At 42.3% G+C, this 57671-nt stretch carries 44 protein-coding genes and 1 other RNA gene (1 of these 45 running past the window's edge); 17 read left to right on the forward strand and 28 right to left on the reverse strand.

Annotation, left to right across the window (positions count from 1 at the left end; genetic code table 11):
- Nucleotides 1-8: 8 nt before the first annotated feature.
- Nucleotides 9-108: signal recognition particle sRNA small type (gene ffs / locus ABZD21_RS07660), an RNA gene on the reverse strand.
- A 303-nt stretch (nt 109-411) separates the two neighbouring features.
- Between ffs and ABZD21_RS07665 the strand changes: the two genes are divergently transcribed.
- The 3 genes from ABZD21_RS07665 (at nt 412) to ABZD21_RS07675 (ending at nt 3495) form a co-directional block, all read left to right on the forward strand.
- Nucleotides 412-969 (forward strand): DUF4199 domain-containing protein, encoded by a 558-nt coding sequence (locus ABZD21_RS07665; RefSeq protein ID WP_372774106.1) that lies wholly within the window; start codon nt 412-414, stop codon nt 967-969.
- 41 nt (nt 970-1010) lie between these two features.
- Nucleotides 1011-1964, forward strand: coding sequence for a glycosyltransferase family 2 protein (locus ABZD21_RS07670; protein ID WP_372774107.1), 954 nt, complete (start codon nt 1011-1013; stop codon nt 1962-1964).
- A 187-nt stretch (nt 1965-2151) separates the two neighbouring features.
- Complete coding sequence (locus ABZD21_RS07675) at nt 2152-3495, forward strand: nitrate/nitrite transporter (RefSeq protein ID WP_372774108.1); 1344 nt, start codon at nt 2152-2154, stop codon at nt 3493-3495.
- 64 nt (nt 3496-3559) lie between these two features.
- On the opposite strand, the gene ABZD21_RS07680 is transcribed toward ABZD21_RS07675, so the two are convergent.
- On the reverse strand, nt 3560-4285 hold the full coding sequence (locus tag ABZD21_RS07680) for an AAA family ATPase (RefSeq protein WP_372774109.1): 726 nt from the start codon (nt 4283-4285) through the stop codon (nt 3560-3562).
- Between the two features lie 179 nt (nt 4286-4464).
- Between ABZD21_RS07680 and ABZD21_RS07685 the strand changes: the two genes are divergently transcribed.
- Nucleotides 4465-5859, forward strand: a complete 1395-nt coding sequence (locus ABZD21_RS07685; protein ID WP_372774110.1) for an aminopeptidase P family protein — start codon at nt 4465-4467, stop codon at nt 5857-5859.
- Nucleotides 5860-5931: 72 nt separating this feature from the next.
- On the opposite strand, the gene ABZD21_RS07690 is transcribed toward ABZD21_RS07685, so the two are convergent.
- On the reverse strand, nt 5932-7224 hold the full coding sequence (locus ABZD21_RS07690) for an NAD(P)/FAD-dependent oxidoreductase (protein ID WP_372774111.1): 1293 nt from the start codon (nt 7222-7224) through the stop codon (nt 5932-5934).
- 263 nt (nt 7225-7487) lie between these two features.
- Here ABZD21_RS07690 and ABZD21_RS07695 point away from each other — a divergent pair, with 263 nt between their 5' ends.
- Together ABZD21_RS07695 and ABZD21_RS07700 are read left to right on the forward strand one after the other, a co-directional pair.
- The gene (locus ABZD21_RS07695; RefSeq protein ID WP_372774112.1) at nt 7488-8501 is read left to right on the forward strand and encodes a GntR family transcriptional regulator; all 1014 of its coding nucleotides are present in this window, start codon (nt 7488-7490) and stop codon (nt 8499-8501) included.
- Between the two features lie 97 nt (nt 8502-8598).
- On the forward strand, nt 8599-9012 hold the full coding sequence (locus ABZD21_RS07700; protein WP_372774113.1) for a response regulator: 414 nt from the start codon (nt 8599-8601) through the stop codon (nt 9010-9012).
- Between the two features lie 13 nt (nt 9013-9025).
- On the opposite strand, the gene ABZD21_RS07705 is transcribed toward ABZD21_RS07700, so the two are convergent.
- On the reverse strand, nt 9026-9775 hold the full coding sequence (locus ABZD21_RS07705; protein WP_372774114.1) for an SDR family oxidoreductase: 750 nt from the start codon (nt 9773-9775) through the stop codon (nt 9026-9028).
- A gap of 300 nt (nt 9776-10075) precedes the next feature.
- Here ABZD21_RS07705 and ABZD21_RS07710 point away from each other — a divergent pair, with 300 nt between their 5' ends.
- Both ABZD21_RS07710 and ABZD21_RS07715 read left to right on the forward strand, forming a co-directional pair.
- Nucleotides 10076-10315 carry a Nif11 family protein gene (locus ABZD21_RS07710; protein WP_372774115.1) on the forward strand — a complete coding sequence of 80 codons (240 nt, stop codon included), beginning with the start codon at nt 10076-10078 and terminating at the stop codon, nt 10313-10315.
- A gap of 290 nt (nt 10316-10605) precedes the next feature.
- Nucleotides 10606-11328 (forward strand): redoxin domain-containing protein, encoded by a 723-nt coding sequence (locus ABZD21_RS07715; protein ID WP_372774116.1) that lies wholly within the window; start codon nt 10606-10608, stop codon nt 11326-11328.
- An 88-nt stretch (nt 11329-11416) separates the two neighbouring features.
- Here ABZD21_RS07715 and ABZD21_RS07720 read toward each other — a convergent pair whose 3' ends face one another.
- The 6 genes from ABZD21_RS07720 to ABZD21_RS07745 all read right to left on the reverse strand — a co-directional run bounded on the left by ABZD21_RS07720 (nt 11417) and on the right by ABZD21_RS07745 (nt 20308).
- Nucleotides 11417-13057 (reverse strand): Zn-dependent hydrolase, encoded by a 1641-nt coding sequence (locus tag ABZD21_RS07720; protein WP_372774117.1) that lies wholly within the window; start codon nt 13055-13057, stop codon nt 11417-11419.
- Nucleotides 13058-13416: 359 nt separating this feature from the next.
- Nucleotides 13417-13815 (reverse strand): thermonuclease family protein, encoded by a 399-nt coding sequence (locus ABZD21_RS07725; protein ID WP_372774119.1) that lies wholly within the window; start codon nt 13813-13815, stop codon nt 13417-13419.
- A 114-nt stretch (nt 13816-13929) separates the two neighbouring features.
- Nucleotides 13930-15849, reverse strand: a complete 1920-nt coding sequence (yidC, locus tag ABZD21_RS07730) for a membrane protein insertase YidC (protein WP_372774120.1) — start codon at nt 15847-15849, stop codon at nt 13930-13932.
- Nucleotides 15850-15870: 21 nt separating this feature from the next.
- Nucleotides 15871-17472, reverse strand: a complete 1602-nt coding sequence (locus ABZD21_RS07735; protein ID WP_372774122.1) for a CTP synthase — start codon at nt 17470-17472, stop codon at nt 15871-15873.
- Between the two features lie 135 nt (nt 17473-17607).
- Nucleotides 17608-19680: a DUF349 domain-containing protein gene (locus tag ABZD21_RS07740; RefSeq protein ID WP_372774124.1), complete on the reverse strand. Its 2073-nt coding sequence runs from the start codon at nt 19678-19680 to the stop codon at nt 17608-17610.
- Nucleotides 19681-19870: 190 nt separating this feature from the next.
- Complete coding sequence (locus ABZD21_RS07745) at nt 19871-20308, reverse strand: Hsp20/alpha crystallin family protein (protein WP_372774126.1); 438 nt, start codon at nt 20306-20308, stop codon at nt 19871-19873.
- Nucleotides 20309-20559: 251 nt separating this feature from the next.
- Between ABZD21_RS07745 and trmD the strand changes: the two genes are divergently transcribed.
- Nucleotides 20560-21243, forward strand: coding sequence for a tRNA (guanosine(37)-N1)-methyltransferase TrmD (gene trmD, locus ABZD21_RS07750; RefSeq protein ID WP_372774128.1), 684 nt, complete (start codon nt 20560-20562; stop codon nt 21241-21243).
- A 45-nt stretch (nt 21244-21288) separates the two neighbouring features.
- Here the strand turns inward: trmD and ABZD21_RS07755 are convergent, their stop codons facing one another.
- A complete protein-coding gene (locus ABZD21_RS07755; protein WP_372774129.1) occupies nt 21289-24132 on the reverse strand; it encodes a PD-(D/E)XK nuclease family protein in 2844 nt (947 codons plus the stop codon).
- A gap of 111 nt (nt 24133-24243) precedes the next feature.
- Between ABZD21_RS07755 and ABZD21_RS07760 the strand changes: the two genes are divergently transcribed.
- The 3 genes from ABZD21_RS07760 to ABZD21_RS07770 all read left to right on the forward strand — a co-directional run bounded on the left by ABZD21_RS07760 (nt 24244) and on the right by ABZD21_RS07770 (nt 31201).
- On the forward strand, nt 24244-24948 hold the full coding sequence (locus ABZD21_RS07760) for an SIMPL domain-containing protein (protein WP_372774131.1): 705 nt from the start codon (nt 24244-24246) through the stop codon (nt 24946-24948).
- A 330-nt stretch (nt 24949-25278) separates the two neighbouring features.
- A complete protein-coding gene (locus tag ABZD21_RS07765) occupies nt 25279-26580 on the forward strand; it encodes a glycosyltransferase (protein WP_372774132.1) in 1302 nt (433 codons plus the stop codon).
- 376 nt (nt 26581-26956) lie between these two features.
- A complete protein-coding gene (locus tag ABZD21_RS07770) occupies nt 26957-31201 on the forward strand; it encodes a hypothetical protein (RefSeq protein ID WP_372774134.1) in 4245 nt (1414 codons plus the stop codon).
- Nucleotides 31202-31270: 69 nt separating this feature from the next.
- On the opposite strand, the gene ABZD21_RS07775 is transcribed toward ABZD21_RS07770, so the two are convergent.
- On the reverse strand, nt 31271-32209 hold the full coding sequence (locus tag ABZD21_RS07775; RefSeq protein WP_372774136.1) for a glycosyltransferase family 2 protein: 939 nt from the start codon (nt 32207-32209) through the stop codon (nt 31271-31273).
- A 323-nt stretch (nt 32210-32532) separates the two neighbouring features.
- Here ABZD21_RS07775 and ABZD21_RS07780 point away from each other — a divergent pair, with 323 nt between their 5' ends.
- Nucleotides 32533-34104, forward strand: a complete 1572-nt coding sequence (locus ABZD21_RS07780; protein WP_372774137.1) for an ArnT family glycosyltransferase — start codon at nt 32533-32535, stop codon at nt 34102-34104.
- Here the strand turns inward: ABZD21_RS07780 and ABZD21_RS07785 are convergent.
- From ABZD21_RS07785 to ABZD21_RS07795, 3 genes are all read right to left on the reverse strand, one after another.
- Nucleotides 34085-34792 carry a phosphatase PAP2 family protein gene (locus ABZD21_RS07785; RefSeq protein WP_372774138.1) on the reverse strand — a complete coding sequence of 236 codons (708 nt, stop codon included), beginning with the start codon at nt 34790-34792 and terminating at the stop codon, nt 34085-34087. The genes ABZD21_RS07780 and ABZD21_RS07785 overlap by 20 nt on opposite strands.
- A gap of 550 nt (nt 34793-35342) precedes the next feature.
- Nucleotides 35343-36164 carry a glycosyltransferase family 2 protein gene (locus ABZD21_RS07790; protein WP_372774140.1) on the reverse strand — a complete coding sequence of 274 codons (822 nt, stop codon included), beginning with the start codon at nt 36162-36164 and terminating at the stop codon, nt 35343-35345.
- A 127-nt stretch (nt 36165-36291) separates the two neighbouring features.
- Nucleotides 36292-37503 carry an aminopeptidase C gene (locus ABZD21_RS07795; protein WP_372774141.1) on the reverse strand — a complete coding sequence of 404 codons (1212 nt, stop codon included), beginning with the start codon at nt 37501-37503 and terminating at the stop codon, nt 36292-36294.
- 306 nt (nt 37504-37809) lie between these two features.
- On the opposite strand from ABZD21_RS07795, the gene ABZD21_RS07800 reads away from it, so the two are divergent.
- The gene (locus ABZD21_RS07800) at nt 37810-38247 is read left to right on the forward strand and encodes a VOC family protein (RefSeq protein ID WP_372774143.1); all 438 of its coding nucleotides are present in this window, start codon (nt 37810-37812) and stop codon (nt 38245-38247) included.
- A 42-nt stretch (nt 38248-38289) separates the two neighbouring features.
- Here ABZD21_RS07800 and ABZD21_RS07805 read toward each other — a convergent pair whose 3' ends face one another.
- From ABZD21_RS07805 to ABZD21_RS07820, 4 genes are all read right to left on the reverse strand, one after another.
- The gene (locus ABZD21_RS07805) at nt 38290-41004 is read right to left on the reverse strand and encodes a family 78 glycoside hydrolase catalytic domain (RefSeq protein ID WP_372774144.1); all 2715 of its coding nucleotides are present in this window, start codon (nt 41002-41004) and stop codon (nt 38290-38292) included.
- Nucleotides 41005-41285: 281 nt separating this feature from the next.
- Nucleotides 41286-42326, reverse strand: coding sequence for an NAD(P)/FAD-dependent oxidoreductase (locus tag ABZD21_RS07810; protein WP_372774145.1), 1041 nt, complete (start codon nt 42324-42326; stop codon nt 41286-41288).
- A gap of 215 nt (nt 42327-42541) precedes the next feature.
- Nucleotides 42542-43381, reverse strand: coding sequence for an endonuclease/exonuclease/phosphatase family protein (locus ABZD21_RS07815; RefSeq protein WP_372774147.1), 840 nt, complete (start codon nt 43379-43381; stop codon nt 42542-42544).
- Nucleotides 43371-44351, reverse strand: a complete 981-nt coding sequence (locus tag ABZD21_RS07820) for an alpha/beta hydrolase (protein WP_372774149.1) — start codon at nt 44349-44351, stop codon at nt 43371-43373. Before ABZD21_RS07820 ends, ABZD21_RS07815 begins: the two co-directional genes overlap by 11 nt.
- Before the next feature lie 127 nt (nt 44352-44478).
- Between ABZD21_RS07820 and ABZD21_RS07825 the strand changes: the two genes are divergently transcribed.
- Complete coding sequence (locus tag ABZD21_RS07825) at nt 44479-45012, forward strand: DUF3124 domain-containing protein (RefSeq protein ID WP_372774150.1); 534 nt, start codon at nt 44479-44481, stop codon at nt 45010-45012.
- On the opposite strand, the gene ABZD21_RS07830 is transcribed toward ABZD21_RS07825, so the two are convergent.
- Nucleotides 45009-46658, reverse strand: a complete 1650-nt coding sequence (locus tag ABZD21_RS07830; RefSeq protein WP_372774151.1) for a SulP family inorganic anion transporter — start codon at nt 46656-46658, stop codon at nt 45009-45011. The genes ABZD21_RS07825 and ABZD21_RS07830 overlap by 4 nt on opposite strands.
- Before the next feature lie 204 nt (nt 46659-46862).
- On the reverse strand, nt 46863-47246 hold the full coding sequence (locus ABZD21_RS07835; protein WP_372774153.1) for a hypothetical protein: 384 nt from the start codon (nt 47244-47246) through the stop codon (nt 46863-46865).
- Between the two features lie 515 nt (nt 47247-47761).
- Here ABZD21_RS07835 and ABZD21_RS07840 point away from each other — a divergent pair.
- Nucleotides 47762-48898 carry a sensor histidine kinase gene (locus tag ABZD21_RS07840; protein ID WP_372774155.1) on the forward strand — a complete coding sequence of 379 codons (1137 nt, stop codon included), beginning with the start codon at nt 47762-47764 and terminating at the stop codon, nt 48896-48898.
- 31 nt (nt 48899-48929) lie between these two features.
- On the opposite strand, the gene ABZD21_RS07845 is transcribed toward ABZD21_RS07840, so the two are convergent.
- The 4 genes from ABZD21_RS07845 to ABZD21_RS07860 all read right to left on the reverse strand — a co-directional run bounded on the left by ABZD21_RS07845 (nt 48930) and on the right by ABZD21_RS07860 (nt 54069).
- Nucleotides 48930-50189: a DUF819 domain-containing protein gene (locus ABZD21_RS07845; RefSeq protein WP_372774157.1), complete on the reverse strand. Its 1260-nt coding sequence runs from the start codon at nt 50187-50189 to the stop codon at nt 48930-48932.
- Nucleotides 50190-50367: 178 nt separating this feature from the next.
- Nucleotides 50368-52386 carry an excinuclease ABC subunit UvrB gene (gene uvrB / locus ABZD21_RS07850; protein ID WP_372774159.1) on the reverse strand — a complete coding sequence of 673 codons (2019 nt, stop codon included), beginning with the start codon at nt 52384-52386 and terminating at the stop codon, nt 50368-50370.
- Nucleotides 52387-52468: 82 nt separating this feature from the next.
- The gene (locus tag ABZD21_RS07855; RefSeq protein ID WP_372774160.1) at nt 52469-53461 is read right to left on the reverse strand and encodes an endonuclease/exonuclease/phosphatase family protein; all 993 of its coding nucleotides are present in this window, start codon (nt 53459-53461) and stop codon (nt 52469-52471) included.
- Between the two features lie 8 nt (nt 53462-53469).
- On the reverse strand, nt 53470-54069 hold the full coding sequence (locus ABZD21_RS07860) for an HAD family hydrolase (protein WP_372774162.1): 600 nt from the start codon (nt 54067-54069) through the stop codon (nt 53470-53472).
- A 106-nt stretch (nt 54070-54175) separates the two neighbouring features.
- Here ABZD21_RS07860 and ABZD21_RS07865 point away from each other — a divergent pair, with 106 nt between their 5' ends.
- Complete coding sequence (locus tag ABZD21_RS07865) at nt 54176-54562, forward strand: hypothetical protein (protein ID WP_372774163.1); 387 nt, start codon at nt 54176-54178, stop codon at nt 54560-54562.
- A gap of 60 nt (nt 54563-54622) precedes the next feature.
- Here ABZD21_RS07865 and ABZD21_RS07870 read toward each other — a convergent pair whose 3' ends face one another.
- The 3 genes from ABZD21_RS07870 to map form a co-directional block, all read right to left on the reverse strand.
- The gene (locus ABZD21_RS07870; RefSeq protein WP_372774164.1) at nt 54623-55915 is read right to left on the reverse strand and encodes an aminotransferase class I/II-fold pyridoxal phosphate-dependent enzyme; all 1293 of its coding nucleotides are present in this window, start codon (nt 55913-55915) and stop codon (nt 54623-54625) included.
- 364 nt (nt 55916-56279) lie between these two features.
- On the reverse strand, nt 56280-57584 hold the full coding sequence (locus ABZD21_RS07875) for a sensor histidine kinase (RefSeq protein WP_372774166.1): 1305 nt from the start codon (nt 57582-57584) through the stop codon (nt 56280-56282).
- A 69-nt stretch (nt 57585-57653) separates the two neighbouring features.
- Nucleotides 57654-57671: the end of a type I methionyl aminopeptidase gene (map, locus tag ABZD21_RS07880; RefSeq protein WP_372774168.1), read on the reverse strand. 756 nt of this gene lie beyond the right edge of the window; only the last 18 of its 774 coding nucleotides appear in the window; the start codon falls outside the window, past its right edge; it ends in the stop codon at nt 57654-57656.

A 57671-nucleotide genomic window follows, 5' to 3' on the forward strand; every position in this document is an offset into this window, starting at 1 on the left:
ATTCGGCAAGTGGGTAAGCTACCTGTATCGCACCGCTACAACCTCCTACCCTTGCTGCCTTCCGACCCTGGGGGGATTCAGAGGGAGCTGGTCGTACAGGACTTACCCGGCGACAAAAGTAGAAATTTTTGTATTCACTGCAAATGCTATCGCCGATTACACCCTGATTTTTTCGCCCTCAAACGGACTAAGCAATTAGTCCTCAAAGAAATATTTCGACAACTTTTTTTTTATTTTTTTTTATTTCCTGCCAATCCACGTCTGATTTCCCGAAAATATCAGCCATGAAATCGGCTTTGAGGTTCACAGCTAGCTGGCCCGGACAGTACCCGCGATGTAGAGGAATTATTTTTTTATTTCAATTCATCTAAAATTTCAAATATATTTGTCGATAAACTCCGAAATTATAAAATGATGGAAGAAAAATCTACGTTCTGGAAAAGTGCAATGACTGCCGGCTTATACTTGGGAATTATCCTTATTGTATACAATGTTATTTTATACGCAACAGGTCAAAACCTGAATACCAGTCTGGGCATCATTAGCTATGCAATTATGGCTGCTGGTGTTGTTCACTACCAGCTTCAATACCGCAACCATGAACTTGGTGGTTTCATCAGTTACGGAAAAGCTTTTGGTTACGGAGTCAGCCTGATGGCCTTTGCCGGCATCATCCAGTCAGCATACACGGTTATATTAATGAAATACATCGATCCGGGGCTGATTGATCAAATCCGAATTATGCAGGAAGAACAAATGCTTAAACAAGGAGTTCCGGATGAACAAATTGAAATGGCCAGCCAAATCATGGGAGTATTTCAGAATCCGCTGATAATTGCATTTTCAGGCTTGCTTACCTTTGCGTTCATTGGAGTTATCATTTCGTTGGTATCATCCATCTACGTTAAGAAACAAGATGACGAAAATGCATTCGAAGATGCCATGTCTGACCTAAAATCAGAAGAATAATTCGTTTCTTTAGCCGCTAGTAATAAATTAACCCTGATCACGTGGATATTTCCGTCGTTATTCCATTGCTAAATGAAGAAGAATCTTTACCAGAATTGACCGGTTGGATCAAAAAGGTAATGGATAAAAATCGTTTTTCGTACGAGATTATTTTAATTGATGATGGCAGCAGCGATCAATCGTGGGAGGTAATTGAACGATTGCACCACGAAAATCCGGATGTCAAAGGAATAAAATTCCGCCGCAACTATGGTAAATCCGCGGCTCTGCATATTGGTTTTAGAGAAGCGCAAGGGAATGTTGTAATTACCATGGATGCTGATTTACAAGACAGTCCGGAGGAAATTCCGGAATTGTACCGGATGATTGCTGAGGAAAAATACGATCTTGTTTCTGGATGGAAAAAGAAACGCTACGACCCGGCCTTATCAAAAAATATTCCCAGTAAATTTTACAATTGGATAGCCCGCCGAACTTCCGGCATCAAAATTCACGACTTCAACTGTGGCTTGAAAGCCTATCGTAAACAGCTTGTAAAAAGCATTGAGGTGTATGGTGAAATGCATCGCTATATTCCGATTATTGCCAAATGGGCCGGGTTTAAAAAGATTGGAGAAAAAGTCGTTATTCATCAGGAACGGAAATACGGAATTACCAAATTTGGATTCGAACGTTTTATTCGGGGCCCTCTCGATTTGTTGTCGGTTATTTTCATTGCCAAATTCAGCAAACGCCCCATGCACTTTTTTGGTTTAATGGGCACCTTGGTATTTATTATCGGATTTTGTTCTGCAACTTGGCTTGGAGTAAGCAAGTTAATTGCTGTAGCTCACGAAATACCTGCACCAAAGGTTGTTGAAAGCCCCTACTTTTTCTTATCACTCACTGCCATGATTATTGGCACGCAACTATTCATGGCTGGCTTTTTAGCCGAGCTTTTCTCTCGGAATTCAGCCGAACGAAATAAGTATCTGGTGGATAAAAAAATTTCTTGAGAATACAATCTTCTGGAATAATGAGTTCGGTTATTCGCTTGAGATCAAGAGCCGATTTTACAAAGTCGATTCCCGTCCCTGACTAAAATCTCATTGAATAGCTGATCAAAAGAAATTGAAATACTTGAAACCAATGAGGAAACAAACCATTCTTTTTCTTTAACTGTAAAATTCAAATTCCAAATTTGTGCCAAAGCAAAAATTCAATACAATTCCGTTCTCGCCTTCGCGCTTTCCGTTCTTTTACGGATGGGTTGTATTGGCCTTCGGTACCATAGGAATAATTATGAGCGCCCCGGGACAAACATCCGGTATCGCGACTTTTACCGACTACCTGATCGATGTTTTTGGGATCTCCCGCGACCAATTAAGCACAACCTATTTAATTGGCACCGTAAGCAGTTCGTTTTTGCTTACCCACGCCGGAAAATTATACGACAAAATCGGTGCCCGCTGGATGGGAATGCTCACGGCTGTTGTTTTAGGTTTTGTACTGTTTTACTTAAGTCAATCGGACCGAATTGCGCTCTTCCTGGGCAAACTTCTAAATCTGCAGGCAGCACAGTTTTACGTTGGTGCCACCGTTTTATCGGTTGGTTTTTTCATTTTGCGACTTTCGGGGCAAGGCGCACTAACCATGCTTTCGCGCAACATGATCATGAAATGGTTCATCTCCAAACGGGGATTAACCGGTGGAATCAGTAGTGTGTTCGTTTCGTTGGGTTTTTCGGTTGCTCCGTTAGTTTTCGATCTTCTTATCGAGAAATTTGGCTGGCGCGGAGCCTGGATCTCAATTGGGCTTGTAGCTGCCTTATTTTTCAGTTTGGTCGTATTCATTTTTTACCGCGACAACCCCGAAGATTGTGGCCTGAATCCGGATGGTGAAGCAAATCGGGAACCGACGCAAAGCCCCATTTTGCAAAAAGCCCAACGACAATATCGGCTAAAGGAAGCTCGAAAAACCTATGTATTTTGGATCTTCAGTATCTCAATGGCCGTCCATGCCCTAATGATGACCGGATTCATCTTCAATATTGTTTCGATTTTTGACCAGGTACAAATGGATAAAGCCGATGCATTGTTTATTTTCATTCCGGCCTCAATGATTGCTGTTGTATTTACCTTGGTTGGAGGCTATCTGAGCGATTACATTAAATTGAAATACCTCCTGATTTTACTGCTGATCGGACAGTCTATTTCTGCATTCAGCCTCCCGTTTTTAAATATTACAATGTTTTACTACCTGCTAATTGCAGGCAACGGAATAGCCAGTGGCATGTATGCTATTTTGATTGGGGTAGCCTGGCCTCGATTTTTTGGGCGGCAATATCTGGGCGAGATCAGCGGATTCTCACTCACCTTAATTGTTTTTTTTAGCGCCATTGGTCCTTTGCTATTTAGCTTATCCTTGTCGCAATTTGGAACCTACGCAATTGCTTCATGGATTTGTCTGATTATTTGCCTGCTTTGTCTGGTGGGGGCCTTCCGGGCCGACAACCCACAGGAAAAAATCGCTGCCACCAACACCTAATAAAAAGTCACCTGCAGTTCCATTTGCAAGTGACATATTCTAATTTGTATATCGATTGTTGAGACTAGCCAAAGTGTGGAATAGTTTTTTTCAGTCGTTCGTTAATTCCTCTCGCTTCGAAAGCCGCAAGAACAATTTTAACAACCTGAGCGATTTCGAAACGAGAAATATCGACCACTAAATCGAATCTTTCTTCCTCGTGTTTATTCTTTCTGAAATGATCCCTGAAAATCGTCCGTTCCTTATCGGTTTCCTTGATGTATTTCAAGGCATCTGCGTGTTCTAATTTTTTACGAACCATCAGTGAATCAACCCGCCACCGGATTGGTGCAACCAAGCGAACATGCAAGGCGTTTTCAATATCATCAGCAATAAGGTGGCCGGCTCGTCCAACAATTATACAGCAACCATCGCAGGCAAAATTCCGAATTACTTCACGAACCGTTTTAGTAATTGTCCGGTTACTTTTATAATATTTACTACTGAACGCAGACAGGATTTCATCGAATGTGGTATGCTCTTCGCGCGAGAAAACACGATGTACTTTTTCAGGATGTACTTGCAACTCGTTTGCACTTGCATGCAACACTTCTTTACTAACCACCTGCCATTTTTTGCAATAAACAGCCTTGTTTAATTCTTCAGCTAAAAGAGATGCGAATGCAATTCCCCCGCAACCAACTTCGCGGGACAGGGTAATAACCGGACCAGCCATTCTATTCGGCGAAGGGCTTTTCTTCCGTTCATCCCCAACACGCCTGTTCATATAGTTTATTAAAGTATTTCCCATAATTTATCAGTATTGCGTTGTATTATTTTTTACGCTTGATCAACCATACAGTTATATGTTTGATAGTAGTTAACGAACACGTTAAAAATCATAATTGATATCCTGTCCGGGAAAAGTCATAAATTCCATCCCATTAAATCGATATCTTTACCATTCAATAGTAACTTTAATCCAAGATCATGTTTAGAGCAGAAATATACCGGAATAGACGTAAGAGACTGAAAGAGTTGGTAACAGATGGGCTAATCGTACTCCCCGGAAATGTTGATGTTCCGATGAACTACGCTGACAACACCTACCATTTCAGGCAAGACAGCAGTTTTCTGTATTATTTCGGACTCGATTTTCAAGGTTTAGCCGGTCTGATTGATGTTGACGGAGGGAATGACCTCCTGTTTGGAGATGATGCGAGTATCGAAGATGTTATTTGGATGGGGCCACAAGTCAGCCTGCAGGAAAATGCAGCTCGCGTTGGCGTTGATAAAACAGAATCATACAGCAAGTTATTTGACCATATCGCCAGTGCAATCCGACAAGGTAGAAGGATCCACTTTCTACCTCCTTACAGAGCTGAAAATAAACTGCTTTTACAGGAACTTCTGGGAATACAGTGCTCCAAACTCAAAGAATACAGTTCGTTAGAATTGGTTAAGGCGGTCATTTCCATGCGCTCGATTAAAGACTCAGGAGAACTTAACGAAATTAGAACTGCTTGTGGGATTGGCTACGAAATGCATGTAAAAGCGATGCAGATGGCAACACCGGGAGCATGGGAGCAAACGATTGCCGGGACACTGGAAGGTATCGCCCGGGCGAAAGGTTCAGGCCCGTCTTATCCGATCATTCTTTCACAGCATGGAGAGATTTTGCACAACCACCAGCATACAGGGTATTTGAAAGAAGGGAAATTGATGTTGGTCGATGCCGGGGCTGAAAGTCTCATGCATTATGCCTCCGACTTTACCCGAACCACGCCGGTGGGCGGAAAATTTAATCAACAACAACGCGAAGTTTACGAAATCGCTTTGGCTGCAATTAACCACGCCGCATCGAAAATAAAAGCCGGAACTACTTACCAAAGCATTCACCTATCAACGGCTGAAGTGATTGCTTCGGGCTTGAAAGAGTTGGGATTGATGAAAGGTGATGTCAAAGAAGCGGTAAAAAATGGAGCACACGCGCTATTCTTCCCGCATGGGCTGGGCCACATGATGGGGCTTGACGTTCATGACATGGAAGACCTGGGTCAGATCTACGTTGGTTACGATGATGAGACTCGACCAATCGACCAATTCGGAACGGCCTACCTTCGGTTAGGCAAAAAGCTTGAAGCCGGTTATGTGCTCACCAATGAGCCTGGCATTTACTTTATTCCGGCACTGATCGATAAATGGCGAAGCGAAAAAACAAATGCCGATTTCATCAATTTTGAAAAATTGGAAAGCTATAAGACCTTTGGCGGAATTCGTCTGGAAGACAACCTTGTAGTGACTGAAACCGGTTGCGAATTACTCGGTAATCGTGTTCCAATTACGCCTGAGGAAATAGAAGAAACGATTAACAACAAGGGATAATCAAAATGAAAAAAAGACGATCGCAAAAGCAATCGTCTTTTTTCTTTGGCTACAAATTGAACCACACTTGTTTTACAACGGTCGCTCTTGTGCCTTTTTCGACGGGCGTAAAATTAATCGAAGCGACTGATCAAAGGTGAAATATTTCCAGAGCCAGTTAATAAAAATCAACAATCGGTTTTTCACCCCCACAATCGACATGAGGTGAACAAACATCCAAACCAGCCAAGCAAAAGCCCCTGAAAACTTCCACAACGACAAGTCTACAACTGCCCGGTTTCGGCCAACTGTCGCCATCGATCCCTTATCGTTGTATTCGAATGGTTTAGCTTGCTCCCCTCTAAATTGTCGCGCAAAATTATTTCCTAAGTTTACGGCTTGCTGCAAGGCAACTTGCGCCACCTGCGGATGTCCGTTCGCATAGTTGGGGGTTTCCATATAGGCAATGTCGCCAATGGCATATACACCATCCAACCCTTCAACTTCGTTCATTCGATTGACCTTGACGCGGTTTCCCCGCGCCATGTATTTCTGATCAACGCCGGCTGGAACCTGCCCACGGACGCCTGCTGCCCAAACGAGTGTTTCACTTTGCAATTCTTCGCCGTCTTCAAGCGTAATCTGCTTACCATCGTAGTTGGTCACCCGGCAATCAAGCATTACGTTAACTCCCAACTCTTTGAGGTATAGAAGCGATTTTTCAGCCGCTTTGGCGCTCATCCCATGCAACAGGTGTGGATTGGCCTCGATCAGGGTGATCTGCATTAAATTGAAATCTAGATCCGGATAGTCCTTGGGAAGCACAAATCGCTTCATTTCGGCCAACGCACCGCAAACTTCTACACCAGTCGGGCCACCACCTACAACCACAACGTTCAGCAAACGCTGCAACTCATCCCGATCGCGAATCGTAACTGCGCGTTCGAAATTAAGCAACAATGAGTTCCGGAGATACACGGCTTCCGAGACTGATTTCATCGGAATTCCATGCTTGGTTACTCCCTCCATACCGAAAAAATTTGTCGTAGCGCCTGTGGCTATTACCAACGCATCGTACCACACGTGCCCCATCGGAGTGAGTATTTGTTTCTTCACCGGATCAATATCGGTTACATGCGTAACGCGGATATAGATATTCTTTTCCTTCTGAAAAATCTTCCGCAACGGAAACGAAATAGCGCTGGGTTCAAGCCCGGAAGTAGCTACCTGATAAAAAAGCGGTTGAAACTGGTGGTAATTATTCCGATCAATCAACACCAGTTGACAGTTCTCGTTCTTTAACTTTCTGGCAAGCTTTAAACCTGCAAAACCGGCTCCCACAATCACGATTCTTTTCTGCCCGGTTTCTGGAATATTTATTGGCATGAAATTTTTTCTTTTTGAAACAATGTAGCTTCAAAAATGTTGAAAAACATATAAAGTTTAATTTCGATGGGCTCAAAACAAGCAATCTCTTCATCTGTTGATGTAACCGACACTTTGATAAATAATTTTTGGATATTTTTCCCTCCAAATGATTGTTTTTTTTCTAATTTCCGTGATTTTGAAAAATGGTTTTCCAATATACCTGGCTATTTAAACATATAGTGTTATAATTTGTCGAAAGCGACACGGTAATTTTTTATGCAATGGCAGATCCTAAAAAAATCGATAACGAATCGGAAGTACCCAAGTACTTGCAGGTAGAAAAGCTTATTCTGAAAGATATTGATTCCGGAATTTTCAAGCAAGGACAACGCATCCCTTCCATTAACGAAACCAGTGAGGAGTTGTTGCTATCACGCGACACGGTTGAAAAAGCTTATGTCAATCTACGGCGAAAAGGCATTCTTATTTCGGTAAAAGGAAAGGGGTATTATGTAAGTAAAACCGATACTGGCAAACGTCTTAAAATTGCCATGATCTTTAACAAACTGAGCAACTATAAGCGTAGTCTCTATAACTCGTTTATTCAAACGATGGGCTCAAAAGCCAGTGTCGATGTATACATTTATCAGTACGACCTGAATGCCTTTGAAACCATCATCAACGAACATCTCAAGCATTACGACTACTTTGTCATTCTGCCACATTTTAGAAATGACACGGCTGCAGCGCTACCCGTAATTCAGAAAATACCAAAGGATAAAGTGCTTATTATCGACCGCTACTGGAAAGAACTTGATGATTATCCGGTTGTCTATCAGGAATACGACAAGGACATTCAAAATGCCTTAAATCAAGCAATTGGGTTACTCCGAAAATATGCTCGTCTCAACCTTGTTTTCCCTCCTAACGAGTTCTACTCTACGAACATAAAAAAAGGATTCACTCATTTTTGTCAGTCGCAACATTTCGATTTCAGAATTATCGACAACCTATCAGATGATGATATTATTGAAAATGAAGCCTATGTGTTGGTTACTGATCCCGATCTGTATCAGTTTATTAAATGCTTGAAAACGCGCAACTGGATACCGGGGAAAGATGTCGGAATTATTTCGTACAATGAAAATCAGGTAAAAGAAATCTTATGCGATGGAATCTCCACTATTTCAACGAACCACGATGAAATAGGGAAAACGGCTGCAGAAATGATTCTTGAAAAAAATTTCACCCGCATTAAAAGTCCTTTTTTGTTTATCCAACGAAACTCACTTTGAAAAAAAACGCCCCACTTAACAATACAAGTTGCGAAATAAATTGGATTTTCTACCTTGCCCTCGGTTTAACTTTGTGTACATCGATGGTGAAGTAAATATGAGTTTAGAAAAAGAGATCTGCCAAAGCGGCTTAAAAGTGGTTATTGCTGAAGATGAGAATTACAATTATCTATATCTGGCAGCAATTCTAAGGAAATTTAAAATTGAAATAATCAGAGCGTATAATGGCAAAATGGCGGTTGATCTGTGCAAAACGCAACCGGATATTGGACTTGTACTAATGGACGTTGGCATGCCTGTCATGGATGGAATGGAGGCAACCCGACAAATTAAGACGTTGCGCCCAAACTTGCCCATTATCATGCAAACAGCCTTTTCCGATTTAACAGGTCGTGAAATTTCGCTCGAATGCGGCTGTGATTGTGTTCTATTTAAACCAATTACAAAAAACGATCTGATTAGCTCTATCGAGAAATACGTACCTGTCGAACTTGTTCTTGAAAAAGCCTGATCGACCGGTCAAACTAGTCCACGTAGATCATTTTCTTGGTCATTCCCCCGTCGATCACAAAATTTTGGGCGGTAATAAAATCATTTTCAGCTTGTAGTAAAAAGTAAACGAATTGCGCCACATCTTCACCCTTGCCAACTCGTCCTGCCGGATGCTGATGGTGATCTTCAGACTTTAAATCAACTTGACGCGCTTCAGACTTTTTTTTCACAGACGGAACATCGATCCATCCCGGGCTGATCGCATTGACTTTTACTTCCGGCCCCAGGCTCACCGCCAGTGCATGTGTTAACGATAGCAGCCCACCTTTGGAGGCAGAATATGCTTCAGTATTCGGCTCAGACTGCAATGCTCTGGTCGAACAAATATTGATGATAGAACCCCGGCTCTTTTTAAGCGCTTCTTCCGCATATTTTACACACAGAAATGGTCCGGAGAGATTAACAGCGATCACCCGGTTCCACTCCTCAAACGGCAGCTCACCAATGGGTTTGTTAATCGCAACCGCCGCATTATTAATCAAACCATCAATTCGACCGGTTTTACTAACTGCAAGTTCCATCGCTTGCTTAACCTCCTTCTCAACAGCGATATCTGTTTGCAGCAGACTCAGATCAGGATGTTGATGCTCGACCTTCATTTCAGCGATTGCGTCCGCGTCATTCTCCAGTACGGTCACCCGAAATCCCTTCGTGACCAAATACAGACTTACAACTTTTCCGATTCCCTGTGCTCCGCCTGTTACAACAATATGCTTTTTCATGTGCTACAACTTCAATTCAAATTTCATTCATTGGCACTTTCTACCGGCCTAAATAAAGTTAGCTAAAATAGAAAAGATTGTCGGTAGAACACACAGCCGCATATCAGCAAACTGAAAATGCGTAAAGCAAATACAATTGATCTTCAACTTTTGCTCCTGTTTTTCGGTACAGCATTTGCCGACTTAGTTGTAACCCCTACCTTAGGCGAAATATCGGACCAAATCGTAGGATTTAAGGGTTGTTCTCCCACATTTATGTCGGAAGCAATCAATTTTAGAATAAACTAAAAATAGAAGCGTATGGCAATTCAGGATGCAATGAAATTTATTCGCGAGTCGCAAAAGAATCGGGAATTTCGGAAAGAAATAAATCAGTGTGAACCAAATCAAATTTTCGATAAAATGAAGGAGCTAGGCTACGAATTTACCTACGAGGAGTTTGAAGAGTCAGTGAATATGATGCATGTAAAGTGTCAATTTGAAGAGGATGCCAATCAGTTAATGCAAACCGACATGTGGTTTAAAATGCTTTTTCGATAAAAATAAAAGGCAGGACGATCTACCTCTTTATTTTAAACAAATGATTACGTGGGGATATTCACACTTCAAGAATATTCCCACATTTACAAACAATTAGAACAAATCCTTTACTGATTTTAAACTCATCAACAAAGCGTTTTTTTTGGAACCATAAGTTCGGTTTATTCGTTCTTTAACTGATTACTATTCAGATTTTATCATCTTTTTATCCAACTTTCCTGTTCTCATGTCGTACTATCAATAACTTACCCCCCATTTAAAGTTCAATACAAAATTAACACATCCATGTTATGAAAAAACTCTCTGTTTCCCTAGTGATGTTCTTTTTTTTAGTTGCGACAACATTTGCACAAAAGAACGCGATCCCTCTAATCGGATCAACAGCTCCCTCCTTTACTGCTCAAACAACTCAAGGTGAATTAACCTTCCCGGATGATTATGGAACCAGTTGGAAAATTATCTTCAGCCATCCGAAAGATTTCACTCCTGTGTGTTCTTCTGAATTGCTTGAACTTGCGTTCATGCAAAAAGAATTTGAAGCGATGAATGTAAAAGTCGCGGTGATTTCGACTGATAATCTATCGCAACACAAAATGTGGGTCGCCCATTTAGAAGAATTAGATTACAAAAACCGTGGCCCTCAAACCATCGAATTTCCGTTGATCGATGATCACTCCATGGTTGCTTCGAAAGCTTACGGAATGCTTCATACCCCAACAAGCACTAGTCGCGACATTCGGGGTGTGTACATTATCGATTCAAAGAACGTTGTACGTTCCATCAACTTCTACCCGATAGAGATTGGCCGGAATATGCTTGAGATTGAACGTATTGTGTCTGCACTTCAGGCAACGGATCAGGAAATGGTGTTGACTCCGGCAAACTGGAATGTAGGCGATGATGTGATGGTTCCCTATTTACCCTATCGCGAAGATCAGCTGGTTACGAATCCGGAGTTGAAAGATGATTTCTACAATGTTGGTAATCGTATGTGGTTTAAAAAGAACAAGTAAACATTCGAGTTTACATTAGTGAAAACGAAATGAAGTCTATCAATAATTCGATAGACTTCATTTACTTTATTGTTCAATCAGACACATTTCAGAGTCCTGCAACTTTTGGCCCTTGCTCGAAAACAATATCGACCGGAATTCCGAACGTATTAATCCGGTTCAGATCGTTTTGGAGCGATTCCGGAATAACGCCATATTTATCCAACAAACTCTTTGCATGAACATAGTCGCCATTACCTTGCACTACTAAAAGTAAGTCGGAAAGTTTTATCATCGCGGTTTTCATTTTTTCATAGTTAACCCGGTACACGCCAGTTTGTTCGTCGCGTTCAAACGCACCTAATTCCGCAAAATAGTTAAATCGAATCATGTTGGCTTTTCCGTGCGCGCTTGCTGCGCCAAACCGAACTGATCGAAAGATACCCGCCATGAATGTGACGAAATTATCCATCATATCTTTGTCACCCAACTCCCCCATTTCATTCAATTTATAAACCACCCAAAGGCCAAGTATGTCGGCTTTCCCTTCTTCGATGGAAGAATAGGTCTCGCGCAAAGCCTGGCGAACGGTTTTAGTAGCGTCGATTGTATTTCCCATTCCCAAGCCATGGGCAACTTCGTGAAACATAGTGTTTTCAAAAAAAGCATCGAACTTAACATGTTTCCGTTGTTCCTCAGCAATCAGCAATTCAGAAATTGGCAGCAATATCTTATCGAATTTTGCCTGCATGGCGTTTTTAAGTTGTAGCTTACGACTGCCTTTCTCCGTACGAACCCGTTCATCGTTGGGCAAATTTATAGCTATTGTTTTACTGCCGGCATTACAATCACCCGCGTAATAAATCACATCATAGGCATTCAGGTCGGAATCGGCACCAGGCCTTTCACTTTTGTAGGGTGCATCACAGGGAAGTTGCTTTTGCAAATCGGGCAATAAAGTGGCAAATTTCGATAGCCGATCGCTCCATTCCTTATCCTTAATCAAAATGAATGCTTCATGAGCTGCTTTGTATCCAAAAAGCTGATCTTCGTAGTTTTCGATTGGCCCTACCACAAAATCAATCATGTTATCTTTCATGTCCATCCAGGCCAGATCGCTGGCATAATAGTCATCCGTCAACAAAGCATCGGCTCGCAACTCCAGGTAATTTTTCAATCCCGGATCTTCAGCCAATTGTGCTGCCTGCCGGATGTATCCAACAGCAAGCTGAATCTGACTTTCAAATGCCTGATGATACGGAATCGCTTTTAGCTTCCCTACCGAATCGCGCCGAATAAGCGTGTATAGACTTGCCTTGTCTGGCTCATCCCACGCGTTAAATTCGTCAACACTCATATCCTCCGGATAAAACTGAGCTCCGTCTGGTTTTTCACCAATACCAGCAACAAAAGGCTTGTTATCATTCAGTCGCTCCCACGGACCGTAATTTATTCCGATGAATTTTCGCATCGCTTCGCTATCGGCTTTGGCCAGAATGGCGTTTTTATCACCGTAAGCTTCGATCCAAAACAAATCATCCATAATTTTTGCTGCCTCAAACATCAGAGGCAACATTTGCCTTTCGCTTTCTGTTAGGACCGACAAATCGGTTGTAAGCGTTACGGAAGTGAAAGCCGCAGCTTTTACTTCAATCTCTGATTTTGTTATTGTTTCCTTTTTGGGGGTATTACTACATCCAAACAGCAGCAATAGCACTATCCCACAAAACACAATACGTAAATTTTTCATTTCCGGAATTTTTCGATTCAACATTATTCTATGATCCAAGTCCTACGAGACATACTGTGCGCCACCCTAAATCACCGCCTCATTCCACTCCGGCCTTAGCCGATCTTCACGAGCAAATACCATTTTCCGAGTTCAATTTACAGTCCAGGCTATGGTTTGCTTATCGGCACTATTTCGTTATTGATCCAAAATCGCTCCGACACAAAATCACAACAACCAAATCACTATTACCGGCTCCAAACCGAGAAAATCATCTTACTGGTCGGCTACTCTAACGTCAGGTTTTTCGGTGTGCATACCGAACTGTAATAAACGGCATAAAAGGGTAATTTGAGCGATTGTATTTACTGAATCAATCATCAGAGGAAATACGGCTGTGCAAATCCTTTGGCAATCAACACATCATTCAGGCAATAGAAGTCGCCTACAGCACGAATATTCGTTAGGCCATCCAGAATGTCAGAACTGATCCGGATGTAGACCACTGCCAGGTATCGCCCATACTTTCCTTTCGAATCTTTCAGCGTTTCAACAATCGCCAGATCGCCCTTTTTAATGAGCGATTTAACGAAATCAGATGCCAATTTCCCCTTCATGTACTCTTCCGAATCCTTTTTCACCCCATAAACTTCGGGGGTATCCACGCCATAAAGGCGAACACGTTCCCCTCTCACCCACACACTCATGCCCAAATCGATGTCGAGCTCACAGGTGTCGCCATCAACAACTTTTACAATTTCAGCTTGATATTGATACATTGTCATTCGTTTTTTATGAAACATCAAAATGAAAACAGCCTTTTTATCGACTGTCAATCTTAAAGATACAAATCATTGGGCAAAAAAAATGCTACCCGAAGGTAGCATTAAATTTTATTTTGGCATTTGAACGCCTCGCTCTTTAGCCATTTGTTCAAGTCGTTGTTGAAACTTCGATTTCTTAACCGGCCCCTTTTTCTTGTTAGCGTGTAATTTCGCCCGAATCTTGTCTTCGTCGATCAAAACACGGAACAAATACATTTGACCAATCGTAATCAGGTTGGCTAAAAAGTAATAGTAGCTCAAACCTGCCGGATAGTTGTTCAGGATGAACAGGAACATAACCGGCATAATATACATCATGGTTTGCATCCCCGGCATCGCGTTGTTGCTGGTGGCTTGCGAATTCAATTTTGTTGAAATGATTGTGGTTACAGTCATTAACAAACAGAACAAACTCACATGATCCCCATAGAACGGAATTGAGAAAGGCAAATTAAAGATTGAATCAAAAGATGACAAGTCGTTTGCCCACAGAAATTGTTCTTGTCTCAACTCAATAGACGTTGGGAAGAAGAAGAACATGGCAAACAGAATCGGCATTTGCAACAACATTGGCAAACAACCGCCCATTGGATTAACTCCAGCTTTTTTATACAAAGCCATTGTTGCCTGTTGTTTCTCCATTGGTTTGTCCTTGCCAAATTTCTCGCTCAACTCATCCACCTCAGGTTTCAACGCACGCATTTTTGCCTGAGAAATGTATGATTTATAGGTGAACGGAAACAGAATCATCTTGATGAAGATGGTGAGCAACAGGATGATAATACCGAAGTTTCCGATATAGTTTTTAAGGAAATTAAATACCGGAATCACCAACCAACGGTTTACATAGCGCAACACCGAATAACCCAGATTCACCAGGCGATCCAGATCAATGTCGTACTGTTTTAGTGTATTGTAGTGATTGGGGCCGAAGTAGAACTGCATTCCAAAATCTTGATCTTGTGCCGGATTATAAGGGATTGCTATGTCGGCGTAGAAATCGCCAACTTTACTGATATTTTCTTCGTCGTATGTATATTTGATATCAGCTGTTGGAAACGCGTCATCGGCAATAATGGTCGCATTGAAAAACAATTGTTTAAAGCTGACCCATTTCACTTTGGTTTTCAATGACTCCTCACTAGTTTTCGCCGGATCCAATTTATCTACCTCGTCGCCAAAATACTTATAGTTGATCGATGTATACCGATCTTCGCCAAATTCAGATTTTCTTTCCAGTCGAGGGCCTGCATAAGCCCAGTTAAAGTTCAGGTAATCAACATTGGCAGCGATAACATCACTCAATCCCACTGTTTTTATGTCGAAACCAACCATATACGAGTTGTAAGCCAAACTGTATACATATTTCAACGATCTGCCATTTCCGGCATCAAGAGTCATCGTTATACTCTGTGAATTACCCGGATTCTCTTCGTTGAAGTTAACATTGCCTTCCTTGCCTTTTTTCACTTCGGGTCCGGAGGCTAACAAGTCATTCTGGCTGGATGAAGGAATGAAGAACAATTCATCGGTTTTAATACTTCTATTTTGAGAAAAGAAGTTCAACCCAAACTGTGTTTCGGGGCCATCAAATAGAATCAATGGCAACGAATCGTAGGTTTGATAACCTTTCAATTCGACCGAATAAATCCGTCCCCCCTTAGTTGAGATGCGCACCTTCATCAGGTTGTTTTCCAGAGTAATAAATTTCTCCTCTCCGTTTGCCCCTGCGGCAAACAACCCGAATCGGTCTACAGCTGCATTCATCGTTTCCGCAGTAGTATCCGCAACAAAAGAAGCTTGTTGTTTCTCCGCCATTTGCTTCGCATGGATCTGAGCTTCTTGCTGCTGCTGAATTTCAATCTGCGCAATCGAATCCTGGCGCCGTTTCAACGCATCAAGCTCCTCCTGCGACGGCTTGTTCAGGTAACTAAATCCAATCAGGATAGCAATGATTAAAACTATCCCGACTACTGTGTTTTTATCCATAATTTAATTTATTTACTTATATTAACTATTTGCGGCTTTTACAAATGCCACAAACAGCGGATGAGGATTAAGCACGGTACTGCTGTATTCGGGGTGATATTGCACACCAACAAACCACTTGTGATTCGGAATTTCAACCACTTCCACCAAATTCGTGTCAGGGTTGATTCCCACAGGATTCATACCGCCCTTTTTAAAAGCATCCAGGTACTCATTGTTAAATTCATAACGATGACGATGACGCTCCCGAATTTCCTGTGATCCGTAGGCTTGATACAACTTCGATTTTTTATCATTAATATGGCAAGTATAGGCACCCAATCGCATGGTACCACCCTTTTCGGTAATTCCTTTCTGATCTTCCATCAGGCCGATAACCGGGAAGTTGGTTTTTTCATTCATCTCGGTTGAATCGGCTCCTTCCATACCTAACACGTTGCGGGCAAATTCAATAACCGCAATTTGCATCCCTAGACAAATACCAAGGAATGGAATGTTATTTTCACGAATGAACTTAGTGGCCAGAATCTTACCTTCAATTCCCCGATGCCCAAATCCGGGTGCAATAATTACTCCCTGGAGGTCACCTAATATTTCCGCTACATTTTTCTTCGTAATATCCTCCGAGTGTATCCACTGAAGATTCACTTTCACTCGGTTAATTGCTCCGGCATGTATTAATGCCTCAGCAATCGATTTGTAGGCGTCTGCAAGTTCAACATATTTCCCAACCAAACCGATTTTGATCTCTCGCTCCGGGTTTTTCAGTTTTGATAAAAACTCGTTCCAATCATCTAGTTTGGGTTCATTTTTGTGTGGAAGTCGCAATTTTTTCAATACTGTAAGATCTAATTTTTCCTCCAGCATTTTATTTGGCACTTCGTAAATCGTCTCTACATCAATCGATTGAACTACCGCATCGCTATCAACATTACAAAACAGAGCAACCTTTTTACGCAGACTGGTATTTAAATCGTGCTCCGTACGCAACACCAACACATCGGGTTGAACTCCGTTTTCGAGCAACATTTTTACGGAGTGTTGAGTTGGCTTGGTTTTAAGCTCACCTGAAGCTGCCAGGAACGGCACCAAAGTTAAGTGAACCACCAGCGCGCTCGAGCCCAACTCCCATTTCAACTGGCGAACCGCTTCGATGTATGGAAGTGACTCCATATCACCCACTGTTCCACCAATTTCTGTGACGACGATATCGTAGTTTCGTTTCGTACCCAGAAATTTAATTTTACGTTTTATTTCGTCGGTGATGTGTGGAATAATCTGGACCGTTTTTCCCAGATAATCCCCACGGCGTTCCTTATTAATAACCGACTGATAAATCCGACCAGTTGTAACATTATTGGCCTGAGAGGTCGGAACGTTCAGGAAACGTTCGTAATGCCCAAGGTCAAGGTCTGTTTCAGCACCATCTTCTGTGACAAAACACTCCCCGTGTTCATAAGGGTTCAAAGTACCCGGATCAACATTGATATAGGGGTCTAGCTTCTGGATAGTGACGGAATAACCTCTGGCTTGCAATAACTTAGCCAATGAGGCTGCTACAATTCCTTTTCCTAATGAGGAGGTAACACCTCCCGTTACAAAGATGTACTTGGTTGCTGACAAAATCGTAAAATTTAATTGTTCCTAAAAGCGCACAAATTTAAGCAATAAAACCGATTGCGATAAAAAATGTGCAGGATATCTTTCGAATTAATACCTAAAAAAACCCGCTTGAGGGCGGGTTTCTGTTTTTATTGATTAATTATCATCATCCATATCATCTATTATCCGAATCTTTTCCTTCAGTAGCTCAATCTTTTCTACGGTGTCCTGTATTTTCCGATTGACATCTTCAATGAGCGATTCTGCATTTTTTGTGTTGGCAAAGAATCCAATGTTATTATTCAGCAGCGCTAAGTCGTTTTCCAGTTGCTTCATTCGGCTAATGTATTTATCGCGCTCATAAAGCATCTTGTTGTGCCCTCTGTTACTCTCTGAAAAATTAGACATTTTCGACTTAAACTTCAGGATGTCCCGCTTATGGTCATCAATCTTCAGGTGGTCGAAATGTGCATTGATCGCATTTCTGAATTCATTTTGAACCCGATCTTTTTCTTTAAAGGGCACATGGCCGATATCTGTCCAACGGCCCTGAAACTCCCTCATTTGGGCCAAATCTTTATCTTCATTTTTTGTTAAGACATACCGTTTCACTTCGTCGATCAAAGCTTGCTTTTTCTCCAGGTTCTCAACCTGATCATGATCAACAGTTGAAAAATGCTCTGATTTTTGATCGAAGAAAAAATCGCAGGCAGCACGAAAACGCTTCCAAATTGCATCCGACTGTTTTCTTGGAACAGGCCCAATTTGTTTCCATTTCTTTTGAATCCGAATGAATTCATCAGTCGTCTTTTTCCAGTCCTGACTATCTTTCAACGCTTCAGCCTGCACACAAAGATCAGTTTTCATCTGCAGATTATTTTGCTGTAACTCTTTGTTTTGCGCGTAGAATTCGCGTTTGGCATCAAAGAATTTGTCACAGGCACTCCGGAATCGTTCGTAGATTCTATTGTTATCCTTTTTGGGCGCAAAACCGATTGTCCGCCAAACTTTCTGCAACTCGATCAAATCTCTCGACTTATCGTCCCATTCTTTATGGTTCGTTAAATCCAACGCAGCTATTTCCTCTGCCTTCTCACATAAGACTGTTTTAGCGTCCAGATTTTTCTTCTGATCGTCCTTGCGGTCTTCAAAATACTCCTGATGCTTTTTATTGATTATCGAAGTCGCAGCTTTGAATCGTTCCCACAATTCATCTTTTTTATCTCTCGGAACGGGCCCAACCTCGCGCCACTGTTCGTGAAATTTCTGTAAAATATTGAACGCCTTTATTACAGATGGCTCTACAACCAACTCTTCGGCCTTTTCACACAGGCCGATTTTTATCTCCATGTTTTTTTTCAGATCAAGATCGCGTAACTCTTTATTAATCTTGATATAATCGTAGAAATTTTCAACATGGTGATGATAGGTTTCCCAAAGGTCTTTGAGTTTAGATTGTGGAACTAATCCTGTATCGCGCCATTTTTGCTGTAGATCCCGAAATTCCTGAAAAGTTTTATTGATCGATTCTTTCCGGTTTACCAGAGATTTGATATCCTCAATTATCTGATATTTAATTTCTACATTTTGTTCCTTTTCCTCCTCCATATTCTTCATCCGTTGGCTTTTCAGCTGTCGGTACTCTTTGAGCAGGTTTTTCAAATCATCTTCATAGGGGGCATTTCCGGGTTCGTATTCCTCTTCTTTCCCGCCATCAGCGAGAAAAGCTGCTTTTTCTGTTTCAATATTTGCCCGGTGTTTCTTGTAGAAATTTATTTTAATTCGATCTACTTCGTCTTTAATATCATCGTCAGTCGTTGCTGCAAGTAAATCGCGAAGTGCATTAATCAATTCAACTTCAGTATAGGTTGAATAATCAATTTTCCCTTGTGCGATCATCGCATTGGCTGTATCCTCATCCATTTCCTCATCTTCCTCATCCGAGTTATCCTCGTTTTCTGATTCGATGACAGGTTCATCAGCTTTATCATTTTCTGTTGCCTTTTCTTGCTCAGCAACCTCCTCCTTCTGATCTTCCTTTTCTGTATTCTCAGGCAACTTCTGTTCCTGTGGTACGGTTATATCACTCTGCGATTTCTCTCCCCCCGCATTCGCGGCTGAATCGACGTTCGCAGATTCCTGGCTTTCATTTGGCGCAGCAGCTTCACCGGAATTTTCCGACTTCGCTTTTAACTCATCATTCGAGTTTTTTAGATCTTTAGGTTCCATGCAATTAATGGTGTTAAAATTACTGAGTAATTTTCAGATATTCAGGTCTCTTATACTCTACGAAAATATAATTTTCATAACGAATACTCAAGCAAATACCCGACTATTTCGAGAAAACACGATGATAAGTTACAAAAAATGCCGCATCCAAAACGAATGCGGCATTTAGTTTTTATTAATTACTTAATCCTTAAGCGATTTCAATATTTCGCACAACCGGCTTCACCTCTTCTCTTTTTTCCAATGTTAAAATTAAAATGCCATTTGCGAAGTTTGCCTGGATTTTTTCACGATCCAAGTCCTCATTTAATTTGAATTTCTTCTCAAAACCCTGAGTCTTGAACTCGATTCGCGAATAGTTGGATGCTGACTCCTCTGCTTTTGCGGCTTCCCCTCGAATAATTAAAAGATCGTTATCCAAGGTAATTTTCACTTGTTCTTTACTAAAACCTGGGATCTGCATCTCAATACGCACCGAATTTTCTAAATCATAAATATTGCTTGCCGGCTTCACGCTAATCTCATTACGTGCGTAACGATCCGCATGTAAACCTTGCAAAAAGAAATCATTCACCAGTCGATCAACGGCATTAAAACTGTAAGCTGGATTAACTTTTACTAATTTCATATTTCTATCCTCCAAAAAATTTAGTTTTCAATTTTTAATTATTTCTTCTCTCCCTAATCAACTGTCACTCCATTCTCAAAAATAAGTCAAAATGAAGCATCACCAACAACAAACCATGCCACATCTACCGATTTGAACAAATAAAAACTGCCATTTTGGCATTCTGCGTGTTATTTTACCTATAATCTACTCTCAAGAATTATTCTTCAGCTTTGACGATTTCTGTTACTTTTGCAAAAAATTCAATTGATATGCGCATCGATATTCTCACTGTAGTTCCCGAGTTACTGGAAAGCCCTTTCAAGTATTCAATTTTAAAACGCGCCCAGGACAATGGCGTGGTTGAGATCCATGTGCACAACATACGTGATTTTTCGACCGACAAGCACCGGAAGGTTGATGACTACGCTTTTAGCGGCGGAGCAGGTATGGTAATGACTATTCAGCCAATTGAATCGGCGATCGAGCATTTGAAGTCACAAAGAAGCTACGACGAAGTTATTTACACCAGCCCCGACGGTGAAGTATTCAACCAGCAGATTGCCAACCAATGTTCACTCTACGAAAACATCATTATCCTCTGCGGGCACTACAAGGGAGTTGACCAGCGCGTGCGCGAGCATTTAATTACCAGAGAGATTTCGATTGGTGACTACGTTTTAACTGGCGGCGAAATGGCGGCAGCCGTAATGGTTGATGCGATTGTTCGCTTGATTCCCGGAGCCATGTCGGACGAAACATCGGCCTTGACCGACTCATTTCAGGACAACCTGTTGAGCCCACCGGTTTATACCCGCCCTGCCGACTACAAAGGATGGAAAGTACCGGATATTTTGTTGAGCGGAAATGATAAGCAAGTGAACGACTGGAAAGAAAAACAAGCATGGCAACGCACCAAACTACTGCGCCCCGACCTACTCAAAGGACACGAATAGCCTATAGAACAAGAAAAAAATCAGTCGTTTTTGAAGCATCTGACCCTAACCCCTGCGGCAAATCACATTGTAGGGGCAACTTTCACATTTTCGCTTTTTAGTTGTTTGGTCGAAGCAGTTGTCGGAGGCAAAGATTTCCTCCAACAGACTCTGCAAACTAGCGACGAAAGGTTCGGATATTGAATTGTAAACCACCGGCTGACCTTTCATTTTTACCGCAGGATTAAATTCATCGGTAAAGAATTGATCGATTTTATAGATCGATGGCAGGATGGGACTTACCCCTGTCATGCGACTGTAAATTTCGGAATACACGAGGGTCTGAAAAATTTCCTTGGGACGATTATCGGACTCGCGACGATAAAACTCTTCGAATTCTTTGAAAACCAACTCCAGACTGCGGCCTGTCTTGTAGTCGATAATCCGAATCCCGTCTGCCGTTTGATCAATTCGGTCAACAATTCCACCCAATTTTATGCTTCGCTCCTGCCCTTCAACCTGCAACTTAAACGTCGCTTCGCACTCCCCCTCCAATTCCAGAATTTTAAATGGCGCAAACGCTTTATCGTTTTCGAGCATTTTAGTCAAATACATCCTCAAGTTCTCCGCTATCAGAATATTTTTCCCCGTAATTTTGATATTCTTCAATGCTTTATCCTTATAATACTCCCGGATAAGGGCATCGTGAATTGCCCGTTGAATCAAAGCTTCATTTTTCAACAATTCATCCAGTCCGGCAGCAGTTACCGTTTTGTCATTGAAATGCCCGTATAGAAGTTCCGATGCAAAATGAAAAAGGTTTCCAAAAAGACGTGGATCCACATCTTCCAGCAGCTCATCGGCCTCTTTAATTCCGGCAACATATTTAAAGTAGAATTTCAACTTACAATCCAGATATACACTCAGCGCACTCGGGCTCAATCGGCGCTCGGCGTATCGTGAAAGCAATAGCTCCCGATGCTTTGCTGTGGATGGAATTGCGATTGGCTGCGGCTCGGTTGATTTAAAATCAAAATTCAGCTGATAAAGCTCGGGCTTTACCGGCGAGTCATATAACAGCTGAAAAAGATACCGGCTCATCTCGCCACTATTCATGCCATCTCCCGACGAATCGTAGACAAGTACAATTTCTTCCGCACGATGAACCAACCGATAAAAATAATAAGCATACATGGCATCGTGCTCTTCGTATGCCGGCAAACCGAACGCCTTCCTTAAGTTATAGGGAATAAAAGAGTGTGTGCTCGAACTATTCGGCAGCCGCCCTTCATTGACTGAGAACATAAACAGTCGCTTGAAATCGAGGTTTCTGGTTTCGAGCACCCCCATTACCTGAAGTCCGGAGAGTGGTTCACCTTCGAACGGGATGCTGATTCGCTGTAGATGTTGCATCAAAATGCGGTAAAAAAGCGCGAGAGATATTTTCGCGGGGTGGTGTTTTAACAAGGTCGCCTGCAAGCGCTGTATCACCAAATAAACCTGATACAAGTATTCTGCATCGAGCGCCGGATTCGTTTCATCCTCCGAAGCCTCTCCTAATCGTTGCGCCAACTGTTTCACCACCTGCAATAAATAATCCGAACAAGCCTCCCACGAAGTCATCCGCCGGAATATTTCCCCCAGCAACTTATCTTGATTCAAATCACTGATTCGCACATAAATCTTATTCTGCAGGTGAATATCACGAACAATCTCTTTGGTTGTCGGACAAGCCAACAGTTGATGATTCAGCAGCGCCAAAACGGGCTTGTAATAAAAAGCGTCCTCACCTCCATAGAATCTGTAATTTTTCTGCAGATCAACCAATTGTATAATAAAACTATACACAGGAGTATTTTGCACAGGATACCCCATTGTGATGTTGATTTTATTGAATCGGCCTCCGGCTGCCGAAACCAAGGGAACGAGCAGACTTTCATCAGCCAAAACCATAGCGACATCATCAAATCGAGGATTGGGATTTGAAGCACCTGCAAACAACGGATGATTTATCACTTGCGTTTGCGACACCTGTCCCGGAACCGACACAATACTCACCTTGGGTACTGCCTGATTTCTGCCGAGCAATTCGAAGCCTTCGGGCGGTGGAAAAGCAACCAGGTTTCGGCGGATAAAAAGTCCGGCTTCGTGCTGCACATCCGCTACAAAAGCCGGATCATAATCCCAGAAAAATTCACCTTTACCATTCTTCTGAAACTGCCTGAAAAGCTTTTCTTCGGCGGCATTCAGCGCGTTGAACCCGATAAAAAGGTAATGCTCAGACGAAAGAGCCTTTTCCATGTCATCATTCCAGTTTTCGACCAAATCGCGATAAACCATGCCGGTGTATGCCAGTCCTTCGGTTTTCAACTCCTTACGAAAACGGTGATAAACGGAGGCCAACTTATTCCAGATTGCCATAAATTTCTCCCGATTGTTCGACGCTCCGGCTTTCCCAATGCTTCCCCAAAATTTTTCAATGGCTTGCTTTTGTTCAGCAGTCAAATAATCAAAACGGCTTTCAATTTCCTTTAGATCCGAAATATTCCGAAATAAATCATCTGCATGAAGCAGATATTTATCCATATCATTGAAATCGTTGAGCAGAATTTCGCCCCAGAAAAAGAAATCATCCAACTCCTCTTCATGTCCCGTTTCATCTTTGTAAATTTGATGCAGAGTAAGAATCTGGCTGATATGGTCTGATATTTGCAAGCCGGAAAGATCGGAAACAAGTTGATTGATTGTGATGACCTCGGGCCCAAGAACCGGACTGGCGACCAAATCGTTCAGATAGGCATTAAAAAAGATACTCGAACGCCGACTCGGAAAAACGAGCGTTACACGGTCAATCCGCTCTCGATATGATTGGTACAGAAATCGGGCAACTTGCTTCAGAAAAGGCTCCATAAAAAATATTTTTTGTAAAGATAGTACATAATTTAAATCGATTTAAACGCAAAAAATCCGTTTGTCACCATGCATTTCAAGATGAATAAATTACCACAAAAATTTTCGACTATGAAGACGACAATCAGTTTACTCACATTCCTGCTGGCAACGACGTTTCTGTCGGCCCAATCAACTGTAAACCCACTCGAATCGACGCCCTACATTGAAGTTACAGGCGAAGGTGAAATGGAGGTAATCCCGGACGAAATTTATCTTCAATTTACGTTAACAGAACGATATGAGGGGCGAAATAAATCGGATCTAAAAAAACTGGAAAGTGAAATGAGAAAGAAACTCAATGCAGCGGGACTCAACATGGATCACCTTTCGGTGGCTGATGCCAATTCTGATTACGTTAAAATCGTTCGCAAGAAAAAAGATGTTCTAGCGTCAAAAGATTATGAAATGAAAATCAAAACAACTGACGAATTGAGCCGACTTTGGGACCTACTGGATGACATGAAAGCCGAGAAAGCGTTCATTAGCCGGGTAGACCATAGCGATATGGACGCTTTAAAAAGAGACGTGAAAATTTTGGCCGTAAAAAACGCCAAGGAAAAGTCGGACTACCTACTGAATGCTCTCAATCAACGTACAGGAAAAGTTCTATTTATTCAAGAGCGCGAAACCTACTCACAACCCTACCTGCGAAAAACGATGGCCTTAAGCATGATGGACGCAGAAGCCGACATTCCGCCGGTCACAGAACAGGAACTCAGTTTCCAAAAAATAAAACTCAATTACAAAGTTTTTGCACGATTCTCCATTCAATAGAAGCTATAAACCTGCGACAGTAGCGACAATAAACTGTCGAAAGGAATCAAGCGACAAACAACCAATAATTAAACCCGAAAACGCTCAGATTTTTCTGCGCGTTTTTTTTTCTCCTTGTTTTATGCCACGCAATTTTAGAAAGCTGAGACCGACCAACAATCGCTCCATGCCAGTCATGAATTGCCATCGATACTATATAAAAAAAGAAAGCTTTTGTAAACTCGTACATATGCTAAACAACTGATTTCACTTACAAAACAAGACTTTTTTTTGCTCCTTCTGGTTTTTAGTCGTAGCTTATATTATTGATTACCATAAAGCCACTGCATTATGAAACAAAATAATCATTTAAGCCAAATCGATGTCGACGCCTACGCCGAATACATCGGAAATCAGAAAGTTGAGTATTTAAGAAGCATGGCTGAGGTTCTACAGGACAGGGAATGGGCTCATATAAATTCCACCTTCGAAGGCGGTGGAGTGGCAGAGATGCTTAACAGTATCGTTCCTCTGGCCCGAAATCTTGGAATCAACACCAACTGGTATTGCATTGAAGGAGATAAATCGTTCTACTCAATTACAAAACGCTTTCATAACATCATTCAGGGAGTTGATCAAAAATTCACATTGGAAGATCTTTTTGACATCTATATCAAAACCAATCAGAAAAATTTTGAAAATATCGTAATCAAAGAAGATTTCACGGTTGTTCACGACCCTCAGCCTTGTGCTTCCATTATACATGGAAACTATGATAGCAAATTGATATGGCGCTGCCACATAGACACTTCCGAAGCAAACGAATTAATCTGGAACTTCCTGCTTCCATACATCAACAACTACGACGGAGTGATTTTCTCGATGAAAGAATTTGTAAAAGCCGGGATTAAAAAGCCGGTTTACCAAATCTCACCAGCCATCGATCCGTTAACTTTCAAAAACAGGCAACGAACACACGAAGAAGCACTTGACACACTCGATCCGCTGTTAAAAGAATATCAGATTGATCCTGAAAGGCCAATCATTCTTGCTGTTTCACGCTATGACATCCACAAAAACCAAAAGACGATTATTGAAGCGTTTAAAAAACTAAACCGCGATAAAAAAATAAAAGCACTCAAGCCTCAGTTGATACTTGTTGGCAATTCGGCAGACGATGATCCGGAAGGAATGGAAATGTATCAGGATATTTTGCAGGTAATTAATGGCAATAAAGATATTTACCCCTTGTTGAATATTCCGGACAACGATAAAAACATAGGAGCGCTAATGAAATTGGCGAAGGTTTTTATTCATGTATCAACCAAGGAAGGCTTTGGCCTTGTGGTTACTGAGGCTTTATGGCAAGGAACACCAGTAATCGGCAGCAGTGTGGGTGGTATAGTAACCCAAGTTTTACCCGGGAAAACCGGCTATTTAGTCGGCCCAATGGATACAGACAGCATTGTGTCGCACGCCAAGCATTTGCTTTTAGAAAAAGAGGAACGCGCCAGAATGGGCACTCAAGCGGTTGAGCATGTCCGCGAAAACTTTTTGATTACCGGATTGGTCGAAAAATACATTAAACTCATGCGGTTTCAATTGGGGATCGACTATCCTTATTTTAAAATTCTTCCTAGTCCGCACAGGTAGAATTCCTCTTCATTCGCTAATGAAAACAGATGCTCATCCACTGCAAATCGCTATTTTTTGTCTAGCGTCCCACAATCGAAACCTTCTTGTGTTGACTAACTTAGGGTCAACCTCTATTAACGACTGCCGCTTTTTTTTGCCATCCAGCATCTGGGATACACACAACAGACCGATCTAAAAATCGCCTTTCGTATTCAGCAATATCAAATTCTCCAATTTCAATTCGGCAGACAATATCGGCTTATAAAATGAATGAAAAATTCGGGAACACAAGAGTTGCGTTCACAAGCCAAACAAATTTTCACGATCGAATTAAGGTCAATCTAAAATTAAAATCTATTTTTAGTAAAGTATATTGCAATGCAAAATCAGCTGTATGAACAAAAAGAGGACTGCCATAAGAAATAAAACATACAGACGGATTGCTGCCATTTGCGCTATATTGGTAGCAGCTCTGTTGTTGAGCATCACTCTGGCTACCCCCGGTTATATAAAACGACACCTGAACGACTATATCTTCAAATCGAGCAAGGGTGAATACGGGATTTCATTTTCCGGCATCAGCGCCAACCTATATACCCGAACAATTGTAATTGACTCACTACAACTTATCCCTCTCAAGAAAGATCAGAATCACTATGCGGTTTACACTTCAAATTTAAAGGCGACGGGTGTTTCCCCGATCGCGTTTTTGCTGCACCACCGTCTGAAGATCGACCGGTTGGTAATTCGAAAACCAAAGTTTGAAATAATAGGCAGTGATGGACTGAAGCGCGACACCCCAAACCGGGATGAACTTTTTAGTCGGCTAAGGCCATTTCTTAATCGAAGCCTCAAAGGAATTACGATTCGGGAAATCAGACTAGAGCAGGCCTATCTGGCTCACTATGGCTTGCAAAATCAGAATAAAGCGCTGAGTTCGGTGAATGATCTGGAAATAGGCATCCGAAATTTTAAATTAGATTCTACGGTTTTGAGCCGGGGAGATGAATTCTTTCATGCCGACGATATTTTTGTACGAATCGTGGATTTTAACCGCCTGCTGGGAGATAGTCTTCATCGTGTTCATGTACATGAGTTGACCTACTCCATCGAACAAAATAACATTACAGGAAAAGACTTCAGTCTTCAGCCTATAAATGACAGCACAAAAATAGAAACCCGCTACTGGATTGACATACCGACGATTAAACTAAAATCAAACAACCTTCGCGATATAATCGGAAACGATTCCGTCTGGATTGATTCAGTACAAATCGCGGAAGCCAACATCCGAATTAAACCCGGGGTAAATTCCCGAAAACTTAGCTTTAGAGACCTTAAACAATACGATTTGTATGACTTGGTGAGAAATGACTTCAACTTCATTAAGATTAACTATCTGCACCTTCATGCCAATCAACTAAAATTTGAGCCGAGAACTCCGGCGATTGACAACACACAAATACTATCCGGAATTGATGCCGAAGCAGAAAATTTCGAGCTCGATTCCTCCGGTAATTACCGACTGGACAAAATTCTGTATGCCGATCAAATCAGCTTGAAGGTAAATGCCTATTCACTAAAACTAAACGATCAGGTTCACCGGTTTGAAGCGTCGAATATTGAAGTATCAAGCCGCGACAGCATGCTAAAAGCTGAAGCATTACGCCTGACTCCATCCACCGAAAAACACAAACTGCAGACCACCGTTGAATTGCAAACCGATAGTATCCGAATTGGTAAGGTGAATTTGTCGCGCCTATTCCATTTTCGCGAAATGCCCATGGATGAATTGAGCATATACAGTCCGAAGGTAACTGTGAACCAACATTCGAACGAAATCGGGAAGCAACAGGACGAGGAAAGTTTATTGTATCAATTTATCCGCGACTACATCAAAGGAGTTTATGCAAATGTGATTGCGATTAATCAGGGACACATTGTGTTTAACGACTACCGGAATGCCAGGGATGACGGGCACCTGAAAGTTGACTTCGATTTCAATCTAACTGATTTCATGCTTGATTCGGTGAGTGCACGCCAAACTGAAAAACTATTTTTTGCCACCAACTTTGATCTGACATTCAGCAACTACCAAATGCAATTAGCCGATCAGCTCCACATTTTGCAGGTTGAGAAAATTGCGGTTTCGAGCCTTCAACAACTAGCCACCATCCAAGACTTACATTTGTTTCCCGACAAATCAAAAAATGCAAGACGAATGCTGGAACGCCTAAATCGCTCGGAATTGTACGAAATTGAAATTCCTAAATTACAGCTTCAACACACCGATATCCACCATGCTTTTTTCCGGAAATCGCTGAATATAAACCGGTTCACAATAACAAACCCGAAGATTTATTTTGAAGTGTTTGCACACCAACGCCAGACGGATGAAGGAGTAAACCTGGAAGAGTTTTATGGGCTACTGCAAAATTACATTGAGGAAATCAGCATTGAACAAATCGCGCTGGAAAACGGCGAACTACAGTTTATCAATCATAGCCGAAAAGGAAGAACGATCAATTTAAAGAACGATTTTAGTCTCAATCTCGATCAGTTTCGGCTCAATCGGGAGGAATTGCACTCAAACCGGATGCTGTTTTCCGATAATTTTGAACTGAAAATCAAAGACCACCTTTTTAAGCTATCTGACAATGTGCATTTTTTAAAAGCCAGCGAAATCAGCCTGTCGTCGTCCAAATCAGAGGGTATCATTCACAACGCCCTGCTTTTCCCCGAGCTTAGCAGCCCCGACTACGACAAACTTCCGTGGCACATCCAAATTAGTGTTCCCAAAATCCGCCTGAACAAAATTGATCTGGCGAAGGCTGTTTTTAACGAGATCCTCGATGTTGGATCAGTTGAGGTTGAATCTCCGGTTATTCAAGTCTACCGAAACCGCGAAGGAGATGACAAATTCAACTTCAAAGACCTAACCATTCCTCTGCCTGAAGAATTGAAAGAGCTGAATCTGGATCAGGTGAGCCTAACTAACGGCAAACTAATAATGTATAAAAACAGCCGAACAAACAAAACTCAGCTGGCAGGTTCGAGCGTCAGCCTGTCTCTATTGGATGTCAAGCTAAAACGAACAGCCGACAATAAAACAGCTCGTTTTTCGGCAAAAGATATTGATACCAGACTTACAAATCTGACCCTTTCGCCAACAAAAGTTCCTTATGTTATTCACGTTAAAGACATTGATTTCTCCTCGGGACAAAAGAAACTGGAACTTAACGAACTGCAAATCGAACACACAGGAACCAGTCCGGATCAAGTGATCTCGATCCAATTTCCTCATTTAAAATTCGAGCAACTGGATCCAACCGACGCATTCGACCATAACCGCTTTCATGCTTCGCGCATCCTGGTCGATAATCCGGTTTTCAACCTTCGCGAAAAAGAAAGTAAGCAAAGACAAAACCCGCTATACATCAAACTCTCACCAGACCTTAACGCGATTATGGACGAACTTTCAGCCGGTAAAGTATTGGTAAACAATGCCACTTTCAACTTTTTTGGCCGGAAGCACAACCGAAAACTGAACTCGGTAGACATTGAGATGAACGATGTTATGCTGGACAGTACGCTGTCGGAAAAACCGCTTGGCGCAGAGGATCTTACAATTATCAGGCGAAACATGCAGTACACCGACAAGCATAATCTCTACGATTTGCGCGTCGACCAGCTTGCGTACTCAACCCGGTCGAACAACCTGACCCTTTCCGGACTCCATATTATTCCTCGTTTCGGGCCCGATGATTTTCAGAAACAGATTTCGTTCCAGCAGGATTACTATTCCGGCGACGTAAAACAACTTAATGTCGGCAACATTGATCTGGACAAGTGGTTTAAAGATCGGGAGCTTATTGGCGAGAATGTTGCTATTGAACAAGCCAACCTGCTTATTTACCGGGATAAGAGAGTTGACATCGACCCAAATCGTTTTCCGCCAATGCTTCAGGATGTTTTTCGGAAAATTGAGATGCCCTTTTATTTCGATACACTCAAACTGAATCGTTCAACAATAATTTACTCGGAGCAAGCCATTGAAACTCCGGAGCCGGGCCGCGTAAGCTTTGAGCAACTAGAGGCTGAACTTTATCCGTTTACCAACCTTCGTCAGTCCCGGTTTATTCACCCTAATATATACTTGAACGCCTCGGCCAAACTTATGGGAGCGAGTGAATTAAAAGCAGGGTTCAAATTCGACATGAATTCGCCCGTGAATCGTTTTGAAGCCGAAGGTTCGTTAGCCCCATTCGACCTCACCGCAATGAATCCGATTACCGAAAACGGCGCGTCCATTTCTGTTCGCTCCGGACAGTTAAACCGATTTGAATTTGAGTTTAGCGGAGATTCAGTGGCGGTAAACGGGAAACTACGATTTGCGTACGAAGATTTGAAAATTTCGATTTTAGCGTATAAAAACGGGAATACGAAGGAAGCTAAATTCCTGAGTTTTCTGGCCAATAGCCTCATGTTGAAGTCAAAAAGCCCGCGCACCCGTTTTTTACTTCCAGACGATATACGCTACTATCGCGACCCCAATAAATCGACCCTCAACTATTGGTGGAAAGCAGTATTTAGTGGTGCTAAAAATACATTTGGCGTAAAAGAAGATACCGATGAGTAAAGGGCAAAAAAGCAAGTTCCAACTTTCAAAATCAGAAAATTGGAACTTGCTTTTTATCCGTTTTTAAAATTAGACCGCTTTACTAATTTTTCGGATGCGATAGGGCTTTTTATTTTGCGACTCGAAGTATGTCCGCATCAGCATTTCGGCAATAATACCGGTGGTAATGAACTGAATACCGGCAACCAACAAAATAAGTCCAAGCACCAGCAAGGGTTTTCCCCAGATGTCTTGTCCGAAAATTTTCAGGATTAGCAGGTAAAAGTTGATGATTGCTCCCAGACCAAAAGTCAGCAGGCCCAGTTTGCCAAAAAAGTGCATGGGCTTCTGCAAGTATTTGCGCAGGAACAGCATCAACACCAAATCGCTGAACACTTTGGTTGTCCGGCTAAGGTTATATTTTGAACGCCCAAACTCGCGCGCCCGGTGATTCACATCAACCTGAGTTAAACGTGTTGAACCTTCGAACGCCAGCAACACGGGGATAAAACGATGCAGCTCGCCATAAATATGAATGCTTTTTACAGCTTCGCTGGTAAACAACTTCAAGGTACATCCAAGGTCGCGCATTTGTGTTCCGGTTGATTCGCGGATGATATAGTTGGCAATTTTACTCGGAATTTTTCGAAGAAACGCACCATCCTTACGGTTCGCGCGTACACCGGCAACCATATCCCAGTCGCCTTCCTTCAGCATCTTGAGCATCATTGGAATATCAGCCGGATCATTCTGCAGGTCTCCGTCAATTAGTGCCACATATTCACCCGATGCCTGATCAATCCCCGCCTGTAAAGCTGAACTTTGGCCATAGTTGCGTTTCAATTCAACCAATACAAAACGTTCGTCTCCAACAGCCCTGACCTCATCGCGAGTCCGGTCGGTTGACCCATCGTCAACAAACAAAACTTCATATTCAAAATTCACCAAAGCAGCCTTAATTTGCTCACTAAGTGGTTTTATATTTTGCTCTTCATTGTAGACACAAACAACCAGACTTAATTCTTTCATTTTCACTAAAATTGGATTAATCTCTTTTTCAAAATGCGCTACGAAGGTAAAAAAAGAAATTTAGTCCAACTAAAGACAGGCGTTTATGCTTAAACAGAACTACCAAATCCCAATTGATACATGCATCCGGAATAATTTCTATATCAATAAAATATCCTACAAAAGCCCAAATTTAGCGCTGCCTGCTGGTTGGTTATCCGACAATTAATTTTCAACCAAGAAACCAATACATCTTAATTAAGGATGAGTTCCGCACCCCGGAATGACTAAATTGAATTCTATTTTTGCGCTGAAACACATGAAATCTACTCACTACACAAATCATGATCGACAAACTAAGCTCATATAAGTTTTATCCGTTGCTGGTTTTTCTGCTTGCATGGAGTCTATACCTTTTCAACAGTGGAGCGGTTAGTATCTACATCCTGGATGAAGCGAAGAATGCGGAATGTGCCCGTGAAATGCTGGAACGAGCCGATTTTTTTGTACCAACATTCAATCAGGAACTTAGAACCGACAAACCTCCGTTACATTATTTCTTTATGATGTTGAGCTATTCCGTATTCGGTGTCAATCCATTTGCAGCACGCTTTTTTTCAGCTTTGTTTGGCGCACTGACAGTACTGATCGCTACACTTTTTGCCCGACAATTTGCGGGTTCGAAAACCGGACTAATCACAGGTGGAGTTTTGCTTGCATCCGTTCATCTGAGCATTCAGTTCCACCTGGCCGTTCCCGATCCGTATCTCGTGTTTTTCATGTCAGTGGCCATCTGTTCGTTCTACACATTCCTTGAGAACCGAAAAATAGTCTACTTGATTGCGCTTTATGGTTCAATTGGGCTGGGAACCTTAACGAAAGGGCCGATCGCAATCGCACTGCCCGGACTTATCTTTTTGCTGTATCTTATTTCGAGCAAGCAATTGAACTGGCCAACACTTCGGACTTTACGCCCATTTTGGGGAGCTGCATTCGTGTTACTAATCGCTATGCCCTGGTACATTTTAGCACACCTGAAAACAAATGGTGCCTGGACAGAGGGCTTCTTCCTGCGCCACAACATTGGACGATTTACCGATGAGATGGAAGGACATGGTGGCACCTTTGTGGCCACACTTCTATTTGTCCTTATCGGCTTGTTTCCCTTCTCTGTTTATCTGCCGCAAGCTCTGGTTGAAGGTTTCCGTAACCGAAAGGAACGCTTTATACTCTTCAACCTCCTGGCTGGACTCTGCATTGTAGGATTTTTCATGCTGTCGAAAACACGCCTTCCGAACTATACCGTTCCCGCACTCCCCTTTCTGGCAATTTTAATTGGTCAATTTATCGTGAATAACCGAAATCGCCCAAAAGCGTTCACCGCGGGAATTTGGACTATTTTCATCTTCTCGGTGATTTTGGTTCCCGCCCTGATTGTTGGGTTGAAATTTGACCCGTCATTGGCTGATATTCGTTGGGTGGGCTGGTATTTTGTGCCTTTCCCTTTGCTTGTCGGAACAGCCCTGTTCTTTCACTTTCAGAAGAAATTGCCCCTGATGCATCTTTTCACACTTTTTGCAGGAATGGCGGTTGCACTAATTTTCTTCGCAGTGGTTTTTCCGAAGATCGACCGACAAAACCCGGTAGCCAAAAGCATCGAATTGCTGCAGGGCAAAGAAGTCCGCTATTTCAGAAAGTTTAACGCTGCTTATGCCTTCAACCTGAAAAAGGAACTACCGCCCCTGCAAGACAATGAATTGGCTCCTTTCTTCAAACAATATCCGGATGGAGTGGTTATATCGACCCGGAAAAAAGTCAATGAAATTGCGCTCCCTGAAGGATGTGAAATCAGCTTTTCGAGCCACGACTTGTTTGAATCGCCGGTCACTGTTTTTATCACCAAAAGAAAGCCGTAAAACTGCGTTTTGCCTGCCGGATAAGGAAAGGGTTTTCGAACAGATGTTTCGAACGAAGCTTAATCGCGTAATCGCCGACCCAGATGGTTGTACCCGTGCAAATCAATCCCAACATCGATCCGACATACACATCGACAAAAAAGTGCTGGCACAAGTAGATTCGGCTGAAACCTACCACAATTGCGACCACAACACAAATGACAGCGACAAAATTACGTCCGGAAAAATAGGCCAGTAAACTCATCATGGCGAAAATAGTCATGGTGTGGCCCGACGGAAAGCTATGCAGCAGGTTGTAGTCGGTAAGTTGAACCATCCGGTGAAAAGCTTCCGGGTCGAAATACTTTAACGGACGAACAATATCGGGGAAGAGTAATTTCTTAAACAAGGCGGTGACCAATCCAACCAGAGCGAGGTTGAACAGCATCATCAAACTGTACCGCAATTTATACAAAGCAAAACCTACGGCAACAATGGCCATTGTGCTTCCCAAGCCAATCCGGGTAATCCAGTCCACCGCCCGATCCCATTCCATGCGGGAATATTTGTTGATAAACAGCACGACATCGCCGTAATTCGTGGTTAACAGAACAACTAATCCCAGCAAAATAAAAATGGTATAAGCCAATAAATAGTAGCGCAGTCCGTCGTTTCGGAATACTTTGGCTTCCTGATTCAAAATTTTCATCCAATGAAGTTTTACAATCCATATTAGGCGGAAAATTAGAACTTCAGGATTACACCCTTAATAACAAGATTTTAAATACAATCCAATAAGATTACGATTGGATTGCTTTTTGGTTAAAACGGAATGATGCAACGAATAATGCTGAAGGAGAACAGGCTGTTTAGAGCCATTTTGCTACCCACCAGTTTTTCGTTTAGCTGAAAGGATTCTGCTAAAGCCAGCCATTGAAGCAGGCTTTCATCCTCGCGCACATTCATTTTCTCGAGGGACCAATTCCAACCTTTTGGGCAATCTGTCCCGGAGCTTTTCTTTCACCCAAAGAATATTCTTCGGGGGAATCTGATTTATGACAGAATGCTCCTCATCGAGATGACGACAATTGAGAGCCTGTATTCGATGGTGGTCATTGAAACGATTATCGGCTACACCTCTCCCATGGGTAGAATGAATTGTTTTTAGGGAATCAACCTAACCGAAATTCATGATATAAAAAAACTGCCCAATCTTTTAACGTCATAGTCAGGCATGAATAGGTTGAAAAAAATCCGGGTTACTGGATGTACTTATCAATTCCGTTGGGCGTAAACGTGATGCAGTTTTTCTTTACATTATCGCGAATTGCTCGGTTTTGTTTCATCAGATCGGTCTTTTTATAGGGGCGTGGATGATCCAAATGCACACAAATAGCTTTGTAGCGGATTTGCTTTCCTTTGATCCCCTTATTGATTAATCGTTCCCCTAATTCTCGGTCAAGCCCTCCGTAATTCATCTCTTCATTATACCCATTAACCTGAATAATATCTTCTTTAAAACCACTCACATTATGACCATTCCAAGTTGCTTTTGTTGGTGTAATTCGATTTAGAATACTTACATACAACGAGTTTCGACTAAGCTTACTGAGCTTGAACGTTTTCGGTTGCCCATTATTTACCAACCATTTTATATTGAAAATATTTTGGTTCAGTATGTCTTCCCCAACAACTTGGTCGGTCACTGTTTTGCTGAGCTTAAAATAGCCCCCACTCAGAAAATAACCGGGGCTGGCGTTCTTCAAATGCACATCGACAAAATCGTTACGCGGCACACAATCATCATCGGTAAACAACAAATAATCAGTCGATGATGCGACGATTGCTTTATTCAGGATCGCACATTTTTGAAAACCTCGATCTTCATGCCATACATGTTGAATTTCCAAAGCCGTATTTTGACGGTACCAATCGATCAGTTCTCTCGTGTCATCCCTCGAACCATCATCAGCAATTACGATTTCAAAATTACGATTCGTTTGAATACTGAACCCCAGCAATACTTTCGACAAATATTCCGGCTTATTGTAGGTGGTAATTATTACGGATAATTTATTCATTCCTGAAAATTAATATTGGGCAAAGATAATCAGCCAATCTGAATTGTAGGTTTACGAAAACTAAAGTTCTATCGTTTAAGCTTTAGAGCTCAAAAAAAAGCCATCCTTTCGGATAGCTTTCAATGTTCTATAAACCCAATTTCGTACGTATATCCTTCGGGATAGCATCTTTATGAACCATGATACTGATGGTTTTATACTCCACGTAGGGTTTTGAAGCATAAAATAAACCGTCGAATTTATTGTAGCTCCCCCAAGAGTTTTTCACTTTATAATAAAGATTTCCGTTTTGATCTTTTGCAGTTCCAACAAGCAGCATTCCATGGTCATCAGTCGTTTCGTAACCATCAAAAGCAACCTGACGCATCACTTGCGTAATTTCTTTTTCGACCCCTGGCTTATCCATTCTGTATAGCTCCAAGTCCTTTTCTTTGTCGGTCAGGCTTTCCCATTTGGCAATTTCAGCATCCGACATCTCTTCCATATCAACATCCGGCACAATGGCAACTCCCTGTCGTGACGAACTGAACCCTCTTTCACTCACATCGGCTCCCCAGGCGACAGTATATCCATTCTCGATCGAATTATCAATCACCGCCATGAACTCGTCCAGAGGAAGATTATAAACTTCGCCCCACATCCAGTTATCCGGAATTTCAATCACAAACCTCTCGTAAAACGGATGGTGAGTAAAGGAACTCAACTCCACATAATCGTCCATATTCAGCCCAACAAAATCGCTGGCAAAGCTTTGCGGGGTATAGTTTTTCCCTTCATATTTAAAATGATTAGGCAGCTCGCCCAAGTAGGCATTCAGCGTCCCTTTAAGACTTTCAACCCATGCTGAGCTCAGTTTTTTATTCCCGTTTTCCACGACCGCATTTACCTGTTCCTTCAACATTTTATCCAACTCGGCGTGCACATGATTCTCTTCCCCGTAATGCAATCCATCATATACCGATTCAGGAACAATACCATAGTGCTTTACCATCTCAGTTACATCGTGAAACGCACCGCCAGCGGCAAAATTCAAATGCCCGTGCAAGCGCACATATTTGATCGCCTTTTGCATATAAGTATGCCAAACAATAAACATCTCCGACAAATCAGTCTTAGGTTTACCCGTACGCAACATTTCAGCCTCTAAAAAGCCGATCGTTGAGAACGACCAACAGGTTCCGGATCGGTTCTGATTTTTCACCGGCGTGTATGGCAATTCTTTCGTATCGGTAAAATGGTATCCCTTTTCAACCATTATCGAGTCTTCCTGAGCCCAGGCAACCGATCCTAAGACAACAATATTCAGCATCAAAATGCCAAACTTCTTCAAATTCATCATAGTTCTATAATTTGTAAATCCCCTTTTTTTGTACCGAAGATAATAAGATTGTTTCAACCTGCTTGAGGAATTAAGATCGCATTCCCTAACTTAAAATTGATCCAAATTATACATTCGGCAATTTTATCAGGCTATCAGTATCAAGAACGGCAGTTTCATTACAAAAAACGTTCGTCTTTGTTTTTTTCGAACTGTGCAGGCACAACACAACAGGCCAAGCCAATCGGTCGTTCAACAACCGAGTAATCCTCAACAATTACAGCGTCGTGTTTGTTACAACCTTGTAACCTATAAAACAAGAAAACGATGGCAAAAGTAAGTGTGTATCTTAATTTTAACGGCCAGGCTGAGAAGGCTTTTGAATTTTACAAATCGGTTTTTAAAACTGAATATCTCGATCCCATTTCCCGCTTTTCGGATGTACCTCCATCGGAAAATATGCCTCCGTTTTCTGACGAAGACCAAATGTTAGTGATGCACGTTTCCCTCCCCATTACCGGTGGTTTTACACTAATGGGATGCGACAGTCCCTCTTCTATCGGAATAGAAGCGATCCAAGGCAATAATATTCATATCAACCTTGAACCTGACACGAAGGCTGAGGCTGACCGTTTATTTAACGCATTGGCTGAAGGTGGCACCATTACAATGCCACAATCGGACATGTTTTGGGGCGCCTATTTCGGAAGTTTAACCGACCAATTTGGCATCCACTGGATGATTAACGTGAGTGAAAAACGATAACCCGGCACTCCGTATCCCTCTTTTCAATTAAATGTGATTGCCTTAGTTCACCGAGAAACGGTAATTGCCCGAACCGACCTTCACAACAACGAATCCATTTTCGGCTCGTAAGACTTCGATATCTTTTGACGACGAGATTGCCTTGCCACTTTCACGAACCTGCTGAACCGAATTGGCTGGGATAAAAATCGTCGCAGTTGTATTAACCGGGATACTCACATTTTGAATCAACTGCTGCCCAAGCCATTCCCATCCCGATGTAATTGCTCCGTAATATGTATCCAACTGTGCTTTCACATTCGCTAACTGCTTGGTTACAGTGGGTTTAATTTGAATGCTTTTATAACCGGGAACAGCCGGATCGAGCTGAATACCGGCGGCCACAGTATACATCCAATCACCAATGGCGCCATGGGCATAATGGTTGAAGGAATTCATACTCGGGGTTTGAAAAGAACCATCTGGCTTAATGCCATCCCAGCGTTCCCATATTGAAGTGGCTCCCATTGTTACCGGATACAGCCATGATGGATACGATTTCTCCAGTAGCAACTTGTAGGCAATTTCGCTTTGCCCAAATCGCGATAACACATGGCACAGGTAAGGAGTTCCCAGAAAACCGGTGGTCAGGTGGGTATCATACTCCTGGATATTGGCAACCAGGCGATTCACGGCTTCCATCCTCATTGACTCCGGCAACATATCAAACCCGAGTGCCAGCACATAAGCAGTTTGTGTGCCTGAAACCAGACGCCCGTTTGCTGTAACATACTCCTTCACAAAGGCTTGTTTAATTTCAACCAACAACGAATCGTAAATCTGAGCCTCCCGATCCATGTCCAAAATCTTGGCCGCATCAACCATTATCTGTGTCGAATGAGCATAAAAACACTGGGCGATCAGGTCTTTGTCGGTAACTGCAGCCCGTCCGCGGTTATCATCCTCCGGACGATAAAACAACCAATCGCCAAACGATTGCTTTGGTCGCCAAAGGTTCTGCTGTGCCGTTTTCCGAATATATTCCACCCAGGCTTTCATGCTAGGATATTGATTCTCGAGCAGCAGTTTGTCACCATATGCCCGATAAATAGTCCAGGGCGCAATTGTGGCGACATCGCCCCAACCGGGGCTGCATTCTTCCCCCAAAACATTGGGCACCACATTGGGCACACTACCACTTTCCGACTGATCGACCGCGACATCTTTGAGCCACTTGGCATAAAAACTGTGAACATTGAAATTAAAAGCCGCGGTTGATGCAAAGGCCTGTGCAGCTCCAGTCCACCCTAAGCGTTCATCACGCTGAGGACAATCTGTGGGAACATCCAAAAAATTGCCGCGCTGACCCCATTGAATATTTTGTTGCAGCTTGGTAACCAGAGCGTCAGAACACGAAAACTCGCCGGTAGGCCGCATTGCTGAATAAAGCGCAAATGCCTTAAAATTAGCGGCCTTAAGTTCTCCCGGATAGCCTTCAACCTTAACAAAACGAAACCCCTGATAGGTGAAATGAGGCTCGAATACCTCCTCGCCTCCGCCTTCCAAAATAAACGTATTGGTTTGCTTTGCCGACCGCAGATTATCGGTATAAAAATTCCCTGATTTATCTAAAGCCTCAGCATGTTGCAGTACGATTTTATCGCCAGCGTTACCGCTAACTTTCATTTGAACCCAACCAACCAGATTCTGTCCAAAATCGATCACTTTTTCACCTTTAGGAGTCGTCAGTATTTTTATGGGCGATAAACTTTCGTTCTTCTTAACTGACTCGTTTTCTGTAGCAACTGTTGTGATCACCGGATGATTCACCAATTTTATAGTCGACCAATCAATATCGACAAACCCGGGCTCCGACCAGCCCTTTCGAACCAATCGGGCATCATAGGTTTCGCCGTCGTAAATTTCGGAAGACAGAATTGGCCCTGTTGAAGAACGCCAGCTACCATCTGAAACGACATTGTCGATTGATCCGTCGGCATAAATAATTTGCATCTGAAAAAGGAGCGATACATCGTTTCCATAAAAATCGACTTTATCCTTGGGGCCCAAACGCCCTCTGTACCATCCGTTACCAAGAGTCACCCCGATGGCATTTTTGCCGTTTCGAAGCAAATCGGTCACATCGTAGGTTTGATATTGCAACCGTTTATGGTAACTGGTCCATCCGGGAGTTAAGTAAAGGTCACCCACCCGCTTTCCATTTATTTCGGCTTCATAAAGGCCATGAGCTGTGATAAAAGCCACTGCCAAACGAATTGGTTTTTCGATCGCAAATTCGCGTCGAAGCAATGGTGAAGGACGAGAATCCAACTCTCGAAATCCGGGCTGAATCCACTTGGCCTGCCAGTTCTCAGGCCCCATCAATCCCATGATCCAAAAATTAGGAGTACTCCATTTCGACACCTTATCGTTTTGATCCCAAACACGAACCTGCCAGTAATATTTGCGGCCGGGCTTCAACGTATTTCCGGTAAACTGGACATAAACTGATTGATCGGAAGGTATTTTACCGGTGCTAAAAACCAAATCGACACCTTTTTGAAGCGACTCAAGACTCTCGCTGACCCGGATATCGAAGGCCGACTGACTAACATTCCGTTTTGAAGATGCTAAAGTCCAGGAAAGCCGTGGATAGAGAACACTAATTCCAACCGGGTTTATTTTATTTTCGACGAATAAACGCGTAATCTCTAGTTGAGCAAAGGCAGTTGAGAACATGAAGAAGCCAGAAGCAAAAAGAAACAGTAATTTCTTCATAAGTGTCGTTGTAAGCTAGTTTTTTTCGGTTAAATTCAGTTTCGACCCGTTTCTTTCGGAAACATTTCAACTGAAACAATTCAATCTTGTATAAAAATTATGGTCGAGATTGATTCAATCACTCTCTCAAAGGTATAAATGAAATTTTCATTTAAAAACCCACCAGTTATTTCATTCCGGTTTGATTCGATAAAACCCGACACAAGCACAAGCACAACCCATCTACAACAACAACTTACAACACACCATGCTTATATCGCCGAAACTAACAAACCCTTTGATCAATACCGTCGCAAGTCGACTTCCGGGTGTATCGGACTTGCCGGATTATTTAACCGGGCAACGAACTGACGGGCAAAATAGGGCCCAAGCATGCAGCCTTTTGAACCTAGACCATTAAAAATCCCGATCCGTGGGTGCTCCGCGCTCATGCCCATCACCGGTCGACGATCGTGTGTCGTTGGTCGGATTCCCGCCTGATGCCTCGAAATCTTGTAATCGCCGGTAAATACCTGTTCTAATTTCGCACACAATTCACGCCGGGCTTCCGGTGTTGGTTGTTCATTCAAATTATTCCAGTCATAAGTTGCTCCCATTCTGAACTGTCGCCCTCCGGTAGGCATCATAAAAAAGGATTTATTGAGAATGAAATCAGCATTATAGTCAGTTGTTTCCAAACCAAATACTTCGCCTTTAGTATGCTTAAATTGAATTTGCTGAAAGTAGGGATTTTGTGACGCGCGATGACCTTCACAAAAAATAATCCGATCCGCTTCCTGTTCACCGTAGCTTATTCGATCCTGATGAACAAGCAAACGGTCATATTCAAAATCCATTGTCCGAAGGCGATTGTTTTCAATCAGGTATTCCCGAAATCCATCCAACAGGCTTTTCAAATCAACTCGCCCGGCCTTTTCAACCCAACCACTGCCATATTCCATCCGAAGTTGCCCATAGTGGCTGAAATCCGGCTCTGCATTTAAATAGCTCGAAAGCCCATTCGCGACAGCTTTCTTTTTCCAAAAGTCGGCTTCGCCCAACCCAAAAACCTTGCGAATTTTCAGGGGATGAAAAATCTCTCGTCCCAGCAATAATTCCAGTTCGCGATAGGTTTCCTCCAGTTGCGGAAATAGCTCGTCAACAAGCCAACTTTTAGTTAGCCTGCGAAAAACAACCGGATTGATCAGCCCCGCGGCAACGACCGATGCTTTTTGAAACGTTGAAGAATCAATCACTTGAACGGACTTCCCCGACTTCAGGAGCTCATGGGTCAATAAAGTTCCGGCCAACCCCTGCCCTACGATAAGAAAATTTGTTTTCATCAGTAAACAATTTGTTTTCTAATTGTCTGATGGAACTACCATGTGCTGAAAACTAGTTTTATTTAGTGTTCATGTTCAGAGCAACAGGTTCGTTTCAACTTCCCAAAGACAGTTTTACCGCGTCCTTTGTTCAGCTTATTTATTTTTTTCAATGAAACCAATCAAAACTATAATACATAAATATCCAGCTTTATCGGCCATCAATTCTAACCCAGCTATTTAAAATAAAGCTCCGTAACGACTGGTAAATGATCAGAAGGATATTTTTGATCGTTCGAATCAGTCAAAACAACATAGCTCTTAACTGCTATTTTTCGATTCACAAAGATGTAGTCGATCCGATGGTCAAGCGGACTATTTATATCGAAGCTATTAAAAGTGCCCTCCGGCCCCCGGGCTTCGGTTTCCGATTTCTCTTTGCTGTCGTGCATTCGGCGGGAGATATAGGTAATTGCCGACTCATCAGGAGTCAAATTGAAATCACCGGTTAATACGACCGGCAACTTATCATTATTCAATTCCTTAATTTTCGACATCACCAATCTGGCAGATTCCCTCTTGGCCTCAACGCCCAAATGATCAAAATGAGTATTGAAAACCCAAAAGTTTTTCCGCCCGTCATATTCTTCCAGCTTTATATAGGTACAAATCCGGTAACAAGCCGCATCCCACCCCATACTTGGACCGTCCGGCGTTTCCGACAGCCAGAACCAGCCCTGCTCTTTGAGTTGATATTTTTGTGATTTGTAAAAAATCGGACAATACTCTCCGCGATTAATGCCATCGTCTCGCCCTACACCAACCCAATCATACCCAGTAAGATAGGCCGCCAAATCGTTAACCTGTCCAAGTAGTGCTTCCTGTAAACCGACCACATCCGGGGCATTTGAAAAAATCAGATTCGTTACGTTTTGTTTTCGAAATGGCCAAGCATTCTCACCATCATCCGGATTATTAAAACGAATGTTCCAGGTCATCACCTTCAAATCCGTTGCCTGAACTAACGAAAATGTGAGGAAACAAATAAGTAATAACGATCCTAATTTAATCTTCATCGTATTCCGTCTTTTCTGATTCACAATAATTGAATGCAGGATAATCACAATCATGATCTCCTGCGATAATTGAGTGCATTTGAACATGTTTATTCATTAGCACAAAATCGTAGCAAAACTTTACGATCTCGTCGAAATAGTCTGCCATTGGGCTGCTAGCCAACGAATGATTCCCACCACAAATGGTATTTAACCAATACGGTTTGCCTAGTTTTCGTAAACTTTCGGCCATGGCATATGAACCATGTAACATTAGATACCCAGGCTTTTCGTCCGGGCAATAATGATGTGGAGCCGAGCCATAAGGGACAAGATTGTCGCACGTTCCGTGGAAAAACATGGCCGGCACAGCCGAGTCGCGGTATATGGCTGTTGTGTCTGGAATAGCACCTGCCATACCAATTACGCCGGCATAGGAAACCGGGCCCGAATCTAAGCCATAACAATAAGGAGCTTGAAACGCGGTATTTAACACTGTTTCTGCACCGGCACTACTTCCGGCTAAAATTATTTTGTGTGGATCAATTCCTAACTGTTCCCATCGTTCAATCAAAAAATAAGTGGCATCCTGAAGATCCTCAACAGCAGCTCGGAATGTCTCCAGCTTTTCCCCAGCCGGGCAGTCGCATCCAAAACCAGTCTCCGTGTTCTTCCTGGTCAACCGATAATCAATTGATACAGCTACATAACCATACGATGCAACTCGCTTGCAAAAATCACGAATAAACGGTTCATCCCGCTGTCCACCAGAGAATCCTCCGCCATGAACGTAGACCAGAACGGGCCGTAAATCCAGTCCATCGAATGCGGGCTGATAGAGATCCATCTCAAGTTTTGTCTGATCTTTTTCAACATAGGTGAATGTGTCCATCAGAATTGAATCAGCAATTGGTTCCTGATAGCGAATCTGAGCCAATAAATTTCCAACCGCAAAACACAGCAAGCAACAAATCAATAAAAAACGGTTCATGTTGTAAGTTATGGGTGTCAACTAAGGTAAAATGTGCATACTTTGCTAAATTAGGAAAAAATTCATCCGAGTCAATTGCGTAATTTTATTGGCTCCTGGGTTTGTCCAATATTTTAAATTGAAGTTGATGAAAAGCTACTTACAACCATTGCTGATCCTGTTGATGATTTGTTCCTGCCAGCCAAGCCAAAAAGACGAAAACCTCAATCGAGTTAATCACCCGAGTCATCAGTACTCGTTTGTTGACATCCAGCCTGATTCGATGGGCTATCTTGAAACAGACTATGTTCCAATCTACTCCGACATCTACCACATCGATGGCACGAACCGTTTTCTATTAACATCGACATTAAGCATCAGAAATACCTCACTGACCGAGAATGTTTTTGTATTCAGTGCCAACTACAATGATTCGTATGGCAAGCAATTAAGACAATATATCGACTCAACAATCTTGTTGAAACCACTGGAATCTATCGAGTTTGTTGTTGAACACAAGGAAAACAAAGGCGGCGCCGGAGCAAGCTTTTTGGTTGAATGGGGGGCCGATAAAAATGGCGAACAATTGCTGATTCAGGCTGTCATGACCGGAACCAGCAACCAGCAGGGTTTATCTTTTATGACCGAGGCGAAGATCGTTAAACAGATCTATCGTGACTAAATCGCTTTTTGATCAGTCATAGTTTTCTTTGCTTGTTTTAAGGCTTGGTCAAATGCTGAAAAAACTTTTTCACGGCTTATTAGCTTGAATAACCCACCCTTTTCCAGATCCTTCAATACATTTGAGCGCACGCCAGACAGAATAACTTCTGTCCCACTCAATCTGATCTGTTTAATCGCATCTTTCAGGTTATGTATGCCCGTCGAATCAATAAAAGGTACGTGGCGCATTCGGATAATCAGAACTTCTGATTTTACACCAATTTGGTGTAAGGTTGAACTGTATTGCTTAGCCGAAGCAAAGAAAAATGGTCCACTTATCTCGTAAATCCCTAAGCCTTTTGGTAAATCAGCATAATTTTCGAGCACATCTGAGTCAATCTCAAAATCGGGCTGGGCTCCTGCATCTGCCATCCGTTTCATAAACAGCATGGCCGACAAAACAATTCCGATTTCAATCGCGAAGGTTAAATCGACAAGCACTGTCAATAAGAATGTTACAAGTAAAATCAGAATATCAAAAGGCGATCCCTTAAGGATAGATACGAACGAACGCCATTCACTCATGTTGTAGGAAACCACAATCAAAATACCGGCGAGACATGACATTGGGATCAGTTTAGCCCATTGCCCGAAAAACAACATTATGAATAGTAAAGTCAAAGCATGTACGACACCGGCAACCGGAGTACGTCCTCCATTTTTCACATTGGTGGCTGTACGGGCAATCGCCCCAGTGGCCGGAATTCCGCCGAAGAAAGGAGTTACCACATTCGCAACTCCCTGCGCGATTAGTTCCGTATTCGAACGGTGATTTCCACCAATCATCCCATCAGAAACTACTGCCGACAATAAACTTTCAATCCCCCCCAGCAACGCAATCGTCAATGCCGGTGCAAAGTACAGGTGTAATTGACTAAAATCAACCGACGGGAAAGTTAGACTGATTGTTTGTGGAATATCTCCGAAAACGGTTTCAATATTCGAAACCGGCAAATGAAAAATTTGTACTGCAGCAGTTACCGCTATTATTGCGACAAATGATCCGGGAATCTTATTACTGATTTTCCTAAAATAAACAGTGATCAGGATGGTAACAACCGTAATCGCCAATGCAGTAAAATTAACCTGACTGAGATTTGCTAAATAAGTGCCCCATTTCGGAATAAATTCCGATGGCAACGTGTCCAATTGAAGTCCTAGTGCGTCCTTTATTTGTGTGGTAAAAATCACCAACGCGATACCGCTGGTAAAGCCGACAACCAAGGGGTGAGGAATGAACTTGAGCAAAGCCCCAAGTTTTAACAAGCCAAAAATGATGAGAATGACTCCGGCTAATATGGTCGAGATCAACAAGCCATCTAAACCATATGTTTGGAGAATACCGAAAACAATGACGATAAATGCCCCCGTCGGACCGCCAATTTGAACCCGACTTCCACCTAGTATGGAAACAATTAAACCGGCTACAATCGCTGTTATTAAACCCTTTTCGGGTGAAACACCCGAAGCCACGGCAAACGCAATGGCCAGAGGCAATGCAACAATGCCGACAATGATGCCGGCAAACAAATCTTTGGAAAACTGATCTTTGGAATATCCTTGTTTTAGAACACTCACTAGCTTGGGATGGAAAACCTTGTTCATAAATGTCTATTTAGAGCTGAAGGTGCAAAAGTAGACACAAATGGCTGCCTTTATCCCCGCTTAAGCCCATTTTTTTTCGATTTACAACATCGAAAAAACGAATAGCACTGTAAGACAGACAATTAATTAACCAACATCCCAGTATGAACATTCGTTAATATTGACCATAATTTGTGGCCAGCTTTGGGAATTCTAAATCACAAGCTACTTAAGCTGATCAACAATCAAACTTACCTGCTCAAACGATTCCCGATGGCGCTTCTTAAAAAAACCAGTCGACATAACTTCCAACTCATCCTTCACTTGATTCATTGAACCCAAGATGGTTTTCCGAAACAAACTGGCGCAATTAGCACAACGTTCTGCCCCAATGCTGTCAGCAATTTCCAGAGCCTCTTTCATCTTATAAATCGAGCGACCATATTCCTTTCCGAACCGACTTTGCTGAGCTGTTGATAACAAACGATTGATTTCTACTAAATTTTGACTACACACATTGCCATTGGCTGGACAACTAACTAATTGAATAATGTCTTCATTCAATTTTCCTTTTTCATTCCGCGACTCAAAAAAATCTAACAACTTCATAACCTTAACTTTTTAGTTAACATTTCCTACTACCTAACCCCTACCTGAAGTCCGATTACTTGATATTTATTTTTGCACTTAAACAAGCATTGATCACGAAATTATTAATATAAATTTAACTTACAAACTATTCTGATCCTTTTTTTGATATTTTATCAAGTTGATATTTCTCAATTAGCAGTCAATAAAAAATCAAAAAAGTCAACGGTTACTCGATTGACAGACTGCAGTTTTCACACATATGATCATTCTACTCGAAATAAATCTGCAATATCAACAGACCACCCATGGTTCTATTATTGCCTCCTTCGAAACAGTCATTTGGTTAATTGAGGCGAATGTCAATCGCTTTTTTACCCGGCAAACATTTCCGACAAAGCACGCCGACTGTCAAGTGAAAAAAGCAGAGCCTCGGTCATGCGAAGTATACAACGACATCAAACGAATACACCAGCTTAAAATGATGATTGAAATATTGTCCGTTTTTTATAACCTTGTAGCTTTATCCCAAAAGAATGAATAGCAAAAAACTCCAGACACAATATGCGCCCGCCGAAAGAGCGGATAGCGCCATCCTTTCAGCTCAAAACCAGCTCTTTTTCAACAACGAATCGTTTGTAAACATTACCAATTCGGTATCGCAAATATTGGTTGTTATCAACAAAGAGCGCCAGATCATCTATGCCAATAAGGTATTCCGCGAATTACTTTCGATCACCGATAGCGACCACTACCTTGGTAAACGAGTGGGTGAAGCTGTTCAATGCATTCATTCGTCGCAAACAGAAGGCGGCTGCGGAACAACCATGTTCTGCAGCAAATGCGGTGCTGTCAATGCAATTCTGGATTCGTTTAACGGAATTCAGTCTGTTAATGAATGCCGAATCTCGCTGCAAAACGGTGAGTCGCTCGACTTGAAGGTATCCTCAACCCCTTATTCATTAAACGGGCAAGAGTTTTCAATTTTTGTGATTACAGATATCAGCGGCGAAAAAAGGAGACAAATACTGGAACGGATCTTCTTTCACGACGTACTAAACAGCGCAGGCGGAATTTCAGGCCTTTCGGCTGTGTTGAATGCGATTGATGATCCAGAGGAAATTTCCGAAATCGCGCAATTAATTCACGGTTCAGCAGACCATTTGATTAATGAAATTAAAGCACAACGCCAATTGTCGGCTGCAGAAAGTGGAAATTTAGAGCTACATATCGACAAACATGAGTCAATATCAATCCTCCAACAGGTCGCAGGCTTGCTCTCCAAGCATGAAATATCCAATGAAAAACAGATTTCAATAAACCCGAATTCAGAAAATTTCAATCTTGAGACTGATGCCACACTATTGAAAAGAGTTTTAGGTAACATGACTAAAAACGCTCTTGAAGCGTCGTTGCCAAACGCCACCGTTAAACTTTCCGTATTCAAAAATGACAAATCGGTTGTTTTCGCGGTTCACAACCAAAACTATATTGAGGAGCAAACTCAGCTTGAGCTATTTAAACGTTCATTCTCAACCAAAGGAGCTGGCAGAGGAATTGGTACTTACAGCATGAAACTACTAGGTGAAAAATACCTAAAAGGGAAAGTCTGGTTTAACAGCACACAAGCCGATGGCACAACATTTTTTATTGAACTGCCCCAAACCAGCTAATACCAAATTTCAATGTCGTTTTTATTTTAAATTACTTAGAAACCAACTGCATCAACAATCCACAGATATAAGCACCGTAGGTTCCCAACGCATAACCTAAAACAGCCAACAAAACCCCTACGGGGGCTAACGATGGATGAAAAGCTGCAGCAACGACAGGCGCACTTGCAGCGCCGCCAATGTTCGCTTTACTACCAACTGCCAGAAAGAAAAACGGTGCTTTAATCAATTTGGCAACCAAAATCATTAAACCAACGTGAATAGCCATCCAAATACCACCTACCGCAAAAAGGCCGATGTTGTCGAAGATCTTTGTAATATCCATCTTCATCCCAATTGTGGCTACCAAAACATAAATAAACAACGTCCCCACCTTTGAAGCTCCGGCTCCTTCGTAGTTTCGAAGCTTTGTAAACGACAGGCCAATTCCCACTGTCGTAGCCAAAATAATCAACCAAAAGAACCGAGAAGTGAGGCTAAACTTATCCAAAAAAGGTGCATGCACTTCAATGATTGGTACAATTGTATCGGCAAACCAGTGCGCCAATCCGGTAACCCCAAGCCCAATCGCCAAAATAACCATTAAATCGGTTGTACTTGGTATTCGGGCAATCCGCTGACTAAAATCATGCATTTTTGTTTGCAAACGTTCCACACTGCTGGCATCAGCTTTTAAGAAACGATCAATTCGATGAGATTTTCCGACTCCAATTAACAGGAAAGCCATCCAAACCTCAGCCACCAGCACATCAACCGTAATCATCACTGAATACAAATGGTCGGATGGCTGAAAAATTTCGTACATCGCAGCCTGGTTTGCTCCACCGCCAATCCAACTACCGGCAATGGTGGTCATACCGCGCCAAACAGCGTCAGGCCCTGCGCCTCCAATTAATTCAGGGTTGATTGCAGAAGCGATTAAGATAGCCAACGGTCCACCGGCAACGACACCTGCAGTACCTGTAATAAACATGATAAGCGCTTTGTTTCCAAGTTTGAAAACCTCCTTCAAATTAATACTAAGCGTAAGTAAAACTAAACTCGCCGGAAGCAAGTAGCGCGATGCCACGTAATACAAATTCGAATTTTCGCCATCAACAATTCCAAAAGTTGTGAGCAAACTGGGGAGAAAATAACAAAGCAGCAGCATCGGAACTACCTTGAAGAACTTCGTGAAAATCGGGTTCGACGAATTGCTGGTGTAAAAGATTCCAGCCAATAGCATAATGATAATTCCTAAAGTAACGGCATCACTCTGAATGAGCGCACCAGTATGCTCTGTGTTTGTCATGTAATATTATTTTCAGGATTAAAACAAATAATTTCCGATTGGAATCCAATGGAAAATCCGAGGCAAAGATACCAATATCTCAACGCAGAGCAACGACAAAGATCAGGCTTGGAGTATGGCGGTTAAATTCCCGAAATAACTTTTCCGATCTGGTCAAATCAGCAATTTTATAATTGCTCTAGTTCTTGCTTTTCAAAATCTCCTGTAAGCGATACATCTCATCGCGTAAACGAGCCGCCTCAATAAAGTCAAGTTCTTTGGCTGCTGCTTCCATTTCCTTTTTGGTTTTGGCAATGGTTTTTTCCAAGGCAGGCACACTCATGTGAGCCACAACCGGATCGGCAGCCACATCGAGCGGTCTTTCTTCCTGCTGATAGGTTTGCGACTTATTACTCCGATATTCGTAACCAATAATTTCGCGGGTTGGTTTCACAATCGCCTGTGGTGTAATTCCATGTTCTTCGTTGTATTTTAACTGTCTGGCACGGCGATAATTTGTCGAGTCAATGGTTTTTTGCATCGAATTAGTGATCTTGTCGGCATACATAATCACTCGACCGTTCAGGTTTCGGGCAGCACGCCCGGCAGTTTGAGTCAACGAACGTTCCGATCGAAGAAACCCTTCTTTATCAGCATCGATAATCGCAACCAACGAAACTTCCGGCAAATCAAGTCCTTCTCTTAACAGGTTGATTCCGACCAACACATTGAACACCCCCCGACGCAGGTCTTCCATAATCTCAATCCGCTCCAGGGTATCGATGTCCGAATGGATATAGCGGGTTTTGATCCCCATATTGAGGAGGTATTTGCTGAGTTCTTCCGACATGCGCTTGGTGAGCGTCGTTACCAGAACCCGTTCATTCTTATCAATTCGCAGATGAATTTCGTTCATCAAATCGTCAATCTGATTCAATGACGGCCGCACATCAATAATTGGATCGAGCAGCCCGGTTGGACGAATAATTTGTTCGACAATCACCCCCTCTGATTTCTCCAATTCGTAATCGGCAGGCGTGGCACTCACAAACAACGTTTGGCTCACAATCGACTCAAACTCCTCAAACCTCAACGGACGGTTATCAATAGCAGCGGGCAAGCGGAATCCGTAATCCACCAAATTCACCTTGCGGGAATGATCGCCGCCATACATCGCTCTAATCTGCGGAACAGTAACATGACTTTCATCCAGAATAACCAGAAAATCATCCGGGAAATAATCCAGCAGGCAAAATGGTCTTGAACCGGCATCACGTCCGTCAAAATAGCGCGAATAGTTTTCGACCCCCGGGCAGTAGCCCAACTCACGCATCATTTCAAGGTCATATTCAACGCGCTCTTCAATACGCTTGGCTTCGAGCGGCTTGCCAATCTCGCGAAAGAAATCAACCTGCTTCACCAAATCGTCCTGTATCTGACGGATCGAACTTTGCATCCGCTCCTTCGTCGTAACAAAAATATTGGCCGGATAAATAACCGCTTTATCCAACTTTTCTATAATGCTGCCCTCTATCGGGTCGAAGCTGTAAATCTCCTCCACCTCGTCGCCCCAAAAAACCAACCGCACTGCATAGTCGGCATAGGCCAAATACACATCCACGGTATCCCCTTTCACCCTGAAATTGCCACGTTGAAAATCGATTTCGTTCCGGGAATACAGCGCGTCAACCAATTTATGCAGAACCTGATTCCGATTAACGACCTCACCCACCGATAATTCGGTCACATTTTCATGAAAATCCTGAGGATTACCGATCCCATAGAGACAGGAGACCGAAGAAACGACCACCACATCCCGTCGTCCGGACAAGAGCGCAGAGGTTGTACTCAGTCGCAGTTTCTCAATATCCTGATTAATGGACAAATCTTTCTCGATGTAGGTATCCGTTGTTGGTAAATAGGCTTCAGGCTGATAATAGTCGTAATACGAAACAAAGTACTCCACCGCATTTTCCGGGAAAAACTGTTTCATTTCGCCATACAATTGAGCAGCCAGGGTTTTATTGTGGCTAAGAATTAAAGTTGGTCGCTGCACCTTTTCAATGACATTCGCCATCGTGAAAGTTTTCCCCGATCCGGTTACTCCTAAAAGGGTTTGAAACCGCACTCCCTGCTCAATACCTTCGGCAATTTGACGGATTGCTTCAGGTTGATCCCCCATCGGTTTATAAGGTGCAACAACTTTAAGATCTTTCATTTCTTTAACTCCAAAATCCAGTCTTCAATTTTCGAATCAGCTTTTTTGTAAAACAATTCAACTATTGAAAACCAGTCGATTTCTATTTTTCTATTTCAAAATAAACCGGAAAGTGGTCCGAAACACCACCGTAGTAATTCGGTCCGCCATAAGTCCGGTTTGGGGTCACTTTCCCTTGCTTATCGGTGTACTCCATCCAGGCTTCGCGAAAGATTGACCCGACTGGTGCTACAACCCGAAATCCTTTTTCATCCATCAACGAAGACGATACAACCAAGTTATCCAAAACATTCCAGTTGCCTCGGTAGCAGTAGGTTCCCTTCTTTTGCCCCTCGAAAGGAGCCATTAAATTCACCAACTTTGAATTACTGTCTGGCATGCCCGCCCCCAGTACTTTTGACATACTTTCGTTATGTGGTTCGTCGTTCATATCGCCCATAATAACAACATTGGCTTCCGGGTTTTTAGTCAAAATCCGATCGACTCGTTGTTTAAGAACTCCGGCTACAAACATTCGGTGGGGCGCTGTTTTTGCCAGTCCACCAATACGCGATGGCCAGTGATTCACAAAGAAGTGGAAATCTTCATTTTTTATTTTCCCGTACACATATAAAATATCGCGGGTCGAAAATCCGGGATTAACAGCTATCGCTTCAGATGTTATAAATTCGAATTTATCCGGGCGATAAAGTAACGCCACGTCAATCCCCCGATGATCCGGGCTATCGTGATGAACAATCTGATAATTTCCCGGAGACATTCTTTTTATACGCACCAGATCTTCCAGAACACGTCGGTTTTCAATCTCAGCCAAGCCAATTATTCCAGGCAAATCATCGGGGCTAATATCGGTAAGTACCCGGGCAATGTCGTTCAACTTCTTTTCATACCGATCTCCGGTCCATTTTTTCTCGCTCGTCGGAAGAAACTCATTATCATTCACATGCGGATCATCCTCCGTATCGAACAAATTTTCCACATTGTAGCTAACAATCGTCACCTGTCGAAATTCATTTCGGCTCTGACACGAAACAAGAAACAAAAAAGTGAGAATAACCAACCAGTTTTTAGTCATATTCGGTTCTATTTACCCGTCGTTACGTTGTAATATTTTGTTACGTCAACCACCATCATACCAGCTGTTTTGGCAGCCTTCATGCCCAATACCCCATCTTCAAAAACCTGACAAAGGGACGGACTCACCCCCATTAACTCGGCACACCGTAAAAATGTTTCAGGATGAGGTTTATAATTCTTTACATCCTCATAGGCCACAATGATATCGAAATATTGATCGAGGTCGATTAGTTCGAGCGTCTTTTTAGCCAGTCTCTTTAAGCCCCCGGTGCCAACAGCCATTGGCAATTTACCGTGAAATTTTCGAATGACATCGACGACCGGCTCAATTGGTTTTGCCAGGTGCATGTTGCTTTCGTATTCTTCCTCTTTAGCGTCACCCATCTCTTGAGGGTCGATATTTTTATTGAAAAGTTCGTTTAATTTCTCAACAGTCGGATAAAGCGGAATGCCCGCCAATGCGTTAAAAAGCTCTACCGTAAAGTCGATATCGTAACGTGCGGCAGCATTACGCCAGGCAACAAAATGAATCGGCATCGTATCCGAGATTGTTCCATCCAAGTCAAAAATAAGCCCCTTCGCTTTCGGATCAATATCTAGCACCATTTGGTTGAATTTTAATGAATAATCGCCAAAAGTACACAAAAGCGCCATCCCTTGTCCATTTTTTACTTTACTAAAAAATTAACACATTTGTCGAAAACCAATAAAAATGGAACGACACATTTTTTTATCCCTGACCACCAGCTCTCAATGGATTTTATTCGTTGGCATATCACTGCTTATCTATTCATGGATTGAGCGAAAACGTTGGCTTCAGATTGCGGGTGAGCTTTTGTTTGTCGCTTTGGCGCTTTTTGCGCTTTGGGTCATAAAAAGCGGAATGGTTGTCGTTCCCGATGTTGCCGAAGGAGCAACGGCACCAGTCGAAGCCCGCCTGTTAACTTTTTTTGCCGGGATCGCCCTTTTAGGAATTGTTGCTACTATTGGTCTGGTTCTGCAGCACCTAAAATCATCCTACGCGAAAATTCCTATCTTAATTCTGGTTGCTGCCGGTGTCCTATTGTTCTTCATGTTAAACCATTTGCAGCGCTTATAAAAACAAAGGCTGCTTCCCGAAACGAAAAGCAGCCCAGCCATATATTTTGCAATCCAAAAATTATTTCTTCGAATCGGCACAGGCGTTGTAAATTCCCTCGAACAATTCTTTCGCGTCAGACGCAGCCATTGCCGAAAATGCCACGCGGATGACGTTATTCAAGTTGATGATTCCGATGCTATACTTTTCAATCAATATTCGGCGTACGGTCTCACCATCGATTCCATCGACCAATTTAACGCACATAAAATAACCTGAATTATACGGAAGCGCGTGAAAATATTCAGCATATTTTGTATCCTTCAACGCCTCTTTTACCGCATTGTAGCGTGTTTTCAGAACATTGAATTTTTCCGCTTTTTGTGCTTTATAAGCCGGATCTTCAAATGCTTTCAACAACAGCGACTGCGATACATTCGACGCATTTGAAATATTACCACGAACTGCGCCAGCCGTTTTTGATTCCATCGCAGCATAAAAATCCGAATCTCCTCCTTTTATTCCATAGGTAATAAATCCAACCCGGAATCCCCACACGTAGTCTTCTTTAGTTGGTCCATCAATTTTCACAGCCAACACATTGGTGTGCAGATTGCACAATTGTGCGAAAATACTTTCTTGCTCTACCCCCTCTTCATAAACCAATCCGAAGTAGGCATCGTCACACAGAACGACTAATTTATTGCCTTGTTCTGCTGCATTTCTTATAATCTTAGTTATCTCTGCTGCTTCGGCAATAGTTGGTGAATAACCAGTCGGGTTATTCGGAAAGTTCAGGATTATGATTTTCTTGCCAATCCCGTCAGCTTCAATTCCTGCTTTAAAAGCAGCCATATCGAGCTTATTGCCATCAAACAATCTATACTTCTGTAATTCAGCACCATAACCATTGCTCAGGATCAAGTTGTAGTTTCCCCAGAACAAATCCGGCACCAATATTTTTTCGCCTTCGTTAGCAAATAAATAGCCCGCCATGCTCACACCATGTGTTAAGGCGTTGCTCACAACCGGCAAACTCAAAACCTGATCACCAATCCGTGGATTTTTTTCATAAATCATACTCTTCCAACGAGCACGAATATCGGGACGGCCAAAGCTTGGAGCATACGGAAACACCAACGACGGGTCCAGATTAATCTGGCTTTCGAGGCTTTCCAAACGCATAGGAGAACCGTTATCTTCCACAGCAGCGCCAATTGTTGCATTAATCCGGGTTCCCTTAGCATCTGCCGTTTGACCAAGAATACCTTTTTTCGGGAAGAAGATGTTTTTCCCGCGGTCCGAAAGTAATTCGAATACTACCGGATTTTTCTCACGAATAACTCTATTTAACTCTTCAGCTTGTGGATTCATTATCAGATTTTTAAAGATAACTCTTGTAACTTTTTCATTCAATATTTTACGGGGCGAAAGATATTAAAAAAACTTCATCGAGGAAGGCAATTCTTATAAATTGAAACATTCATCATTCAAATATCTTCAAATCGTAAAAATATTCATGCTTTTTCACTCCCAAAACGAAAAACCGTAATTATGCAAGCAATTCTTCATCCCGAATGACCATTAAAATAGCGCTAGCCGGAACCGTCGGCGGCACATACAATTCCGATAACGGCATCGTTTTGCGTTTGAAACAACGATAAAGCAACAAATAACTAAAAGTTGCAGGAAAAAGCCCATGAAGGGAAATCGCCGAATCGGCGGATAAACTGCCTGTCTAATCGACAAGCGGTAGGGTAAATGTAATTTTTGTACCAACGCCGAGTTTACTTTCAGCAAGAAATGCACCTCTGTTTTTTTGCAGAAATTCTTTTGCTAAAATCAAACCGATACCTGTTCCTGCTTCCTCCATTGTGCCTGGGGTTGAAAACGCTACCGAGGAATTTACCCTCAGTAAATTCTCTTCAGACATACCCACCCCGGTATCCGAAACGGTAATGCGCATATTATCACCATCTTCCTCTGCATATATCTTCACTTCACCACCTTCTTTCGAAAATTTAATGGCATTTGAAACCAAAATGCGCAAAATTGCACCAACCATATCGGGGTCGGCAAATACCTCTGAATTACTTTTCGCTTTCAGGAAAAACGACAGCTTTTTTTCTTCAATTTGGGGATTGAATAAGCTAATCACATCGCGATAGACTTTTTCGAGTTTTATAGCTCTCGGTTCGTAAACGATTGTTCCGGTTGCATTGGTCGACCATTTCACCAAATCGCGCATCAACCTGTAATTTTGCTCCGAGAAGTTAGCCAGACTGCGAATCAGCTCCCTTTTTTGATCTTCTCTCAGAGTATCATATTCATCGTTCAACAAATTGGCGATTCCGGCAAAACTTCCAATATGGTCGCTCAGGTTATTTGAAACAATAGAAACAAAATGTTCTTTATTGACCGCCAAATTCTTGTAGCTCTGCTGGCTTTTGATCAGTGAGTCAGAAAGTCGGCTAATTTTATTGTAAAGAAACCCGAACACATATTCGTTCGAATAGGCCATTACTGAAATCAGGAAAAAAACAATCCCCAAACGGAATCCCTTTTCCATATTGTAATTCGGATACCAATCCTGGCTTTCGAATAGAATAATACCCAACAGGTTGACACTCACAAAAATCATCAGCATAACCAGCCCCTTCCGTCGACCAATCAGCAAAATTGTAGGCAGGGGAATTAAAACGGCAAAATACAACCCGGTTCTATCGATTCCACCCGTTTGAACGAAGAATGTGGTTAGCAACATGATGGTTGCCACAAAAAACATGGTCACAAATTCCAACATCTGCCTTTCCCGGTATAAATAATAAAGAATACCTCCTATTATGATCGCCAATGAGTTGGCTATCAAAAACTCATAATCTCCAGCAATCGCATTGTATATAACAAACCCGATTAAAACGAAAAAAAACAAGTAGGAAAAAACATGCAGTAATATGCTTTTCTTCTTATCCTCAAAATTAGGGTAAGAATTGGAGTCTGCAGCAGAGACTATAAGGTTGATGTACTTTACCAGGTGCTTCACATTATTTGAATTGAGGGACTAAAATACGTCATTTACAGCAACCTCCAATTCAAAAATTAAAAAGAAAATTTATTTGTACTCACCGGT

The organism is Mangrovibacterium sp. (assembly GCF_041596335.1).
Lineage (GTDB): Bacteria > Bacteroidota > Bacteroidia > Bacteroidales > Prolixibacteraceae > Mangrovibacterium.

Excerpts from the sequence above, each read along its gene's own strand:
- ABZD21_RS07665 (WP_372774106.1), top strand. The coding sequence starts at position 412 with ATGATGGAAGAAAAATCTACGTTCTGGAAAAGTGCAATGACTGCCGGC.
- ABZD21_RS07680 (WP_372774109.1), bottom strand. The coding sequence starts at position 4,285 with ATGGGAAATACTTTAATAAACTATATGAACAGGCGTGTTGGGGATGAA.
- ABZD21_RS07685 (WP_372774110.1), top strand. The coding sequence starts at position 4,465 with ATGTTTAGAGCAGAAATATACCGGAATAGACGTAAGAGACTGAAAGAG.
- ABZD21_RS07690 (WP_372774111.1), bottom strand. The coding sequence starts at position 7,224 with ATGCCAATAAATATTCCAGAAACCGGGCAGAAAAGAATCGTGATTGTG.
- ABZD21_RS07695 (WP_372774112.1), top strand. The coding sequence starts at position 7,488 with ATGGCAGATCCTAAAAAAATCGATAACGAATCGGAAGTACCCAAGTAC.
- ABZD21_RS07700 (WP_372774113.1), top strand. The coding sequence starts at position 8,599 with ATGAGTTTAGAAAAAGAGATCTGCCAAAGCGGCTTAAAAGTGGTTATT.
- ABZD21_RS07705 (WP_372774114.1), bottom strand. The coding sequence starts at position 9,775 with ATGAAAAAGCATATTGTTGTAACAGGCGGAGCACAGGGAATCGGAAAA.
- ABZD21_RS07710 (WP_372774115.1), top strand. The coding sequence starts at position 10,076 with ATGGCAATTCAGGATGCAATGAAATTTATTCGCGAGTCGCAAAAGAAT.
- ABZD21_RS07715 (WP_372774116.1), top strand. The coding sequence starts at position 10,606 with ATGAAAAAACTCTCTGTTTCCCTAGTGATGTTCTTTTTTTTAGTTGCG.
- ABZD21_RS07720 (WP_372774117.1), bottom strand. The coding sequence starts at position 13,057 with ATGAAAAATTTACGTATTGTGTTTTGTGGGATAGTGCTATTGCTGCTG.
- ABZD21_RS07725 (WP_372774119.1), bottom strand. The coding sequence starts at position 13,815 with ATGTATCAATATCAAGCTGAAATTGTAAAAGTTGTTGATGGCGACACC.
- yidC (WP_372774120.1), bottom strand. The coding sequence starts at position 15,849 with ATGGATAAAAACACAGTAGTCGGGATAGTTTTAATCATTGCTATCCTG.
- ABZD21_RS07740 (WP_372774124.1), bottom strand. The coding sequence starts at position 19,680 with ATGGAACCTAAAGATCTAAAAAACTCGAATGATGAGTTAAAAGCGAAG.
- ABZD21_RS07745 (WP_372774126.1), bottom strand. The coding sequence starts at position 20,308 with ATGAAATTAGTAAAAGTTAATCCAGCTTACAGTTTTAATGCCGTTGAT.
- trmD (WP_372774128.1), top strand. The coding sequence starts at position 20,560 with ATGCGCATCGATATTCTCACTGTAGTTCCCGAGTTACTGGAAAGCCCT.
- ABZD21_RS07755 (WP_372774129.1), bottom strand. The coding sequence starts at position 24,132 with ATGGAGCCTTTTCTGAAGCAAGTTGCCCGATTTCTGTACCAATCATAT.
- ABZD21_RS07760 (WP_372774131.1), top strand. The coding sequence starts at position 24,244 with ATGAAGACGACAATCAGTTTACTCACATTCCTGCTGGCAACGACGTTT.
- ABZD21_RS07765 (WP_372774132.1), top strand. The coding sequence starts at position 25,279 with ATGAAACAAAATAATCATTTAAGCCAAATCGATGTCGACGCCTACGCC.
- ABZD21_RS07770 (WP_372774134.1), top strand. The coding sequence starts at position 26,957 with ATGAACAAAAAGAGGACTGCCATAAGAAATAAAACATACAGACGGATT.
- ABZD21_RS07775 (WP_372774136.1), bottom strand. The coding sequence starts at position 32,209 with ATGAAAGAATTAAGTCTGGTTGTTTGTGTCTACAATGAAGAGCAAAAT.
- ABZD21_RS07780 (WP_372774137.1), top strand. The coding sequence starts at position 32,533 with ATGATCGACAAACTAAGCTCATATAAGTTTTATCCGTTGCTGGTTTTT.
- ABZD21_RS07785 (WP_372774138.1), bottom strand. The coding sequence starts at position 34,792 with ATGAAAATTTTGAATCAGGAAGCCAAAGTATTCCGAAACGACGGACTG.
- ABZD21_RS07790 (WP_372774140.1), bottom strand. The coding sequence starts at position 36,164 with ATGAATAAATTATCCGTAATAATTACCACCTACAATAAGCCGGAATAT.
- ABZD21_RS07795 (WP_372774141.1), bottom strand. The coding sequence starts at position 37,503 with ATGATGAATTTGAAGAAGTTTGGCATTTTGATGCTGAATATTGTTGTC.
- ABZD21_RS07800 (WP_372774143.1), top strand. The coding sequence starts at position 37,810 with ATGGCAAAAGTAAGTGTGTATCTTAATTTTAACGGCCAGGCTGAGAAG.
- ABZD21_RS07805 (WP_372774144.1), bottom strand. The coding sequence starts at position 41,004 with ATGAAGAAATTACTGTTTCTTTTTGCTTCTGGCTTCTTCATGTTCTCA.
- ABZD21_RS07810 (WP_372774145.1), bottom strand. The coding sequence starts at position 42,326 with ATGAAAACAAATTTTCTTATCGTAGGGCAGGGGTTGGCCGGAACTTTA.
- ABZD21_RS07815 (WP_372774147.1), bottom strand. The coding sequence starts at position 43,381 with ATGAAGATTAAATTAGGATCGTTATTACTTATTTGTTTCCTCACATTT.
- ABZD21_RS07820 (WP_372774149.1), bottom strand. The coding sequence starts at position 44,351 with ATGAACCGTTTTTTATTGATTTGTTGCTTGCTGTGTTTTGCGGTTGGA.
- ABZD21_RS07825 (WP_372774150.1), top strand. The coding sequence starts at position 44,479 with ATGAAAAGCTACTTACAACCATTGCTGATCCTGTTGATGATTTGTTCC.
- ABZD21_RS07830 (WP_372774151.1), bottom strand. The coding sequence starts at position 46,658 with ATGAACAAGGTTTTCCATCCCAAGCTAGTGAGTGTTCTAAAACAAGGA.
- ABZD21_RS07835 (WP_372774153.1), bottom strand. The coding sequence starts at position 47,246 with ATGAAGTTGTTAGATTTTTTTGAGTCGCGGAATGAAAAAGGAAAATTG.
- ABZD21_RS07840 (WP_372774155.1), top strand. The coding sequence starts at position 47,762 with ATGAATAGCAAAAAACTCCAGACACAATATGCGCCCGCCGAAAGAGCG.
- ABZD21_RS07845 (WP_372774157.1), bottom strand. The coding sequence starts at position 50,189 with ATGACAAACACAGAGCATACTGGTGCGCTCATTCAGAGTGATGCCGTT.
- uvrB (WP_372774159.1), bottom strand. The coding sequence starts at position 52,386 with ATGAAAGATCTTAAAGTTGTTGCACCTTATAAACCGATGGGGGATCAA.
- ABZD21_RS07855 (WP_372774160.1), bottom strand. The coding sequence starts at position 53,461 with ATGACTAAAAACTGGTTGGTTATTCTCACTTTTTTGTTTCTTGTTTCG.
- ABZD21_RS07860 (WP_372774162.1), bottom strand. The coding sequence starts at position 54,069 with ATGGTGCTAGATATTGATCCGAAAGCGAAGGGGCTTATTTTTGACTTG.
- ABZD21_RS07865 (WP_372774163.1), top strand. The coding sequence starts at position 54,176 with ATGGAACGACACATTTTTTTATCCCTGACCACCAGCTCTCAATGGATT.
- ABZD21_RS07870 (WP_372774164.1), bottom strand. The coding sequence starts at position 55,915 with ATGAATCCACAAGCTGAAGAGTTAAATAGAGTTATTCGTGAGAAAAAT.